Annotated in this window: 52 protein-coding genes (2 of these 52 only partly in view); 32 read left to right on the plus strand and 20 right to left on the minus strand. The window is 68.8% G+C overall.

Features of this window, described 5'->3' with window-relative positions; genetic code table 11:
• The 3 genes in view from murG to murB are tightly spaced (at most 29 nt apart) and all read left to right on the plus strand, a layout consistent with a single transcriptional unit that may run on beyond the window.
• Positions 1-310, plus strand: the end of a protein-coding gene (murG, locus tag AB5S17_RS00275; RefSeq protein ID WP_369234944.1) for an undecaprenyldiphospho-muramoylpentapeptide beta-N-acetylglucosaminyltransferase. It extends 791 nt beyond the left edge of the window; the window shows 310 of its 1101 coding nt (coding positions 792-1101); its start codon lies beyond the left edge, outside the window; it ends in the stop codon at positions 308-310.
• A gap of 29 nt (positions 311-339) precedes the next feature.
• Complete coding sequence (murC, locus tag AB5S17_RS00280; RefSeq protein ID WP_369234946.1) at positions 340-1758, plus strand: UDP-N-acetylmuramate--L-alanine ligase; 1419 nt, start codon at positions 340-342, stop codon at positions 1756-1758.
• Positions 1755-2717: a UDP-N-acetylmuramate dehydrogenase gene (gene murB / locus AB5S17_RS00285; RefSeq protein ID WP_369236088.1), complete on the plus strand. Its 963-nt coding sequence runs from the start codon at positions 1755-1757 to the stop codon at positions 2715-2717. Before murC ends, murB begins: the two co-directional genes overlap by 4 nt.
• 66 nt (positions 2718-2783) lie before the next feature.
• On the opposite strand, the gene AB5S17_RS00290 is transcribed toward murB, so the two are convergent.
• On the minus strand, positions 2784-3392 hold the full coding sequence (locus AB5S17_RS00290; protein WP_369234948.1) for a cation transporter: 609 nt from the start codon (positions 3390-3392) through the stop codon (positions 2784-2786).
• A gap of 76 nt (positions 3393-3468) precedes the next feature.
• Here AB5S17_RS00290 and AB5S17_RS00295 point away from each other — a divergent pair, with 76 nt between their 5' ends.
• The 11 genes from AB5S17_RS00295 (at position 3469) to AB5S17_RS00345 (ending at position 15631) form a co-directional block, all read left to right on the plus strand.
• Positions 3469-3741, plus strand: a complete 273-nt coding sequence (locus AB5S17_RS00295) for a metal/formaldehyde-sensitive transcriptional repressor (RefSeq protein ID WP_369234950.1) — start codon at positions 3469-3471, stop codon at positions 3739-3741.
• 11 nt (positions 3742-3752) lie between these two features.
• A complete protein-coding gene (locus AB5S17_RS00300; RefSeq protein WP_369234952.1) occupies positions 3753-4835 on the plus strand; it encodes a nickel/cobalt efflux transporter in 1083 nt (360 codons plus the stop codon).
• Between the two features lie 12 nt (positions 4836-4847).
• Positions 4848-5171 carry a YnfA family protein gene (locus tag AB5S17_RS00305; protein ID WP_369234954.1) on the plus strand — a complete coding sequence of 108 codons (324 nt, stop codon included), beginning with the start codon at positions 4848-4850 and terminating at the stop codon, positions 5169-5171.
• A gap of 231 nt (positions 5172-5402) precedes the next feature.
• Positions 5403-6326, plus strand: a complete 924-nt coding sequence (locus AB5S17_RS00310) for a D-alanine--D-alanine ligase (protein WP_369234956.1) — start codon at positions 5403-5405, stop codon at positions 6324-6326.
• The gene (locus AB5S17_RS00315) at positions 6314-7276 is read left to right on the plus strand and encodes a cell division protein FtsQ/DivIB (protein WP_369234958.1); all 963 of its coding nucleotides are present in this window, start codon (positions 6314-6316) and stop codon (positions 7274-7276) included. The genes AB5S17_RS00310 and AB5S17_RS00315 overlap by 13 nt, the downstream gene beginning before the upstream one ends.
• Entirely contained in the window at positions 7273-8595 is a 1323-nt protein-coding gene (ftsA, locus tag AB5S17_RS00320) for a cell division protein FtsA (protein WP_369234960.1), read from the plus strand. The genes AB5S17_RS00315 and ftsA overlap by 4 nt, the downstream gene beginning before the upstream one ends.
• 126 nt (positions 8596-8721) lie before the next feature.
• Entirely contained in the window at positions 8722-10299 is a 1578-nt protein-coding gene (gene ftsZ / locus AB5S17_RS00325) for a cell division protein FtsZ (RefSeq protein WP_369234962.1), read from the plus strand.
• A gap of 318 nt (positions 10300-10617) precedes the next feature.
• Positions 10618-11556, plus strand: a complete 939-nt coding sequence (gene lpxC, locus AB5S17_RS00330) for a UDP-3-O-acyl-N-acetylglucosamine deacetylase (RefSeq protein WP_369234964.1) — start codon at positions 10618-10620, stop codon at positions 11554-11556.
• Between the two features lie 122 nt (positions 11557-11678).
• Positions 11679-12569: an outer membrane protein assembly factor BamD gene (locus tag AB5S17_RS00335; protein WP_369234966.1), complete on the plus strand. Its 891-nt coding sequence runs from the start codon at positions 11679-11681 to the stop codon at positions 12567-12569.
• A gap of 167 nt (positions 12570-12736) precedes the next feature.
• Positions 12737-14416, plus strand: coding sequence for a DNA repair protein RecN (gene recN, locus AB5S17_RS00340; protein ID WP_369234968.1), 1680 nt, complete (start codon positions 12737-12739; stop codon positions 14414-14416).
• Between the two features lie 114 nt (positions 14417-14530).
• On the plus strand, positions 14531-15631 hold the full coding sequence (locus AB5S17_RS00345) for an FAD-dependent oxidoreductase (RefSeq protein ID WP_369234970.1): 1101 nt from the start codon (positions 14531-14533) through the stop codon (positions 15629-15631).
• Here AB5S17_RS00345 and AB5S17_RS00350 read toward each other — a convergent pair whose 3' ends face one another.
• Both AB5S17_RS00350 and AB5S17_RS00355 read right to left on the minus strand, forming a co-directional pair.
• Positions 15632-15949 carry a type II toxin-antitoxin system RelE/ParE family toxin gene (locus AB5S17_RS00350; protein ID WP_369234972.1) on the minus strand — a complete coding sequence of 106 codons (318 nt, stop codon included), beginning with the start codon at positions 15947-15949 and terminating at the stop codon, positions 15632-15634. It lies immediately after the preceding gene.
• Complete coding sequence (locus AB5S17_RS00355; protein ID WP_369234974.1) at positions 15946-16209, minus strand: type II toxin-antitoxin system ParD family antitoxin; 264 nt, start codon at positions 16207-16209, stop codon at positions 15946-15948. The genes AB5S17_RS00350 and AB5S17_RS00355 overlap by 4 nt, the downstream gene beginning before the upstream one ends.
• A gap of 142 nt (positions 16210-16351) precedes the next feature.
• On the opposite strand from AB5S17_RS00355, the gene ligA reads away from it, so the two are divergent.
• The 4 genes from ligA to AB5S17_RS00375 all read left to right on the plus strand — a co-directional run bounded on the left by ligA (position 16352) and on the right by AB5S17_RS00375 (position 20326).
• Positions 16352-18484, plus strand: coding sequence for an NAD-dependent DNA ligase LigA (gene ligA, locus AB5S17_RS00360; RefSeq protein ID WP_369234976.1), 2133 nt, complete (start codon positions 16352-16354; stop codon positions 18482-18484).
• A gap of 153 nt (positions 18485-18637) precedes the next feature.
• Complete coding sequence (locus AB5S17_RS00365; protein ID WP_369234978.1) at positions 18638-19231, plus strand: YbjN domain-containing protein; 594 nt, start codon at positions 18638-18640, stop codon at positions 19229-19231.
• Between the two features lie 143 nt (positions 19232-19374).
• Entirely contained in the window at positions 19375-20037 is a 663-nt protein-coding gene (locus AB5S17_RS00370) for an AzlC family ABC transporter permease (RefSeq protein WP_369234980.1), read from the plus strand.
• Positions 20030-20326, plus strand: coding sequence for an AzlD family protein (locus tag AB5S17_RS00375; RefSeq protein ID WP_369234982.1), 297 nt, complete (start codon positions 20030-20032; stop codon positions 20324-20326). The genes AB5S17_RS00370 and AB5S17_RS00375 overlap by 8 nt, the downstream gene beginning before the upstream one ends.
• Before the next feature lie 31 nt (positions 20327-20357).
• Here AB5S17_RS00375 and AB5S17_RS00380 read toward each other — a convergent pair whose 3' ends face one another.
• Both AB5S17_RS00380 and AB5S17_RS00385 read right to left on the minus strand, forming a co-directional pair.
• Positions 20358-20864, minus strand: a complete 507-nt coding sequence (locus tag AB5S17_RS00380) for a cytochrome b (protein WP_369234984.1) — start codon at positions 20862-20864, stop codon at positions 20358-20360.
• A gap of 267 nt (positions 20865-21131) precedes the next feature.
• Complete coding sequence (locus tag AB5S17_RS00385; RefSeq protein ID WP_369236090.1) at positions 21132-22316, minus strand: VWA domain-containing protein; 1185 nt, start codon at positions 22314-22316, stop codon at positions 21132-21134.
• A 153-nt stretch (positions 22317-22469) separates the two neighbouring features.
• Here AB5S17_RS00385 and AB5S17_RS00390 point away from each other — a divergent pair, with 153 nt between their 5' ends.
• From AB5S17_RS00390 to AB5S17_RS00405, 4 genes are all read left to right on the plus strand, one after another.
• The gene (locus AB5S17_RS00390; RefSeq protein WP_369234986.1) at positions 22470-22796 is read left to right on the plus strand and encodes a hypothetical protein; all 327 of its coding nucleotides are present in this window, start codon (positions 22470-22472) and stop codon (positions 22794-22796) included.
• Between the two features lie 16 nt (positions 22797-22812).
• Complete coding sequence (locus AB5S17_RS00395; protein WP_369234988.1) at positions 22813-23145, plus strand: helix-turn-helix domain-containing protein; 333 nt, start codon at positions 22813-22815, stop codon at positions 23143-23145.
• A gap of 152 nt (positions 23146-23297) precedes the next feature.
• Positions 23298-24065, plus strand: coding sequence for an SDR family oxidoreductase (locus AB5S17_RS00400; RefSeq protein WP_369234990.1), 768 nt, complete (start codon positions 23298-23300; stop codon positions 24063-24065).
• Between the two features lie 76 nt (positions 24066-24141).
• Positions 24142-24636: an HNH endonuclease gene (locus AB5S17_RS00405; RefSeq protein ID WP_369234992.1), complete on the plus strand. Its 495-nt coding sequence runs from the start codon at positions 24142-24144 to the stop codon at positions 24634-24636.
• Between the two features lie 130 nt (positions 24637-24766).
• On the opposite strand, the gene AB5S17_RS00410 is transcribed toward AB5S17_RS00405, so the two are convergent.
• The gene (locus AB5S17_RS00410) at positions 24767-25573 is read right to left on the minus strand and encodes a PhzF family phenazine biosynthesis protein (protein ID WP_369234994.1); all 807 of its coding nucleotides are present in this window, start codon (positions 25571-25573) and stop codon (positions 24767-24769) included.
• A 190-nt stretch (positions 25574-25763) separates the two neighbouring features.
• Complete coding sequence (locus AB5S17_RS00415; protein ID WP_369234996.1) at positions 25764-26105, minus strand: HdeA/HdeB family chaperone; 342 nt, start codon at positions 26103-26105, stop codon at positions 25764-25766.
• Positions 26106-26477: 372 nt separating this feature from the next.
• On the opposite strand from AB5S17_RS00415, the gene AB5S17_RS00420 reads away from it, so the two are divergent.
• The 5 genes from AB5S17_RS00420 (at position 26478) to AB5S17_RS00440 (ending at position 33701) form a co-directional block, all read left to right on the plus strand.
• On the plus strand, positions 26478-28052 hold the full coding sequence (locus AB5S17_RS00420) for a BCCT family transporter (RefSeq protein ID WP_369234998.1): 1575 nt from the start codon (positions 26478-26480) through the stop codon (positions 28050-28052).
• Positions 28053-28262: 210 nt separating this feature from the next.
• Positions 28263-30134 (plus strand): ABC transporter ATP-binding protein, encoded by a 1872-nt coding sequence (locus AB5S17_RS00425; RefSeq protein ID WP_369235000.1) that lies wholly within the window; start codon positions 28263-28265, stop codon positions 30132-30134.
• Positions 30135-31125: 991 nt separating this feature from the next.
• Complete coding sequence (locus tag AB5S17_RS00430) at positions 31126-33036, plus strand: ABC transporter ATP-binding protein (protein ID WP_369235002.1); 1911 nt, start codon at positions 31126-31128, stop codon at positions 33034-33036.
• Between the two features lie 94 nt (positions 33037-33130).
• On the plus strand, positions 33131-33376 hold the full coding sequence (locus AB5S17_RS00435; RefSeq protein WP_369235005.1) for a type II toxin-antitoxin system ParD family antitoxin: 246 nt from the start codon (positions 33131-33133) through the stop codon (positions 33374-33376).
• A 1-nt stretch (position 33377) separates the two neighbouring features.
• On the plus strand, positions 33378-33701 hold the full coding sequence (locus AB5S17_RS00440; RefSeq protein WP_369235007.1) for a type II toxin-antitoxin system RelE/ParE family toxin: 324 nt from the start codon (positions 33378-33380) through the stop codon (positions 33699-33701).
• Positions 33702-33749: 48 nt separating this feature from the next.
• Here the strand turns inward: AB5S17_RS00440 and pseB are convergent, their stop codons facing one another.
• The 8 genes from pseB to pseC all read right to left on the minus strand — a co-directional run bounded on the left by pseB (position 33750) and on the right by pseC (position 42140).
• A complete protein-coding gene (gene pseB / locus AB5S17_RS00445; RefSeq protein WP_369235009.1) occupies positions 33750-34739 on the minus strand; it encodes a UDP-N-acetylglucosamine 4,6-dehydratase (inverting) in 990 nt (329 codons plus the stop codon).
• Between the two features lie 150 nt (positions 34740-34889).
• Positions 34890-35588 carry an HAD family hydrolase gene (locus AB5S17_RS00450; protein ID WP_369235011.1) on the minus strand — a complete coding sequence of 233 codons (699 nt, stop codon included), beginning with the start codon at positions 35586-35588 and terminating at the stop codon, positions 34890-34892.
• Positions 35572-37491 (minus strand): NAD-dependent epimerase/dehydratase family protein, encoded by a 1920-nt coding sequence (locus tag AB5S17_RS00455; protein WP_369235013.1) that lies wholly within the window; start codon positions 37489-37491, stop codon positions 35572-35574. The genes AB5S17_RS00450 and AB5S17_RS00455 overlap by 17 nt, the downstream gene beginning before the upstream one ends.
• Complete coding sequence (locus tag AB5S17_RS00460; RefSeq protein WP_369235015.1) at positions 37488-38102, minus strand: GNAT family N-acetyltransferase; 615 nt, start codon at positions 38100-38102, stop codon at positions 37488-37490. Before AB5S17_RS00460 ends, AB5S17_RS00455 begins: the two co-directional genes overlap by 4 nt.
• Positions 38099-38998, minus strand: coding sequence for a class I SAM-dependent methyltransferase (locus AB5S17_RS00465; RefSeq protein ID WP_369235017.1), 900 nt, complete (start codon positions 38996-38998; stop codon positions 38099-38101). Before AB5S17_RS00465 ends, AB5S17_RS00460 begins: the two co-directional genes overlap by 4 nt.
• Positions 38995-39696, minus strand: coding sequence for a pseudaminic acid cytidylyltransferase (gene pseF, locus AB5S17_RS00470; protein ID WP_369235019.1), 702 nt, complete (start codon positions 39694-39696; stop codon positions 38995-38997). The genes AB5S17_RS00465 and pseF overlap by 4 nt, the downstream gene beginning before the upstream one ends.
• Positions 39693-40763, minus strand: a complete 1071-nt coding sequence (gene pseI / locus AB5S17_RS00475) for a pseudaminic acid synthase (protein WP_369235021.1) — start codon at positions 40761-40763, stop codon at positions 39693-39695. The genes pseF and pseI overlap by 4 nt, the downstream gene beginning before the upstream one ends.
• A gap of 168 nt (positions 40764-40931) precedes the next feature.
• Positions 40932-42140 (minus strand): UDP-4-amino-4,6-dideoxy-N-acetyl-beta-L-altrosamine transaminase, encoded by a 1209-nt coding sequence (gene pseC / locus AB5S17_RS00480; protein WP_369235023.1) that lies wholly within the window; start codon positions 42138-42140, stop codon positions 40932-40934.
• A gap of 286 nt (positions 42141-42426) precedes the next feature.
• On the opposite strand from pseC, the gene AB5S17_RS00485 reads away from it, so the two are divergent.
• Positions 42427-44427 (plus strand): tetratricopeptide repeat protein, encoded by a 2001-nt coding sequence (locus tag AB5S17_RS00485; protein ID WP_369235025.1) that lies wholly within the window; start codon positions 42427-42429, stop codon positions 44425-44427.
• 93 nt (positions 44428-44520) lie between these two features.
• Here the strand turns inward: AB5S17_RS00485 and AB5S17_RS00490 are convergent, their stop codons facing one another.
• The 5 genes from AB5S17_RS00490 to AB5S17_RS00510 form a co-directional block, all read right to left on the minus strand.
• Positions 44521-45738 (minus strand): geranylgeranyl diphosphate reductase, encoded by a 1218-nt coding sequence (locus tag AB5S17_RS00490; protein ID WP_369235027.1) that lies wholly within the window; start codon positions 45736-45738, stop codon positions 44521-44523.
• Complete coding sequence (locus tag AB5S17_RS00495; RefSeq protein WP_369235029.1) at positions 45735-47111, minus strand: BCD family MFS transporter; 1377 nt, start codon at positions 47109-47111, stop codon at positions 45735-45737. Before AB5S17_RS00495 ends, AB5S17_RS00490 begins: the two co-directional genes overlap by 4 nt.
• A gap of 1 nt (position 47112) precedes the next feature.
• Entirely contained in the window at positions 47113-48021 is a 909-nt protein-coding gene (gene chlG, locus AB5S17_RS00500) for a chlorophyll synthase ChlG (RefSeq protein ID WP_369235031.1), read from the minus strand.
• Positions 48022-48194: 173 nt separating this feature from the next.
• Complete coding sequence (ppsR, locus tag AB5S17_RS00505; protein ID WP_369235033.1) at positions 48195-49622, minus strand: transcriptional regulator PpsR; 1428 nt, start codon at positions 49620-49622, stop codon at positions 48195-48197.
• A 41-nt stretch (positions 49623-49663) separates the two neighbouring features.
• A complete protein-coding gene (locus tag AB5S17_RS00510; protein WP_369235035.1) occupies positions 49664-50491 on the minus strand; it encodes a B12-binding domain-containing protein in 828 nt (275 codons plus the stop codon).
• 316 nt (positions 50492-50807) lie between these two features.
• Here AB5S17_RS00510 and bchF point away from each other — a divergent pair, with 316 nt between their 5' ends.
• The 4 genes in view from bchF to AB5S17_RS00530 are tightly spaced (at most 14 nt apart) and all read left to right on the plus strand, a layout consistent with a single transcriptional unit that may run on beyond the window.
• On the plus strand, positions 50808-51332 hold the full coding sequence (gene bchF / locus AB5S17_RS00515) for a 2-vinyl bacteriochlorophyllide hydratase (protein WP_369235037.1): 525 nt from the start codon (positions 50808-50810) through the stop codon (positions 51330-51332).
• Positions 51329-52621, plus strand: coding sequence for a ferredoxin:protochlorophyllide reductase (ATP-dependent) subunit N (locus AB5S17_RS00520; protein WP_369235039.1), 1293 nt, complete (start codon positions 51329-51331; stop codon positions 52619-52621). Before bchF ends, AB5S17_RS00520 begins: the two co-directional genes overlap by 4 nt.
• Positions 52622-52635: 14 nt before the next feature.
• Positions 52636-54252, plus strand: a complete 1617-nt coding sequence (gene bchB, locus AB5S17_RS00525; protein ID WP_369235041.1) for a ferredoxin:protochlorophyllide reductase (ATP-dependent) subunit B — start codon at positions 52636-52638, stop codon at positions 54250-54252.
• Positions 54227-57023: the 5' portion of a magnesium chelatase subunit H gene (locus AB5S17_RS00530; RefSeq protein WP_369235043.1), read on the plus strand. It continues 956 nt past the right edge of the window; the window shows 2797 of its 3753 coding nt (coding positions 1-2797); its start codon is at positions 54227-54229; its stop codon lies off the right edge, out of view. The genes bchB and AB5S17_RS00530 overlap by 26 nt, the downstream gene beginning before the upstream one ends.

The following is a 57023-nucleotide window of genomic DNA, read 5'->3' on the forward strand; positions in this document are numbered from 1 at the left end:
CTCCGGCGCCTCGACGGTCTCCGAGATCGCGGTGATCGGGCGCCCGGCGATCCTGGTGCCTTACCCCTACGCCCTCGACCACGACCAGGCGGCGAACGCGGCGCGGCTGGAGGCGGCCGGCGGCTGCGTCGTCGCACGGCAGTCGGACCTCTCGCCCGAGCGGCTGGCGGGGCTGATCGCCGACATCGCCGCCGATCCCGCGAAGGCCGAGGCGATGGCCACCGCCGCGCGCTCGACCGGCATCGCCAATGCCGCCGCCTTGCTTGCCGATCTGGTTGCGTCTATGCCCCGGGCCGACGAAACCGCCTGATTTTGCATGTCTACGAGGAGGGTGCGGCCATGAAGATGCCGCCGAACATCGGACCGGTCCACTTCATCGGGATCGGCGGCATCGGGATGAGCGGCATCGCCGAGGTGCTGGTCAATCTCGGCTACAAGGTGCAGGGGTCCGACCAGTCGGAAAACGCCAACGTCCAGCGGTTGCGCGAGAAGGGCGTCGGCATCTCCATCGGCCATGCGGCGGAAAATCTCGGGTCTGCCGAAGTCGTGGTCGTCTCGACCGCGATCCGGCGTTCCAATCCCGAACTCGTCGCCGCCCGCGAGCGGCTGCTGCCGATCGTGCGCCGGGCCGAGATGCTGGCCGAACTCATGCGCTTCCGCCAGGCGATCGCCGTCGGCGGCACGCATGGCAAGACCACGACGACGTCCATGGTCGCGTCACTGCTCGACGCCGGCGGCTTCGACCCGACCGTCGTCAACGGCGGCATCATCAACGCTTACGGAACCAACGCCCGTATGGGCAAGGGCGACTGGATGGTGGTCGAGGCCGACGAGAGCGACGGCACCTTCCTGAAGCTGCCCGCCGACGTCGCGATCGTCACCAACATCGATCCCGAGCACCTCGACCATTACGGCACCTTCGAAAAGGTCCAGGACGCCTTCCTGACCTTCGTCGAGAACGTTCCCTTCTACGGCTTCGCCGTGATGTGCCTCGACCATCCCGTGGTCCAGACGGTGGTCTCGAAGATCGAGGACCGCCGGGTGATCACCTATGGCGAGACGATCCAGGCGGACGCCCGCTTCACCGACGTCACCTTCGAGCCCGGCAAGTCGCGCTTCAACGTCACCATCCGCGACCGCGTCTCCGGTGCGACCGAGACGATCGACGGTCTCGAACTGCCGATGCCGGGGCGCCACAACGTCTCCAACGCCACCGCCGCAATCGCCGTCGCCCATCGCCTCGGCATCTCGGCCGACGACATCCGCAAGGGGCTCGCCGGCTTCGGCGGCGTCAAGCGGCGCTTCACCCTGACCGGGGTCGCCGACGGCGTCGCGGTCTATGACGACTACGGCCACCACCCGGTCGAGATCCGCGCCGTGCTCTCCGCGGCGCGCTCCTCGGCGACGGGCCGTGTCGTCGCCGTCGTCCAGCCGCATCGCTACACGCGCCTCCAGGCGCTGTTCCCGGACTTCGCCGCCTGCTTCAACGACGCCGACACGGTCATCGTCGCGCCGGTCTATGCGGCGGGCGAAGACCCGATCGAGTTCGTGAACTCCGAGATGCTGGTCGAGCGGCTGAAGCTCGGCGGCCATCGCGACGCAAGGCTGATCGACGGGCCGGAGGAACTGGCGCCGCTGATCCGGCGCATCGCCGAGCCGGGCGACATGGTCGTCTGCCTCGGCGCCGGCTCGATCACGCAATGGGCCTATGCCCTGCCGAAGCAGCTGAAAGCGCTCGCCGCCGAGAGCGGATCCTGATGGTTGACGGCGCGGCGCTGCTGAAGCGGCTGGGCGACCGGCTGGCCGGTATCCGGGGCCGGCTGACGCCGGACGCCGGCATGGACAAGATCACCTGGTTCCGCGTCGGCGGCCCGGCCGAACTCCTGTTCCAGCCGGCCGACGAGGAAGACCTTTCGGCATTCCTGCGGGCTCTTCCCGAGGAAATTCCGGTCCTGCCGGTCGGCATCGGCTCCAACCTCCTGGTGCGCGACGGCGGCATCGAAGGCGTCGTGATCCGCCTGTCGGCCAGGGGCTTCGGCTTCGTCGAACAGGTTGGGGACATGGCCTTGCGGGCGGGCGCCGCGATCCCCGACAAGCGCCTTGCGGCGGCGGCGCTGGAGGCCGGCATCGGCGGCTTCCATTTCTACCACGGCATCCCGGGCGGGCTCGGCGGGGCGCTGCGGATGAATGCCGGCGCCAACGGCGTCGAGACGCGCGAGCGCGTCGTCGAGGTGCGGGCGCTGGACCGCCGCGGCGAGCTGCACGTCCTCACCAATGCCGACATGGGCTACAGCTACCGCCATTCCTCGGCGCCGGACGGCCTGATCTTCACCTCCGCCGTCTTCGACGGCGTGCGTGCCGAGCGCGCCGACATCCAGGCGGCGATGGATGCCGTCCAGCATCACCGCGAGACCGTCCAGCCGGTGCGCGAGAAGACCGGCGGCTCGACCTTCAAGAACCCCGAGGGTAGCTCGGCCTGGAAGGAAATCGACAAGGCCGGCTGCCGCGGCTTCAGGATCGGCGGCGCCGAGATGTCGACGATGCACTGCAACTTCATGATCAATACGGGCGATGCCACCGGCTTCGACCTCGAGAGCCTCGGCGAGACCGTGCGGGCCCGCGTCTTCGAGACGTCGGGCATCCTCCTCGACTGGGAGATCAAGCGGCTCGGCCAGTTCGCCGAGGGACGCGCCGTGGAGCCCTTCGCGCCGCACTGAGCCGTGCCGGGCAGGGCGCGGCGGACGCCGTCTCGCCTGCCGCCGGCGCGTTCGGGCCGCCGGGGATCACGGATGGGCCGCCGCATGCTCTTCGCGCGCCGCCGTCCACACCTCGCGTGCGGCATCCGCGTTCAGGGCGGCGATGGCGAGGCCGACGATCAGGTCCGGCCATGCCGACCGCCAGAGGAACGCCGTGACGAGCCCCGCCGCGATGATGGCGATGTTCGCCAGCACGTCGTTTCGCGCCGAGAGAAAGGCCGCACGCGTCAGGCTGCCGCCGTGGGTCCGGTAGCGTGCCAGCATGTAGGCGCAGGCGAAATTGACGATGCCGGCCCCGGCGCCGGTCAGGATCAGCAGGCCCGGATCGGGCGCCACCGGCACGTTGAACTTTTCCCAGGCCGTCCAGAGCGTGGCCGCGGCCGGGAAGAGAAGGATGGCCGCCAGCGCCATGCCGACCCGCGCCCGGTGCTTGAGGCTCCAGCCGAGCGCGGCGAAGATCAAGAGGTTGACCGAGGCGTCTTCGAGGAAGTCGACGCTGTCGGCGAAGAGCGACACCGACCCGATCGCCAGGGCGACGGCGAATTCCACACCGAAATAGCCGAGGTTCAGGAGTGCGACGAGACGCACGATGCGGCGCAGAGCTGCGTCGGTCGTTGGGATTGGATCTGATGACATCTCTTTCCGTACCACATTCGGATTATCGCGTAGCCTAACATAACCCCCCACCCTATAATGGTGGGAAGGAGACGCCATGCATACCATCAAGGAGAAGGCCCGGCTCATCGCCCGCGTGCGCCGCATCAAGGGGCAGGCGGAGGCCTTGGAACGCGCTCTGGAGGCGGAGATCGGCTGTGGCGACGTGCTGATGCTCGTGGCCTCGATGCGCGGCGCGGTGAATGGGCTGACCGCCGAGGTCATGGAAGATCATATCCGTCACCACATCGTCGATCCCGACAAGGAAGATTCGCCGCAGGCGACGGGTGCGGCGGAACTGATCGACGTTCTGCGAACCTACATCAAGTAGAAAGACCAGCCTTGGCTTCCATCACCGATATGCTGCAGCAGGGTTCCACGAATCTCTGGCTGTTCGTGCCGAGCGCCATCGTTCTCGGCGCGTTGCACGGCATGGAGCCCGGACATTCCAAGACGATGATGGCGGCCTTCATCATCGCGGTGCGCGGAACGGTGACGCAGGCGGTGCTCCTCGGCCTGTCGGCGACGCTGTCGCATACGGCCGTCGTCTGGCTGGTCGCGCTCGGGGGCCAGTATCTCGGCCGCAACTGGGGCGGTGAAACCACCGAGCCCTATTTCCAGCTGGCGTCCGCCGTGCTGATCGTCGGCATCGCGGCCTGGATGCTCTCGCGGACGTGGCGCGAGCAGCACGAGGAGCACGACCACCACCACGGGGACGAGGTGCACCACGTCGCGACCGGCCACGGCACGGTCGCCCTCGAGATCTTCGAGGACGGCGTGCCGCCGCGCTTCCGCATCCGCTTCGAGACCGGCCGTGCTCATGCCGCTCGCGACGTGACGATCGAGACGGTGAGACCGGACGGGGCATGCCGGGTCTTTGCGATGCAGGACCATGGCGACTTCCTGGAAAGCGTCGACGAGATCCCCGAACCGCACGCCTTCACCGCCCGGCTGCGCTTTGCCGGGAGCGGCGACGATCAGGTCTTCTCCCTGGAATTCGCCGAGCACGACCACAGCCACATGAACCTCGGCGACGAGGACGACGCCCATGCGCGCGCGCATGCCGCCGACATCCGGCGCCGGTTCGCCGGACGATCCGTGACCACGGCGCAGATCGTCCTGTTCGGCCTCACCGGCGGCCTCATCCCCTGTCCGGCCGCGATCACCGTCCTCCTGCTGTGCATCCAGCTGAAGCAGTTGTCGCTCGGCTTCCTGCTGGTGTTGTGCTTCAGCATCGGCCTCGCCATCACCATGGTGTCGGCCGGGGTGCTGGCCGCGCTCAGCATCCGCCACGTCGAAAAGCGCTGGTCGGGCTTTTCGGAATTCGCCCGGCGGGCACCCTATGTCTCCGCCGTGCTGATCTTCTGCGTCGGTCTCTACATGGCGGGAACCGCCGTCCAGGCACTGCCGCCCGGCGCGTTGTAGGGGCAGGAGACGATGCTGACCGTCCTGGCCTATGCCGGCGCGGCCATCGCCGAGATCGCCGGATGCTTTTCGTTCTTCGCCTGGCTGCGCCTCGGCAGGTCGGCGCTCTGGCTCGCGCCGGGCATGGTCTCTCTGGCGCTCTTCGCCTGGCTGCTGACGCTGGTGGACAGCGACGCGGCCGGACGGACCTATGCGGCCTACGGCGGCATCTACATCACCGCGTCCATCCTCTGGCTCTGGCTGGTCGAAGAGCAGCGACCCGACCGATGGGACATCGCAGGCGCGATCCTCTGCATCGCCGGAGCGGCCGTCGTTCTGGTCGGCCACCGCTCCTGACGCCGATGGGAGGCGAGGAGCGCCGAGCCCTTTCATAGAGGAACGCGGTGCCGCGCTCCTCCGGACCGGAGTGGCAGAAGCGCCACGGCGGTTCGGCTTTTGCCCGCCCGTTCATCTTCCTGCCGGCACCCTTTCGAATTTCTTGCTTTGGCCACAGTCGGTTAACCTCTGTTTAACCATCGGCCTGCGATGAATGACGAAACCCTCTCTTGCGGACGGGAACGGGCAGAGATGGCCAAGCATGTAGCGGTACTGATGGGCGGATTTTCCTCGGAGCGGCCGGTGAGCCTGGCTTCGGGCAACGCCTGCGCCGACGCTCTGGAGGCGGCCGGCTACCGGGTGACGCGGATGGACGTGGCGCGCGACATCGCCTCGGTCCTGAAGGATCTGGCGCCGGACGTCGCGTTCAACGCCCTGCACGGGCCCTATGGCGAGGACGGCACGATCCAGGGCGTCCTCGAATATCTGCAGATTCCCTACACCCATTCCGGCGTGCTCGCCTCGGCGCTGGCCATGGACAAGGAACGCGCCAAGATCGTCGCCAAGGCAGCCGGCATCGCCGTCGCCGAGGCGAAGGTGATGCACCGGCTGGACGCGGCCGTCGCCCATGTCATGCCGCCCCCATACGTCGTGAAGCCGGTGCGCGAGGGCTCGTCCTTCGGCGTCCTGATCGTGCGCGAGGACCAGTCGAAGCCGCCGCAGCAGCTCTACAGCGCCGACTGGCCCTATGGCGACATCGTCATGGTCGAGCGCTTCGTGGCCGGCCGCGAGCTGACCTGCGCGGTGATGGGCGATGTCGCGCTGGAGGTCTGCGAGATCATTCCGGAGGGACATTCCTTCTACGACTACGACTCGAAATACGCCCCCGGCGGTTCGCGGCACGTCGTTCCGGCCGGCATCCCGAAGCAGGTCTCGCGCCGCATTCAGGAATGGTCGCTCGCCGCGCACAAGGCGGTCGGCTGCCGCGGCGTGTCGCGCTCCGACTTTCGCTATGACGACCGTTTCGGCGAGGGCGGCGAGCTGATCTGGCTGGAGATCAACACCCAGCCCGGCATGACGCCGACCTCGCTCGTCCCCGACATCGCGGCGCAGGCCGGCCACTCCTTCCCCGAACTCTTGACCTGGATGGTGGAGGACGCGTCATGCAGCCGCTAATGCGCACCGCCTCGATGGCCGGTCCGAGCTACGCCATGCGCGCCGCGCCTTCCACGCCGCGGGGTCCGGCGGCGCCGGCGCCGACGCCGGGCCCGCTGGTGCTCGGCACGCTGCGGCTGTGGCGGCGCCTGTCGACCGGCGTCTCCTATGTCGCGGACCTGCCGCTGCCGCGCTTCGGCACGCTGGCGGCGATCGTCATCGGATCCGCGGTCGTCTTCGGCATCGCCCGCGGCAACCACACCGACGCGGTGCTGGACGCCATCGGCGCGCCGCTCGGCTTCTCGATCGATAACATCGATGTCGAGGGCAACAGCGAGACCTCGGAGATCGACGTTCTCCAGGCGCTCTGGGCGACCGGCGCGCACACGCTCCTGTCGCTGGACGCCTCGCAGGCGCGCCAGGCGATCGAGGCGATGCCCTGGGTCGATCGCGCCTCGGTCGCGAAGATCCTGCCCGACCGGGTGAAGATCACCCTGTCCGAGCACCACCCCTACGCGATCTGGCAGAACGGCGACGACTTCACCGTCGTCAACCGCGAAGGCAAGACGATCGTACCCTATACGCCCGGCCGTTTCGGCAATCTGCCGGTGGTCGTCGGCGTCGGCGCGGCGGACCACGCCGCCGAACTGATCGACGACATGGAAGCGGTCCCCGAGCTTCGCGCAAGGGTCAAGGCTTACATCAGGGTGGGTAACCGTCGCTGGGACCTGCAGCTGGAAAACGGCGTGATGATCCGGCTGCCCGAGGACAAACCGATAGAGGCGTTGGCAGAGGTCGATCGGATGGATCGGGAGAACGGATTGCTCTCGCGCGAAATCGTCGCCGTCGACATGCGGATCCAGGACCGGATGGTCATCAAGCTGACCCCGGACGCCCTGCAGCGCCGCAACGCTCGCCTCAAGGAGCGCGAGAAGCTTTTGAAGCGTGACCGGAAGGACAACCCGGTATGAGTCTGTTTTTCCGCGACAAGTCCGAACTGCCCCGCATGCGGGCGCTGCCGCGGCGCCGCTCCCGCGTCATCTCGGTCCTCGATGTCGGCTCGGAGAAGATCTCCTGCCTGATCGCGCGCCTGCGGCCGCGCCTGTCGAGCGAGATGCTGCCCGACCGCACCCATACGATCGAGGTGGTCGGCGTCGGCCATCACCGCTCGCGCGGCATCAAGTCGGGCGTCGTCGTCGATCTGGAGGCCGCCGAACAGGCGATCCGCCACTGCGTCGACGCGGCCGAGCGCATGGCCGGGCTCAGCGTCGAGTCGCTGATCGTGTCGGTCACCGCCGGGCGGCTGAAGAGCGTGCGCGGCTCCGCCGAGATCGAGGTGAACGGCGAGGTGTCGGCCTCCGACGTCTCGCGCGTCAACGCCGATGCGGCGCGGCTGTCGCTCGACGAGGGCCGGATCGCCCTCCACTCGATCGACTGCGACCTGGCGCTCGACGGCGAGGCCGGCCTGGAAAACGTCGTCGGCATGACCGGCGAGCGGCTGCGGGCCGACATGCACGTCCTGTCCGCGGAACAGACGCCGCTGCGCAATCTCGAGGCTGCGATCAACCGCGCCCATCTCGTCGTCGAGGCCTTCGTCGCGACGCCCTATGCCAGCGCGCTCTCGACCATGGTCGAGGACGAGGCGCAGATGGGCTCCGCCTGCATCGACATGGGCTCCGGCTCGACGACGATCGCGATCTTCCAGAACGGCCGCTTCGTCTATGCCGACTCGGTCGCCATGGGCGGCAGCCACATCACCATGGACCTGGCTCGCGGCCTGTCCATCCGGCCGGCCGACGCCGAGCGCCTCAAGGTCATGCACGGCTGCACGCTGAACGAGCTGATGGACGACGGTGAGCCGTTGCAGGTGACGCCGCTCGGCGACGACACCGGCGACCAGCCGATCATCGTCGCCCGCTCGCTGGTCGCCAAGATCATCCGGCCGCGGGTCGAGGAGACGCTGGAACTGGTCCGCGACCGGCTGGTGGCTTCCGGGCTCGGCCCGGTCATCGGCAAGCGCGTAGTCCTCACCGGCGGCGCCAGCCAGCTCGCCGGCCTGCCGGATACCGCTCGCGCCATCCTGCAGCGCAACGTCCGCCTGGGGCGGCCGCTGGGCGTGGCCGGGCTGAACCCGTCCAACAAGGGACCGGGCTTCGCGACCTCCGTCGGGCTGCTGATCTACCCGCAGGTCGCGCACCGCGAATACGTGGCCGACCGGTCGTTCGCGGCGCTGGCGATGACCGGCACGATGGGAGGCCGGTTCGGATCCTGGCTCCGCACGAGCCTTTGACGAGATGTGCGGCCAGTTCGACGGCCGGCCGCAGAACGAGAACGGTGCGCGCCGCGCGCCTAGGACAAGACCAATCGGCCGCGCGGCGAGACGGCCCGATCAGAAATTCGGAAGAGGAATGAAGGCATGAGCATCACTCTCAAGAAGCCGGACATCACCGAGCTGAAGCCCCGCATCACCGTCTTCGGTGTCGGCGGCGGTGGCTGCAACGCGGTCAACAACATGATCAATGCCGGGCTCGAGGGGGTCGAGTTCGTGATCGCCAACACGGACGCGCAGGCGCTTCGTTCCTCGCGCGCCGAGCGCATCATCCAGATGGGCGTGGCGGTGACCGAGGGCCTCGGCGCCGGCTCGCAGCCGGAAGTCGGCCGCGCCGCGGCGGAAGAGTCGATCGACGAGATCTGCGATCACCTGCTCGGCTCGCACATGTGCTTCGTCACTGCCGGCATGGGCGGCGGCACCGGCACCGGCGCGGCACCGGTCGTCGCCCGCGCGGCCCGGGAAAAGGGCATCCTGACGGTCGGCGTCGTCACCAAGCCGTTCCACTTCGAAGGCCAGCGGCGGATGCGCATTGCCGACCAGGGCATCGAGGCGCTGCAGAAGAACGTCGACACGCTGATCGTCATTCCGAACCAGAACCTCTTCCGCATCGCCAACGACAAGACCACCTTCGCCGACGCCTTCGGCATGGCCGACCAGGTGCTCTATTCCGGCGTCGCCTGCATCACCGACCTGATGGTCAAGGAAGGCCTGATCAACCTCGACTTCGCCGACGTCCGCTCGGTGATGCGCGAGATGGGCAAGGCGATGATGGGCACCGGCGAGGCTTCGGGCGAGGGCCGCGCGATGGCCGCGGCGGAGGCGGCGATCGCCAACCCGCTGCTCGACGAGACCTCGATGAAGGGCGCCCGCGGCCTGCTGATCTCGATCACCGGCGGCCGTGACCTCACCCTGTTCGAAGTCGACGAGGCGGCGACACGCATCCGCGAGGAGGTCGACCACGACGCCAACATCATCCTCGGCGCGACCTTCGACGAGAACCTGGAAGGCGTGATCCGCGTGTCGGTCGTCGCCACCGGCATCGACAAGGTCGAGCAGGAGATGGCGGCCCCGACGCGCCAGACGATGGCCGCGCCGGCTCCCACGCCGCGTCAGATGCCCGCCATGGCGGCTGCCCCGCAGGCCATGCCGCAGCCGGCGCCGGCCCCGCAGCCGGCCCCGACCTTCGCCGAGGTCGAGGACGACGTCGCCGCCGAGATCGAGGACGACTTCAGCGCCGCGCTGGAAGCCGAGATCTCGCAGGTCGGTGCCGCTCCGGCGCAGGCCCGTCGCCCGGCCGCTTCGGCCCAGCCGGCTGCTGCGGCTGCCACGCCGCGCATGCCGCGGGTCGAGGACTTCCCGCCGATGGTGCGCGCCGAGATCGAGACCCGCGCCGCTTCGCTGGAGCAGCAGGGCGACGAGCGGGGCCCGATGGGGCTGCTGCGGCGGCTGACCACCGGTCTGTCGCGCCGCGAGGAGGAGGAGCACCAGGCCGCCGCCGAGGCGCGTCCGGCCGGCGAGGCGCGCCGCCCCGCAGAGGCCAGCCCCTATGCCCCGCGCCGCGTCTCGGCGGAATCGGCAGCCCGTCCGGTCTCGCAGGTGCGCCCGGCCGGCGAGGACGATCAGCTGGAGATTCCGGCCTTCCTCCGCCGCCAAGCCAACTGACATCACAACTGTTGCGGTTGTACAACGCGGCCCGGCAAGCGATTGCCGGGCCGCTCTCGTTCCAACTATCTGAAAACATTAACCATTTGGGGTCATAATCGGGCTTCGCTTTAACAACGGGTAACGAAGCGTGATTTGGTCGAGACAGGGTGCCGGTCTACGACGTGACATGAGCAAGCGAGGAGCTTCCGGCGCTGCGGTCTGTGGGGGGTCGCACTGCGAAGGCCGGACGGTTCTTCGGTTTCGAGGGGTTCCATCCGTCGAGCGGACGTCACGCGTCTGGCACCACGCGGCGGGAAAGGTTGTCGATACGTGTTGATGTTCCAGCAGACGATCGGTTCGCGGATCGACTTCGCCGGTGTCGGTGTGCACGGCGGTCTCCCCGTCAAGCTTGCCCTGATCCCGGCGGAGGTCAACACCGGCGTCGTCTTCCATCTGGTCGACAAGCGCGGCATGCTGCACGAGATCAAGGCCGTCTCCGCCAATACGGCGCTGATGGACCTTTCGACTGTCGTCGGCGATCCCCGCGGCGCGCATGTCGCCACGATCGAGCATCTGATGGCCGCCCTCTACGCGATGGGCGTCGACAACGTCGTGGTCCGGATCGATGCGCACGAGACGCCGATCATGGACGGCTGCGCGGAAACCTACATCAAGGCGATCGAGGCGGCGGGCATTGTCAGCCAGCCGGCCAAGCGGCGCTATCTGCGCGTCCTGAAGCCGGTCTCGGTAGAGATGAACGGCATGCGCGCCGAGTATCGCCCGCACAACGGAACGCGCTTCGAGATCGAGATCGACTTCGCCAATCCGGCGATCGGTCGGCAGGTCTACGAGGCCGACCTCACCGCGGAGCGCTTCGCCCGCGATCTCTCCCGCGCCCGCACCTTCGGCTTCATGGCCGATGTCGAGCGGCTGTGGGCGGCTGGCTATGCCCTCGGCTCGTCGCTGGAGAATTCGGTGGTGCTCGCCGAGGACGGCCGCGTGATCAATCCGGACGGGCTGCGCTATGCCGACGAGTTCGTCCGCCACAAGACGCTGGACGCGGTCGGCGACCAGGCGCTCGCCGGTGTCCGGGTGCTCGGCTGCTACCGCTCCTATCGCGGCGGCCACAAGCTCAACGCGCTGGCGCTGCAGGCGCTCCTGGCCGATCGGCGGGCCTATGAGATCGTCGAGATGCCGTCGCGCCGGGTCGACCCGGTCCGGCATGCGCCGCTGGTCGCGGTCGCCGCGCCGGCCTATGGCCCGCAGGTGCTCTGAGCGCCGGCTGGGCCGCTGCGTCACAAAAAAGACGGCTTGATCCGGCTTCAGCGTTGTTCGCGCGAGAGCGTCGGCGTAAGAAGCCGGGCTCGGGGGAACGGCGCGAGGGGATGCAGACTCATATGAGCATCACGAAACAGAACGAAGCCGTCGGGCGCCGCGGACTGGCGCGCCTTGCTGTGGGCGTAGGCCTGGTGCTGGCCGGCGCCGGGCTGGCCGGCTGCCAGTCGAGCAAGTCCGACGTCGACGTCCTGGCGCTCGCCGCGCAGACCGATCCGCCGGACGTGCTCTACAATCAGGGCCTGGCCAACCTCGAGGGCGGCCGCCTCAGCGAGGCGGCGAAGAAGTTCGAGGCGATCGATCGCGAGCATCCCTATTCGGAATGGGCGCGCAAGGCGCTGGTGATGAACGCCTTCACCAGCTATCGCAGCGGCGACTACGATGGCGCGATCAACGCCGCCAAGCGCTATCTCAGCCTCTATCCCGGCACGTCGGAGGCGGCCTATGCGCAGTACATCATCGGCCTTTCCTATTATCGGCAGATTCCCGACATCACGCGCGACCAGACCAATGCGGCGCTGACCGCGGCGGCGATGCGCGAGGTGATCGACCGCTATCCGAATTCGGACTATGTCGAGGATGCCAAGACCAAGCTGCGGATCGCCCGCGACCAGCTCTCCGGCAAGGAGCTGCAGGTCGGCCGGTATTATCTGGAGCAGCGCGACTACATCGCCGCGATCAACCGCTTCAAGAACGTTGTCGACGTCTATCCGGAGACGCGCGAGGTCGAGGAGGCGCTGGCGCGCCTGACGGAGGCCTATTACGCGATGGGCCTGACGAACGAGGCGGAAGCCTCCGCTTCCGTGCTCGGGCAGAACTTCCCTGGCTCGCAGTGGTACAAGGATTCCTACGCGCTGCTGCAGTCGAAGGGCCTCCACCCGCAGGCCGGCGCGTCGTCGTCCTGGTTCGGCGCGGCCGGCCGGAAGATCGCGAGCGCCATTACCGGCGCCTGAGGCCGGGCGCAAGGGGCGCGGCATGAGAGGGATCCGGCGCGCCTGACGCCGGTCTCTCCCGGGCAGGACGCAAATTCCTCGCGGCGCCGGTGCAGGACCGGCGTCGAGCGCCTATTTCGTGTGCGCTGTTGCCATTCCGGCGGAGCCTCGTTACCGACGATCCGGCCATGCTGGTCCATCTTTCGATCCGCGACATCGTGCTCATCGAACGCCTCGACCTCGCTCTGGGGGAGGGGCTTTCCGTGCTGACCGGCGAGACCGGCGCCGGCAAGTCGATCCTGCTCGACGCCCTGTCCCTCGCGCTCGGCGGGCGTGGCGACGGCGGCCTGGTGCGCCACGGCGCCCGGCAGGGCGAGATCAGCGCCGTCTTTGACCTCGCGAGCGACCACAAGGTCCGCCGGATCCTCTCGGAGAACGGCTTCGACGACGACGGCGACGTCGTCCTGCGGCGCATCCAGAGCGCCGACGGGCGCACCCGCGTCTTCATCAACGACCGACCCTCCAGCGTCGCACTGATGCGACAGGTCGGGCTGGAACTGGTCGAGATCCACGGCCAGCACGACGACCGCGCGCTGGTCGACCCGGCGGCGCATCGCGAACTGCTCGACCAGTACGGCGCCCTGCAGCCCGAGACGGCGGCCGTCGCGGCCGCCTTCGCCGCCTGGCGCGGCGCAAGGGACGCGCTCGCCAAGCACCGCGCCAAGGTCGAGGCCGCGGCGCGGGAGGCGGATTTCCTGAGGAGCGCCGTCGAGGAACTCTCCGACCTTGCGCCGGTCGCCGGCGAGGAGGAGGAGCTCGCCGAGCGGCGCCAGGTGATGATGCGCTCGGAAAAGATCGCCACCGACGTCAACGACGCGCATGAGGAACTGTCCGGCACCGCCTCGCCGATCCCGCCGCTCGCGGGGCTTCTGAAGCGCCTCGACCGCAAGCGCGACGAGCTGCCCGGCCTGCTCGACGAGGCGATCGAGCGGCTCGACACGGCGCTCGATGCGCTGTCCGACGCGCAGATGAGCCTGTCGAACGCGCTGCGCTCGCTGGAATTCGATCCGCGTGCGCTGGAGGAGACCGAGGAGCGGCTGTTCGCGCTGCGCGCCGCCGGCCGCAAGTTCAACGTCGCGGTCGACGACCTGCCGGAGCTGGCGGCGAAGATGATCGGCGACCTCGCCGAACTCGACGCCGGCGAGGAACGGCTCGGCCAGCTGGAGCGCGAGGTCGCGGAAAAGCGCGGGCAGTTCGACCGGCTGGCGGCCGACCTGTCTCAGAAGCGGCAGACGACGGCCCGGCTGCTGGAGGCGGCGGTGATGGCGGAGCTGCCGGACCTGAAGCTCGAGCGCGCCGCCTTCATCGTCGAGATGGCGAGCGATCCGGCCGCGGCCTCGGCCGCCGGCATCGACGAGGTCGAGTTCCATGTGCGCACCAATCCCGGCACCCGCGCCGGTCCGATGATGAAGGTCGCCTCGGGCGGCGAGCTGTCGCGCTTTCTGCTGGCGCTGAAGGTGGCGCTGGCGGACCGCGGCTCGGCGCCGACGCTGGTCTTCGACGAGATCGACACCGGCGTCGGCGGGGCGGTGGCGGACGCGATCGGCCGGCGCCTGGCGCGGCTCGCCGGCACCGTGCAGGTGCTGGCGGTCACCCACGCGCCGCAGGTCGCCGCGCGGGCGGCGAGCCATCTCCTGATTTCCAAGGCGAGCACCGGCGGCGCCGAGGAGGAGCGGGTCGCGACGCGGGTGGCCCTGATCGGCGACGACGGACGGCGCGAGGAGATCGCCCGCATGCTGGCCGGCGAGAGCGTCACCGACGAGGCGCGGGCCGCGGCGGCCCGGCTGATCGGCGCGGACGGGCGTTAGGCCTGCTTCGCCGGATCCGCGCTTGCCGGACGCGTTGCCGCGACCAGATCGCCGAGTGACAGCCTGGCGGCGCGATCGGGGCCGCGGCTGCTTCGATGGGGGGAGGGGACGGGCATGCCGAGCGACAAGACGATCCTGATTGCCGGCGCCGGCCCCGTCGGCCTTGCCGCCGCCGTGGAACTCGCCCGGCGCGGCATACGTGTCCGCATCGTCGACGCCGAGGCCGGGCCGACGCCGGACAACCAGTCGCGCGCGCTCGCCGTGCTGCCGACGACGCTGGCGATCCTGGAGGCGTCCGGTGTCGCGGAGCGGCTGATGGCGGAGGGGGGCCGGATCCTCGGCGCCGAGTTCTGGCGCGACGGCCGCAAGCTCTTCGCCGTGTCCCTCGAAAGCGCCCGCACGCCGACGCCCTTCATCCTGTCGCTGCCGCAGGCGCGCACCGAGCGCATCCTGATCGACTGGCTCGGCGAGCATGGCGTCGCGGTGGAATGGAACGTCTCCGTCACCGATATCGGCGAGACGCACCGGCCGACGGCCACGCTGTCGACCGGCGAGACCGTGTCGGCGGACGCGATCCTCGGCTGCGACGGCGTGCACTCGCGCGTGCGCGAGGCGATCGGCATCCCCTGGAAGGGCGAGGGCTATCCCGGCGACTTCTCGCTCGCCGACGTCAAGTTCTCGACCCCGATCGATCCCCATCATGCGCAGATCACCATGAAGGCCGCCGGCGGCGGCGCGGCGCTCCTGCCCTTCGGCGAGCACGAGGCGCGGCTGATCGGCACAACCGCGACGCCCGCGACCCTGCTGGAAGGGCTGGCCGGAATTTCCGAAGTGGTCTGGACCTCGCGCTTCCACGTCGCGTTCCGCCGCGCCGAGCGCATGGCGAAGGGCCGGGTGTTCCTGGCGGGCGACGCGGCGCATGTCCACTCGCCGGTCGGCGGCCGCGGCATGAACCTCGGCATCTGGGACGCGGCGACCTTCGCCTTCCTCTACGCGCAGGGCCGCGAGACGGAATACGAGACCAAGCGCCTGCCGGTAGTCGACGCCGTCCTGAAGGCGACGCGGGAGATGACCGACCTCGTCAGCCATCCGCCGGCGCTGGCGAAGATGCTGCTGCCGCTCGGCATGCCGCTTGCCGGCCGGCTGCCCTTCCTGCGCCGGCCCCTCGCCGAGCGCGTCCTCGCCCTTGACCTGCCGCAGCCGGAATGGCTGTGATCACCGCGGCTTGCGCCCCATCAGAGCATGATAGTCGCGGCCGCCATAGACGACGTCGATGATTTCGACATGATCGTCCGCCAGGCGATAGAGAATCGCTGCGGATCGTTCGAACGCTATCAGCCGGATGCCCTCGCCGAGCTCGGGCCGCAATACACCGCCCTGCGGCGCGTCGCCGATCTTCCGGCAGCGACGTTCGATGCGGTCGATGAAGCCGAGCGCAATCTCGGCGGAGCCGGAGGCCTCGGCGACATAGCGCGCGACTTCGGTCAGTGATGCGATGGCCGACTCCGTCAGCCGGACCGGACGTCTTCTCAAGTTTCGCCGCTGCGGCTGACGAGATCGCGGCGAATTCGCGCGAAGGCCTCGTCGGACGGCACAGACGGTCGTGGGTCGTCGAGGGCGCGGCGCACTCTCGCCCTGATGCCTTCGAGGCGCCGCTCCCGATCCTGTTCGAAATATGCGGTAAGGGCCTGTTCGACCAACTCGTCCGCCGTGGCGACGTTGCCGGATTCGACCGCGACGGCGATTTCCCGCATCAGGTCGTCGGGGAGGGTGACGTGGAGAAGATCGGCCATATCGGACTGCAATCCCTGCGGACGTTGTCCTTGAAAATGCGGTAGATGCGGCTCTAGAGCAAGCTTGCGGCGAACCGCCCGAAAGGGCGTGGCACGGCCGCGCCCTCAGGATGACGGGAGGGCGAGGAAGGCGGGGGTTCCGATGGCGCAGAAACCGGTCGAAGATCTGACGGAGAACGAGGCGGCGGAGGAGCTGGCGCGCCTGGCGGCCGAGATCGCCGGACACGACCGGCGCTACTTCCAGGAGGATGCGCCCACCGTCTCGGACGCCGAATACGACGCGCTGCGCCGGCGCAATGCCGCGATCGAGGCGCGTTTCCCGGAACTCATCCGCGAGGACTCGCCCTCGGCGCGCGTCGGATCGGAGGTTTCGGAGAAGTTCGGCAAGATCCGCCATGCGCTGCCGATGCTCTCGCTGGACAATGCCTTTTCCGACGAGGACGTGCGCGATTTCGCCAGGCGCGTCCGGCGCTTCCTGAAGCTTGCGGAGGATGCGCCGCTGGCGATCACGGCGGAGCCGAAGATCGACGGCCTGTCGCTCTCCCTGCGCTACGAAGGCGGCGCGCTGGTCTCTGCCGCGACGCGCGGCGACGGCACCACGGGCGAGGACGTCACCCGCAATGCCCGGACGGTCACGGACATCCCGAACCGGTTGAAGGGCGAGGCGCCGGACGTCTTCGAGGTGCGCGGCGAGGTGTATATGAGCCATGCGGGCTTTGCGGCGCTGAACGAGCACCAGGCGGAGACCGGCGGGCCGGTCTACGCCAACCCGCGAAACGCCGCGGCCGGGTCGCTGCGCCAGCTCGACGCGGGCATCACGCGGCAGCGCGGGCTGAAATTCTTCGCCTATGCCTGGGGCGAGGCGAGCGCGGTGCCGGGCGAGACGCAGACCGAGGTCGTCGCGGCGCTCGGGCGAATGGGCTTTCCCGTCAATCCGCTGATGGCCCGCTTCGATACGATCGAGGGGCTGATCGCGCATTACCACGCGATCGAGGAGAAGCGCTCCAGCCTCGGCTATGACATCGACGGCGTGGTCTACAAGGTCGACGACCTCGCGCTCCAGCGCCGCCTCGGCTTCGTCTCGCGCTCGCCGCGCTGGGCGATCGCGCACAAGTTCCCGGCCGAGCAGGCGACGACCGTGCTGCATGCCATCGAGATCCAGGTCGGGCGCACCGGCGCGCTGACGCCGGTCGCCAAGCTCGACCCTGTGACCGTGGGCGGCGTGGTCGTGCAGAACGCCACGCTGCACAATGCCGAGGAGATCGAGCGGCTGGACGTGCGGGTCGGCGACACGGTCAAGATCCAGCGGGCCGGCGACGTCATCCCGCAGGTGCTCGGCATCGTGCCGGAGAAACGGCCGGCGGGTGCGGAGCCGTTCTCGTTCCCGTCCGTCTGCCCCTGCGAGCTGAAGACCGAAGTGGTGCGCGAGGAGACCGCGTCCGGCGCGCAGAGCGTCGTCCGGCGTTGCACCGGCGAGTTCGCCTGTCCGTTCCAGCGGCGCGAGCATCTGAAGCTCTTCGTCTCGCGCAAGGCCTTCGACATCGAGGGGCTGGGCGACAAGCAGATCGATCTCTTCTACGACGACCCCGACTTCCGGGTCCGCACGCCCGCCGACATCTTCAAGATGCGCGGGCGGAACGAGGCGGGGCTGAAGAAGCTGAAGGACAAGGAGGGGTTCGGGGAGGTCTCGGCCCGGAACCTCTTCGACGCGATCGAGGCGCGCCGGACGATCGCGCTCGACCGGCTGATCTTCTCCCTCGGCATCCGCCACGTCGGCGAGGCGACGGCGAAGACGCTCGCACGGGCCTACGGAACCTTCGACGCCTTCCACGCGGCGGCCATGAAGGTCGCCGAAGGGGACGCGGAAGCGGCCGCCGAGATGGACGCGCTGGAGGATATCGGCGAGGCGGTGATCACGGCCGTGTCGCGCTTCTTCTCTGAAGAGCACAACCGCAAGCTCGTTGAGGAACTCGTCGCCGAGCTCGACGTCCAGGAGGCGGAGAAGCCGGCGGCGACGTCGCCGGTCTCCGGCCAGACGATCGTCTTCACCGGCTCGCTGGAGAAGATGACGCGGGACGAGGCGAAGGCGATGGCCGAGGCGCTGGGCGCCAAGGTCGCCGGCTCGGTGTCGAGGAAGACCGACCTCGTCGTCGCCGGGCCGGGCGCCGGATCGAAGCTCGCCAAGGCCTCCGAACTCGGCATCGAGGTGATCGACGAGGACGCCTGGTTCGCGCGGATCGGCCGAAAGGTGCCGGAAGCGGATCCGGCCGCATGAGGCTCGGCGGCGAGCCGGCCCCCTCGAAGCCGATGCCGCGGTGCGATGCAGGCCTGCCACGCGCCGGCATAATCGCTTCCCCAGGCTGACGAACGGGTTGTCCCGCGCCCTTCGGCGGGCGACACTGCGGCTCTATCCAATTGGGAAATCACGATGCCCTTTCGCCTGCCGCGCCCTTCGCGTTCCGGCCTCGCCCTCCTGTTTCTGGCCGGTATCGCCGCTCCCGGAGCAGCTTTCGCCAAGCCGGCGGCCGAGCCCCACCACGCGGTCACACAGTCGTCGCACGCCGCCAAGCCGGCTCCGGAATCTGCCGCGCCCGATGCTGCCGAGCCGGAGGGTGCGCCGACGATCATCGGGCCGAACGACCGCGACGCGATCCTGAAGATGGCGAAGGGCTACGGCGATGCGGAGCTGACCAAGGTCGAGAGCGGCGATCCGGTGATCATCGGCTCGATCAACGGCACCGACTACCAGCTGTTCTTCCTCGGCTGCACCAAGCACGCCGACTGCAAGATCCTCGACTTCTACGCGATCTGGAACCAGCGCGACGTCGCCCTCGACACGATCAACGACTGGAACGCCTCGCAGCCGTTCAACAAGGCCTATCTGTCGGACGACGGCCTGCCGGTGGTCGAACTCGATCTCTCGACCGTCGGCCTGACGTCGGCGGCGCTCGCCGACACCTTCGACCGCTGGACGATCGCGCTGGCGCAGTTCCCGCGCGCGGTCCTCGACGCCGGGCAGTAGCCGAACGGCGCGTCTTCGCGAACCCGCCTCGACGGCGGCGGCCGGCGGCGTTACATGCCGGCCCTTCGCCAACGGCTCCGAGCGCTGTCTTGCCTGATTCCCGCCGATCCGAACGCGCCGCCGCACTGCGCGCGGTAGCCCCCGTGCTCCTCGCCATCATGCCCTTCGGCATCGTCTATGGCGCGATCGCGGTCGGCTCCGGCCTGACCATCCTGCAGGCGATGGGCTTTTCCGTCTCGGTCTTCGCCGGCGCCTCGCAGCTCGCAGCGATCCAGATCCTCGGCGCCGGCGGGCCGGTCTGGTCGGCGCTTCTCACCATCGTGGCGCTGAACTTTCGCCACGTGCTCTATTCCGCCTCGATGGGGCGGCATCTCGGCCGCTTCTCGGCGGTGGAGAAGGCGGCGGCGTTCTATGTGCTGGTCGACCCGGTGTTCGGCGCGGCGGAGGTGCGGGCGAGCGAGCGGCCGCTGACGAAATCGTTCTATTTCACCTATGGCGCGATCATCTACACCGGCTGGCAGATCGCCTCGCTGATCGGCGCCGTCTTCGGGTCGCTGATCGAAGACCCCAAGGCCTTCGGCCTCGACTTCGTGCTGCCGGTCTATTTCCTGGCGCTGGTCATGACCTTCCGCAAGCGCGGCCAGTTCTACCCCGTGGCACTGACGAGCCTCCTCGTCTCGATGCTGGTCTATCTGACCCTCGGGCCGCCCTGGCATGTCAGCATCGGCGGTCTGGCCGGCATCGCGGTGGGGGCGATGGTGGGCGGATCCGGCGAGGCGGCGGAGGAGACGACCGGCCATGCATGACATCTGGCTGGTGATAGCCCTCGGCGGCGTCCTGACCTATCTCACGCGGGTCGGCGGCCACCTGATCGTCGCCCGCATCGGCCAGATTCCGCCGCGCGCCGCCGCCGCGCTCGACGCGGTTCCGGCGGCGGTGCTGACGGCGATCGTCGGGCCGGTGCTCGTCTCCGGCGACTGGCCCGAGCGCATCGCGATCCTCGCCTGCCTCTTCCTGTCCTTGCGGCTGCCGCTGATCGTCACGGTGGTGATCGGTACGGCGGGCGTGGCGTTCGCCCGTGCCGCCGGGTTCTGATTTCCCGGCGCGGCACGGGCTGGACGGCGGCTCAGGCCGGCCGGACGATCCGCTTCAACACGTCGGTCTTGAAGTAGAACTGCTGGACCAGCGCCCCGATGATGTGCACGCCCACCAGAATGAGCAGCGGGGTCCAGAAGAAGGTGTGGATCTCGCCGATCTCGCGGCTGCCCGAGAACCAGGCGATCAACCCGGCGATCGGCATGACGATCAGGATCGCATAGATCAGGAAGTGGGTGACCTTGGCGAGCCACAGCGCCCAGTTCGGCTCTTCGCCCGGATGCTCCGGGCGGCCGCGGGCGTAGCGGTCCCACAGGCGCACGAGGGCGGCGACCAGCACCAGCGTCCCGAAGACGATATGGACCCAGGCGAGGGTGACGGCGGAGGAGTCGACCGGCGTGCCGCGGTGCATCGCGCGCCAGACATGGGTCATCCAGTCGCTGTCGATGTACTGGATGATGATGAACAGGACGATGAGCCAGTGCATCGTGATGTTGAGGGCGGTCCAGCCTTCTCTGCGGGGGGCGGAAAGCGACATGCGGCATCCTTTCGGGTCGTTGCCCATGGCCGGCGGCCGCTCCTTTCGGGAACGGCCGCGGTCTGGCAGAAGCGAGAGCAGTCCGCCGAGCGAAGCGGCGGAACCGGAACAGGGTCGCGGCCAAAGATCATTCCGCAATGCGGCAGATCAAGTTTAGAACCGTTACACATTGCTGCGATCTGTAGGAGCGACAGCTTCCCGACAGGTCGCGCGGCCCGGCTGCGCCACCCTGCCGCAGGGCCCGGCGCGTCCGGGAGGCTCGCGAGGTCAGCGGGCGAGGGTGCGGGTCGCCGCGTCGATCCCGGCGAGCGTCAGCGGGAACATGCGCCCGCCGATCGCCTCCCGGACCATGTCGGTGGACTGGGCATATGCCCACTGGCGCTCGGGCAGCGGATTGAGCCAGACCGTCCGCGGCCACTGCCGCACGAAGCGCTCGAGCCAGACGGCACCCGGCTCGGCGTTCCAGTGCTCGACCGAGCCGCCCGGCATCATGATCTCATAGGGGCTCATCGCCGCATCGCCGACGAACACCGCCTTGTAGTCCGGCCCGTAGGTGTGGAGCACGTCCATCGTCGGGATCGTTTCCTGGTGGCGGCGGCGATTGTCCTTCCACAGCCGCTCATAGGGGCAGTTGTGGAAGTAGAAGAAGTCGAGGTGCCTGAACTCCGACCGCGCGGCGGAGAACAGTTCCTCGACCTCGCGGACATGGTCGTCCATCGAGCCGCCGACATCGAGGAAGAGCAGGACCTTCACCGCGTTGCGCCGCTCCGGCCGTGTCTTCACGTCGAGATAGCCGTGCTCGGCGGTCGAGCGGATCGTGCCGGGAAGATCGAACTCGTCCTGCGCGCCCTCGCGCACCCAGCGCCGCAACCGCTTCAGCGCAACGCGGATGTTGCGGGTGCCGAGCGCCACCTCGTCGTCGAAGTCGCGGAATTCGCGCCGGTCCCAGACCTTGACGGCGCGGCGATGCCGGCTCTCCGCCTGGCCGATCCGCACCCCTTCCGGATTGTAGCCATAGGCGCCGAAGGGCGAGGTGCCGCCGGTGCCGATCCACTTAGAGCCGCCCTGGTGCCGGCCCTTCTGCTCGGCGAGGCGCTCTTTCAGCGTCTCCATCAGCTTGTCGAAGCCGCCGAGGCTCTCGACCAGCGCCTTCTCTTCCGCGGTGAGGTGCTGCTCGACGAGCTTGCGCAGCCATTCCTCCGGCAGGTCGCGGGCGTCGAGCCCGCCTTCGCCGGACACCGCCGCGACACCCCTGAAGACGTCCGCGAACACCCGGTCGAAGCGGTCGACGAAGCGCTCGTCCTTCACCAGCGTCGTCCGCGCGAGATAGTAGAAGCCTTCGACGTCGTAGGTGACGAGGTCGGCCCGCATAGCGCCCAGCAGGGCCAGATGCTCATGCAGCGTGACCGGGACGCCGGCCTCGCGGAGCTTGAGGAAGAAGGTCAGGAACATCGGCGAAGGGTAGGACATCCGGCCGCGCAAGTCAGCTTTCCCGGCGCTCGTCGAGAGGATGGTATTGCGGTTGCAGTTCCTCGTGGCAATACGCATGCTGTTACGACGAATTGCGTGCACTGCGCCATTGGCGTATAGGAGAGGGAGCCGAGCGTGCCGCGGAGGCTGGACGTCGAGATCGCCGAGACACGACGGTTTCAGCTCGACTGTGCGCTGTACGGGCTCTCGGAGGCTGCCAAGCTCAGGGCGCTCGTCCAGATGGAAAGCGATCCGGCGATCGGACGATCTCGCGCGGACAAGCCATCGCTGTGGGAGTGGGAATTAGGCGAGTTCAGTATCACCTACGCCCTTGCCGGCGAGATGAACAAGATCGTGCTGCTGGAACTGCGTCCGCGCGTCGAAAAGCCGACGCAGTTGCTGAAGCGCACGTGGGAGGCGATCGACCGGATCAACGCGCTGAAGCGCCTGTTCGGATTATGATGGACGAGCTGCGATGATGAGCAAAAAGACCGCCGAACAGGCCTCGGCCGATCTGGCCGAATCTCTCGAGCAGGCGCTGAAGTGGTTCCAGGGCGACGCGTCCGAGGTCAAGGTCCACCGCTTCACCGTCGAAGTCCCGGACATCCTGGAACTGCGGCGCAGGCTGGACCTGACGCAGGAAGCGCTGGCGGCCAAGATCGGCGTCCCCGTCGGTACGCTGCGCAACTGGGAGCAGGGGCGGCGCTATCCCACCGGCCCGGCGCGGGTCCTGCTCAACGTCCTCTCCCGCGAGCCGGAGACCGTGATGGCGGCCATCGCCGCGTCCGAGACGGTCGAGGCGGCGGAGTAGCGGCGGCGACCGGCTGTCGCGGCCGGTCCGACATCTCGCGCCGGCAGCTGCGCAGCTTCGCGCCCGTCACGAATTCATCGCTGCCCATGGTCCCGCCGCCGCGAGAGGAAGCGGCCATCGGCTGACGCAGACAATCTTCGGGAGGACATCCAATGACGCTCCAGCTCTTCGATCTGACCGGCCGTACGGCGCTGGTCACCGGCTCCAGCCAGGGCATCGGCTATGCCCTCGCCGAAGGTCTCGGCGGCGCCGGCGCGCGGGTTGTGCTGAACGGCCGCGATGCCGGCAAGCTCGCGGCCGCTGCGGGCCGGCTCCGGGAGAAGGGCCTGGACGTCTCGACCTTTGCCTTCGACGTGACCGATGCGGACGCGGTGACGGAGGCCGTCGCCGGGATCGAACAGACGGTCGGGCCGATCGACATCCTCGTCAACAATGCCGGCATCCAGCGCCGCGGGCCGCTCGAGGACTATCCGGTGGAGACGTTCCGCGAGATTCTCAAAGCCAATGTCGAGTCGGTCTTCCTCGTCGGCCAGGCGGTGGCCCGCCACATGATCCCGCGCGGCCGCGGCAAGATCATCAACATCGCCAGCCTGCAGAGCGAGGCGGCGCGCTATTCAATCGCGCCCTATACGGCCACCAAGGGCGCCGTGAAGAACCTCACGCGCGGCATGTGCACCGACTGGGCGCGCCATGGCCTGCAGATCAACGCGATCGGCCCCGGCTATTTCGAGACGCCGCTGAACCAGGCGCTGATCGACGATCCCGTCTTCGACAAATGGCTGAAGACGCGCACGCCCGCCGGGCGCTGGGGCAAGGTCGAGGAACTGCAGGGCGCCGCGATCTTCCTCGCCTCAGCGGCTTCGGACTTCGTCAACGGCCAGATCCTCTATGTCGACGGCGGCGTGCTGGCGACGCTGTAGGAGGCGGCGGAGCGAAAGCTCCACCTCTAATTGCAGTCTCAGTGAATCGTTAAGACGACCTTGCGACGCTGGGGCAATGGACCCGGCGCTGCTCCGCGACCTGCAATCGAAGACTGCCGCGATCGCCGGATCGTGGTGGCGCGACGACCGGCGCAACTGGCGCGCCTATTGCGGCATCCCGATGCGGCGGCGTCGCGGGAAGGGCGGGTCCCAGCCGCCGACCCTCGCCACGCGCGATCACGTGATCCCTAAAGCCCATGACGGCGGCTTGCTGACGATCCCGGCCTGCCGCAGCTGCAACGCGGCCAAGGGCCGGCTGTCTCTGCCGGAGTTTCTCGAAACGGACGCCTTCCGGGCCGTGAGGCGTCACCGCCATCGCCATCAATGGCCGCTGCACGACCTCTGGACCGCAGTCGGCATCGCCGCCTTGCGGAAGGTGAGCGTGCTCGCCGTAGCGGCGAAGTCGGTCGAGACCGCATCCGCGCCTTCGGCGGTCATTGCTCGGGCAGCCGCGTCCGATCCGTCAGCGATGGTCGAAACACCCGGCCGCGGCCTGCCGCGGCGGGTATGATACCAGACGCTGCGCCGGCATCCGGAACGGTGCGGGGAGCGGACGGAAGGCGTCCTGATCTCAGCCGGTCTCGCCCTTCGCTCTGGCTTCCAGGGGCGGACGCCGCGATGTCGGCTGCCTTGCCTCGACCTCAGATGGTGATCTCGCCGGTGAGGTAGAGCACCGCCTGTCCGGACACCACGACCGTCTCGCCGTCGAGCCGGCAGCGAAGGTCGCCGCCGCGCTTCGAGACCTGCCTTGCGGTGAATTCCGTCTTGTCGAGACGCTCCGCCCAGTAGGGGACCAGCGCGCAGTGCGCCGACCCCGTGACCGGGTCCTCGTCGATGCCGGCCTTCGGCGCGAACATGCGCGAGACGAAGTCGACCGCGTCGCCGCGCGCCGTCGCGATGATGTTGCGCGGGGGGAGATCGGCAATCGCGCGGAAATCCGGCTGGAGTTCGCGCACCTCCGCCTCGCTGGCATAGACCGCCAGCCAGGAGACGTCGTCCGGCACGGCGATCTCGACCACGGCGCGGGGCTGCGCGCCGAGCGCGGGAGCGACTTCCTCGGCGGAGACCGAGCCGGTCTGCTCGCGTAGGGGGAATCGCATGTCGAACCAGCCGTCGGCACCGCGCGTGACCGTCAGTTCGCCCGACTGGCGCGTGACGAAGGTGAGCGTCTGCGCCGCTTCGCCGAGGACCTCGACGAGGACGAAGGCGGTGGCGAGCGTCGCGTGGCCGCAGAGCGGCACCTCGACCGTCGGCGTGAACCAGCGGAGCTCGAAGCGCCCCGGGCCGGCCGGCACGAAGAACGCCGTCTCGGAGAGATTGTTCTCGGCCGCGACGGCGAGCAACGTCTCGTCCGGCAGCCAGGCGTCCAAGGGAACGACGGCCGCCGGGTTGCCGGCGAAGCGCCGGGCGGTGAACGCGTCGACCTGATAGAGGGGCAGGGTGGGCATGATGCGGCTCCGGCTCGGATGGCTCTATACGCCCAGGCTTAGAACCGGGCATGGCTGCTGATAAGCCCCCGGCCGAACTTTCCGCCCCGGGTTCGGCGAAGGCGAGGCGCGAGCCGCCCCGCAGGCGCAGGTTCCCCGAAGACGGGCGAGGCAGGCGAACCGTCCCGCCGCCCCGCCGCGGCGATCCCGATCAGTCGCTCATCGAGCTCATGGCGTCCTCGACGGTCGCGTCGGGATTGTCCTTGCAGTAGCTGGCGATCTGGTTGCCCATATTGGTCATGCCGTCGCTGGTGACGTCTTCCGTGGAATCGGCCCCCGCCGAGGCGGTGCCGTCGGTCTGCGCTCCGGAGGACGCGTCCGCCGCGGCCGCCATCTTGGTGATCGCCTTCATCCGGGCGTTGGCGCTCATCTTCGCATACTGCTTGCAGGTCATGGTGCCGTCGCCGCCGGACGACGGGGCGGACTGGGCGAGGGCGCCGGAGGTCACGGATGTCGTCATCGCGAAGGCCAGGAGGACGGGAAGCTTCTTCATCGCAAGATTCCTTGGATTGTGCCGCGACAGGCGGCGTTTTGGCGGAATGTAGGGCGACGGCCGGCGGAAGCGCTGGCCGTCAGAGAAGAAGAGACCTCGCCCGCGACCTGAAACCTTCGCTGGCTGAGGGTCGGCCGCTCGCCACGCGGGAGTGCCGCCAGCCCGTGCCGCGAGAGGCGATGGCGGCCCGGCGTCGATCCCGCGAAAAACTGTTGGCCGGGAAAAGATCCCGCTCCAGTTAGATGAGGAGACAGGTCACAGGCCCTTCTCCGGAAGATCCCATGGTCGGGCCGGAGCAACCATGGAAAGGTTCCCCGTTTGTCGGAAGTCCGGATCAGCCGCCTCGGCCCATTTCCTCATGTGAGCGTCCCGGTGTTCGCGTCATCGGCCGCGCTGATACTCGGCTTCATCCTCTTCGGCGTCATCGCGCCGGACGTCGCGAACACGGTGTTCCAGGGCGCGCAGAAGTGGATCGCCTACGACTTCGGCTGGTTTCTCGTGCTGGTGACGAATGCGGCGCTGGTGCTGACCGTCTACATCGCCTTCAGCCGCTTCGGCGACATCCGCCTGGGGCACCAGACCGAGACGCCGGAATACAGCCTGTTCTCCTGGGTTGCGATGCTGTTCTCGGCCGGCATCGGCATCGGCCTTCTCTACTGGGCCGTGGCCGAGCCGCTCTACCACTTCTTCGCGCCGCCGGTCGGCGAACCGCAGTCTGTCGAGGCCGCCAAGCAGGCGATGGTGCTCGCCTTCTTCGACTGGGGACTGCACGGCTGGGCGATCTACTGCATCGTCGCGCTGTCGCTCGCCTATTTCCACTATCGCCACGGCCTGCCGCTCTCGATCCGCTCGGCGCTCTATCCACTGATCGGCGAGCGCATCTACGGACCGATCGGCCACGCGGTCGACACGCTCGCCGTGTTCGGGACGATGTTCGGCGTTGTCACCTCGCTCGGCCTCGGCGTCATGCAGATCGATTCCGGGCTGCAGACGATCTTCGGCCTGCCGGATTCGATCTATGTCCAACTCGTGCTGATCGCGATCATCACCGGCTTCGCGACAATCTCGGTGATGGCCGGCCTCGACGGCGGCATCAAGCGCATCTCCAACCTCAACATCTATATCAGCTTCCTGCTGCTCGGCTTCGTCGTCATCGTCGGTCCGACGCTCTTCATCTTCGACAGCTTCATCGAGAATGTCGGCAACTATATCGGCGGCCTCGTCCACTGGAGCTTCTGGCTGGAATCCTATTCGGGCACGGACTGGCAGGTCGACTGGACGCTGTTCTACTGGGCCTGGTGGATCTCCTGGTCGCCCTTCGTCGGCATCTTCATCGCGCGCATCTCGCGCGGGCGCACGATCCGCGAGTTCCTGCTCGGCGTGCTCCTGATCCCGACGACCATCCTGTTCTTCTGGTTCACCGCCTTCGGGGGCACCGCGATCAAGATGGAGCTCGAGGGCAATCCCGGGCTGATCGAGGCCACCAAGGAGAGCTACGGCAGCGCGATCTTCAAGCTGATCGAGTTCCTTCCCGGGACCTCGGTCATCGGCGTGGTGATCGTCGTGATGATCGTCATCTGGTTCGTGACGTCCTCCGACAGCGCCAGCTTCGTCATCGACATGCTGACCGCCGGCGGCCACGCCAACCCGCCGAAGATCCAGCGCCTGTTCTGGGCGATCAGCGAGGGCGTGGTCGCGGCGATCCTTCTCGTCGCGGGCGGGCTGAAGGCGCTGCAGGCGGCGGCCGTCGTCGCCGGCTTCCCCTTCGCCTTCGTGCTGTTGACCATGATGTACTCGCTGCTGCGCGGCCTCGGGCGCGACCGGCTGGTGCTCTACCGCTACGAACAGTGGTACCGCACCGAACAGGAGGCGGAGGTGAACGCGCCGGACGCCTACAAGGACGAGCACGCCCTGACGGGGCCGCCGGCGCTCGCCAGGGAGGCCTGAGGCGGGCCTTCCGGCAGCAGCTAGGCGCTTCCCGCGCGGACGACCGCGGACCGGCGCCGGCGCAGAAAGGCGGCGGCGGCCGCTCCCCTGTGCAATCCCGCTCCGGCTGCCTATATCGGTCTCGCCCCGCGCCCGCGGCGCACGCCTTCGTGCGCCCATCGCCGCCGTCTTCGGGCGTCGTGGGATTGGCCCAAGCAGGAAAGTCCGCGGATGTTCTCGTTCTTCGAGAGGATGGTCGATGCGTTCCCCGAGCGCGAGCTGACGAAGCCGCCTTCGGGCGGCCTCTTCTCGTTCATCTGGTTCTTCGCGCGGCCGGTCTGGACGCTGCTCCTCGCCCTTTCGCTCTGCACCGCGGCGATCTCGGTGATCGAAGTCTCGCTGTTCTCCTTCCTCGGTCACATCGTCGACTGGTTCGACGGTGCGACGCCTCAGACCTTCCTCGCCGAGCGCGGCTGGGAACTCGCCGCGATGGGCGCGGTGGTCCTGGTGCTGCTGCCGGGCATCCAGCTGATCGACGGGCTGGTGAACTTCCAGGCGATCTTCGGGAACTTCCCGATGCGCTTCCGCTACCTGATGCACCGCTGGCTGCTCGGGCACTCGCTCGGCTTCTTCCAGGACGAGTTCGCGGGCCGCGTCTCGCAGAAGCTGATGCAGACGGCGCTCGCGGTGCGCGAGACGGTGGTCAAGTCGATCGACGTCTTCCTCTATGTCGCCGTCTATTTCACCGGCGTGCTCGTCCTCGTCGCGGCGGCGGACTGGAAGCTGGCACTGCCCTTCGTCGGCTGGCTGGCGCTCTATGCGGTGATGCTGCGGTTCTTCATCCCGCGCCTCGACCGGGTCTCCGAGAAACAGGCGGATGCGCGCGCCGAGATGACCGGCCGCGTCGTCGACGCCTATGCCAACGTCCAGACGGTGAAGCTCTTCGCCCATACGCGGCGCGAGGCCGAATACGGGCGCGCCTCGATGCGCGGCTTCCTGCACACCGTCTACGGCCAGGGGCGCCTGGTGACGATGTTCGTCGTCTCGCTGCAGACGCTGAACTCGGCTCTGCTGTTCGCCGTCGGCGCGACCGGCATCGGGCTGTGGACGCACGGCCTCGTCAGCGTCGGCGCCATCGCCGCCTCGGTCGGCCTCGTCCTGAGGATCCACGGCATGTCGCAGTGGATCATGTGGGAGGTCTCGGGCCTGTTCGAGAACATCGGCACGATCCGCGACGGCATGGCGACGATGCAGATCCCGCATGCGGTGGTCGACCGGCCGAAAGCTACCCCGCTCGCCGTGCCGAAGGGCGAGATCGCCTTCGAGAACGTCACCTTCCACTATGGCAAGGGCGGCGGCGTGCTGCAGGACTTTGGCCTGACGATCCGGCCGGGCGAGAAGGTCGGCCTCGTCGGGCGCTCGGGCGCCGGCAAGTCCACCATCCTCAACCTTCTCCTGCGCTTCCATGACGTCGAGGGCGGCCGCATCCTGATCGACGGCCAGGACATCACGTCGGTGCCGCAGGAGTCGCTGCGCGAGAAGATCGGCATGGTGACGCAGGACACCTCGCTGCTGCACCGCTCGATCCGCGACAACGTCCTCTACGGCCGCCCGGACGCGTCCGAGGACGACCTCCTGCGCGCGGTCGAGCGCGCGGAAGCCGCGGAGTTCGTGGCGGAGTTGCGGGACCGCGACGGGCGCTCCGGGCTCGACGCCGAGGTCGGCGAGCGCGGGGTCAAGCTCTCCGGCGGCCAGCGCCAGAGGATCGCGATCGCCCGCGTCATGCTGAAGGATGCGCCGATCCTGCTGCTCGACGAGGCGACCTCGGCGCTGGACTCCGAGGTCGAGGCGGCGATCGCGGAGAACCTCTACCGGCTGATGGAGGGCAAGACGGTGATCGCCGTCGCGCATCGGCTGTCGACCATCGCCGCGCTCGACCGCCTCGTCGTCCTCGACAAGGGTCGGATCGTCGAGGAGGGCACCCATGCCGAACTCGTCGCCGCCGGCGGCCTCTACGCCCAGCTCTGGTCGCGCCAGGCGGGCGGCTTCCTGCTGTCGGACGAGGATGAGGATCGGGCGGACTCGCTGAGGGCGGCGGAATGATGGCTCTGAACGACGCCGACGCTCCGGCGGCTCAGGCACGGGCGCCTTCCTCTCCCCCGTGGGGAGAGGGCAGGGTGAGGGGGATGAACGCGGCTTCGGGGAGCGATCGCCGGTGGCGCAGCAGATCGTGTCTGCGCCTCCCGCACCTTGGCTCCAATATCCTGCCCGCCCCCTCATCGCCTGCCGGCACTTCTCCCCCCGGGGGAGAAGAAGGCGGTGTCGACGCCGCCGGACACTTGACGCGTGCGGCTTGGCCAAGCTCGGCCACGCCTCATGCACGGGCGCCGTCCTCTCCCCCATGGGGAGAGGGCAGGGTGAGGGGGATGAACGCGGCTTCGGCGAGCGATCGCCGGTGGCGCAGCAGATCGTGTCTGCGCCTCCCGCACCTTGGCTCCAATATCCTGCCCGCCCCCTCATCGCCTGCCGGCACTTCTCCCCCCGGGGGAGAAGAAGGCGGTGTCGACGCCGCCGGACACTTGACGCGTGCGGCTTGGCCAAGCTCGGCCACGCCTCATGCACGGGCGCCGTCCTCTCCCCCATGGGGAGAGGGCAGGGTGAGGGGGATGAACGCCGCTTCGGCGAGCGATCGAAGGTGGCGCAGCGGATCGTGTCTGCGCCTCCCGCACCTCGGCTCCAACGTCCTGACCACCCCCTCATCGCCTGCCGGCACTTCTCCCCCTGGGGGAGAAGAAGGCGGTGTCGACGCCGCCGGACACTTGACGCGTGCGGCTTGGCCAAGCTCGGCCACGCCTCATGCACGGGCGCCTTCCTCTCCCCCGTGGGGAGAGGGCAGGGTGAGGGGGATGAACGCGGCTTCGACGAGCGATCGCCGGTGGCGCAGCAGATCGTGTCTGAGCCTCCCGCACCTCGGCTCCAATGTCCTGCCCGCCCCCTCATCGCCTGCCGGCACTTCTCCCCGCGGGGGAGAAGAAGGCTGCCCTAATGTCGCGGTTCTTCTCGCCGACATCGGGACGGCGCGTGGGGATTCCCGATGCTGATGGACCGCCTGCTCCAGCGCTTCGAGACCGTGCTCGATCCGTTCGAGGACGAGGGCGAGGACAGCGAGGACGCCCGGCTCCACCGCACCGGCCATCTGGAGCCGCTGCCCGACGAGACCAACCGCTTCATCTGGCACTTCGCCAGGCAGGCGAAGTGGCCGCTGCTGGCGCTGCTCGTCCTCGGCGGCCTGACCGGCGGGGTCGAGGCGGCGATGTATACCGGCGTCGGCTGGCTGATCGACGCGCTCGGCAGGTCGACGCCCGAAACGCTTCTCGCCGACCATTTCTGGCTGATCGCGGGCCTCGCCTTCCTGACGCTGATCGGCCGGGCGCTGGTCCTCTTCGTCTCCTCGGTGATCGAGGAACAGGTGATCAGCCCCAGCTTCTACAACCGCATCCGCTGGCAGAGCTATCGCCGGCTGATGGAGCAGGCCTACACCTTCTTCCAGAACGACTTCGCCGGCCGGCTCGCCCAGAAGGTCCAGCAGGTGGGGCAGGCGACCGGCGACTTCGTCACCACGGTGCTCCAGACCTTCTGGTCCTTCGTCACCTTCATCCTCCTGACCGTGTCGATCCTCGGGGCGATCGACTGGCGCATGTCGGTGGTGCTGGCGATCTGGACGCTCGGCTATGTCTGGATCGTGCGCAACCTCCTGCCGAAGATCCGCGAGAACGGCCGGGCGACGGCCGAGGCGCGCTCGATCGTCTCCGGCCGGGTCGTCGACAGCTTCACCAACATCCTGTCGGTCAAGCTGTTCGACGCGACCCGGCGCGAGGATTCCTTCGTCAAGGACGGCTTCCAGTACCTCGTCGACGCCGTCCGCCGGATGACCCGGGCGCTGACCGAGGTGCGCACGGCCGTGGCTCTCCTCAACGGCTTCATGATGACCGGCGTCGGCGCCGTGGCGATCCTCGGCTGGCAGGCCGGCTCGGTCACCACCGGCGGCGTCGCCACCGCGCTCGGCCTCGTCCTCAGGCTGAACCAGATGTCCGGCTGGATGATGTTCAACATCAACGGCCTGGTGCGCAACTACGGCACCATTCAGGACGCCGTCGCGACGGTGACGCGCCTGCCGACGCTGGTCGACCGGCCGGACGCCCAGCCGCTCGCGGCGGACAAGGGCGAGATCCGCTACGAGGGCATCACCTTCCACTACGGCAAGGGCAGCGGCGTCATCGAGGACCTGTCGCTGGTGATCCGGCCGGGCGAGAAGGTCGGCCTCGTCGGCCGCTCCGGCGCCGGCAAGACGACGCTCGTCAACCTGCTCCTGCGCCTCTACGACCTCGAGGGCGGGCGCATCCTGATCGACGGGCAGGATATCTCCGGCGTGACGCAGGCCTCGCTGCGCGCCGCGATCGGCGTCGTCACGCAGGACACCTCGCTGCTGCATCGCTCGATCCGCGAGAACATCGCCTATGGGCGCCCCGGCGCGGACGAGGGCGACATCCTGATGGCGGCGGAGCGGGCGAACGCGGAAGACTTCATCCCGACGCTGCGCGATCCGAAGGGGCGAACGGGCTACGACGCCCATGTCGGCGAGCGCGGCATCAAGCTTTCCGGCGGCCAGCGCCAGCGCATCGCGATCGCCCGCGTGCTGCTCAAGGACGCGCCGATCCTGGTGCTCGACGAGGCGACCTCGGCGCTGGATTCCGAGGTGGAGGCGGCGATCCAGGAGAACCTCACGGCGATGATGGCGGACAAGACGGTGATCGCCATCGCCCACCGCCTCTCGACCATCGCGGCGATGGACCGGCTGGTCGTGCTCGACAAGGGTCGGATCGTGGAGGAGGGGACGCATGACGAGCTGATCCGCCGCGGCGGGCTCTATGCCAGCCTCTGGGCGCGCCAGAGCGGCGGCTTCCTGCTGGACACGGCGGCAGGAGAGGACGTGGCGGCGGAGTAGGGCGGCGTTCAGAGGATCTTCTGTCGCCGGACGATGACGGCTATTCTGCGGAACCTGTCGTCATCTCACGAGATACCCTGTTCAGGAGGACGCCATGAACGTCTCGATTGAAAACCGCTGGGAAGATTTCGTCGAAGAGGCGGTGAAGACGGGCCGCTATGCGTCCGCCAGCGAGGTCGTGCGCGAAGGCCTGCGCCTCCTCGAGGAACGGGAGGCAAAGCTCGCAGCCATCCGCCACACCCTGGACGCCTCTATCGCGGCCGGCGGTGAGGCGAGCGAGGACGCCATCGACGCGGCGCTGGAGGCGCGCGCGGCGGAACTGGTCGGCCAAGGCTATTGAGGTGCCGCGTCTTCGGTACCTGCCATCGGCTCAGGCCGATCTCGTCGGTATCCTGACGCACATCACGCGGGAGAGCGGCAGCGTCTCAACGGGCAGGCGCTTCGTTGCGCGCCTGCGGGCGAAATGTGGAAGCCTGGCGGAGCTTCCGGGGCTTCTCGGTACTCCCAGGCCGGAACTGCGCCACGACATCCGGAGCTTCGCGTTTCGTGGCTATGTGATCTTCTTCCGCTACCGGGATGAGCGAGCGATCTTCGAGGTCGTGAACATCCTGGAAGGGCATCTCGACATAGAGACGCGTTTCCGAAGCGGTTCGGATGGCCGGTGAGGGCCGAGCGCCGGCGGCGCGCCCGGATCCCCGCTCTCCTGCTCCCCCTCAGACGTCCATCCGTCGGATCTCCTCGACCGTCAGGAAATCCGGATTGCTGCCGGATTCGTAGGAGAATCCCGCCGCCACCGTCTGTCCCGTCTCGCCGATCCCGTTCACCGTGTAGTCCTGGTCCTTGTGGTGGAAGCGGATCGACGGGCGCAGGACGAAGTGGTCGTCGAATTCCAGCGTCAGGTGGCTGTCGTCGGACGGGCACATGATCTCGTGCAGCTTCTCGCCAGGCCGGATGCCGATGACCTTCGCCTCGCGCGTGCCGCTATAGGCCTCGACGAGGTCGAGGATCCGCACCGACGGGATCTTCGGCACGAAGATCTCGCCGCCATGCATGCGCTCGAAGTTCTTCAGGACGAAGTCGACGCCGCCCTGCAGCGTGATCCAGAAGCGGGTCATGCCCTCGTGCGTCACCGGCAGCGGCGTCTTGCCCTCCGCGACCAGCTTCTTGAACAGCGGCACGACCGAGCCGCGCGAGCCGACGACGTTGCCGTAGCGCACCACCGAAAAGATCGGGCCGCGGCCGCCGGTGACGTTGTTCGCCGCGACGAACAGCTTGTCGGAGGCGAGCTTGGTGGCGCCGTAGAGGTTGATCGGGTTCGCCGCCTTGTCGGTGGACAGGGCGATCACCTTCTTCACGTCCGTCGCGATCGCTGCCTCGATGACGTTCTGGGCGCCGTTGATATTCGTCTTGATGCACTCGTTCGGATTGTATTCCGCGACCGGAACGTGCTTCAGCGCTGCGGCATGGATCACATAGTCGACCCCGAGCATTGCGCGCTTCAGCCGCTCGCCGTCGCGCACGTCGCCGATGAAGTAGCGCATGACGGGATCGTCGAAGCGCTGGCCCATCTCGTACTGCTTCAGCTCGTCACGCGAGTAGATCACGAGCCGTCGCGGCTTGTAGCGCGAGAGGATCGTCTCGGTGTACTTCTTGCCGAAGGAACCCGTTCCTCCCGTGATCAAAATAGACTTGCCGTCAAACAAGGACTGCTCCGATGAATTTTCTGCGCAAGAGGCGGTGTGCCGGCCGCAGCTGCGCCTGGATTTCGCAGCAGCGTTCGATGGGAGCGATCTTGCACGCGGCCATTGCCCGTGCCTTGCCTGCCCGCGAATGCCCGATACCGCGCAGCGACGTCAGGCGAGAGCGCCGGCACGCCCAGCCAGTGCGAATCGGGAAGTCAGCGCATCCGGCAGCGCGCGCAAATCGTCGATGGTGACGGCCGCCTCGTAGCCGGGCTTGGCAACGGCTCCGGCATGGGCGCCTGTCAGCACGCGGATCGTCAGCACGCCGAGGGGGGTCAGCCCGACGAAATCCTTGGCCGGATTGTCCCCGACATAGACCATGTCCGTCCAGTCGCAGCCTTCCGCCTCACGGATGCGTTCGAAACAGAGCGTGGCAGGCTTGGCGGCGGCGACGCCGAAGCGGTGGGTGATGAACACGCGCCGGAAGCGCGGCCAGAGCGCCAGGGCGTCGACCTTGTTGCGCTGGACGATCTTGTGTCCGTCGGTGACGAGGTAGAGCGGCGCGACCCGCCCGTAGCGGTCGAGCACGTCCCGCGCGGCGGGAAACAGCGACAGCGAGGGACGGTGATGGCGGTAGACGCGGACGCATTCGGCGACACGCCCACGTGACCAGCGGCCATGCGCCTCAAGCCAACGGTCGAACACCTTGCCGCGGCCCTCCCGGGAAAGAACCGTCCTGAGAAAGGCCAGCGAGGCGGCCGCGTCCCAGCCCCATTCCGCCTCGCCATGGCGCGCAAGCGCGGCGAGCCCTCCGTCGACGAAGCTTGCCTCGTCGTAGAGGGTGTCGTCGAGATCAAAGATCAGGATCATGAAGGACGATGTCCTGGGGTACGCGGATCTGCCGGATCTCGCCCGGGACCCGGGCGAAGGGTGGCAGCTTCCGGTCGGGCTCCACCGCTTGCAGAAGCGACCAGAGGAGGCTGTCCAGCCCGGCGGAGAGCGAAGCCGTCGATGCTCCGCCGAAGCGGGCGTTGACTTCGATGACCGCAAGGCCGGTCCCGGTGACCATGGCCTGCATGACCACCGGGCCGAAGAGCCCGAGGGCGCCGAGGATCTCGGCCGCCTGCGCTTCAAGTCGGTCGTCCCGGAAGGTGGTCGTGATCTGGCTTTCGCCCGCAACGACGCGGTCGCGCCGACGCAGGACCAGCCCGTGTACCGCACCGGATGTCGTCAGGAAGGCGTCGATGCTGATCTCCCGGCCTTCCACGAAGGGCTGGAAGATCGGCTCGGACAAGCCGGCGGCATGAGCGCGAGCAGCCTGCGGCGAAAGGTCGAGGCCGAGCCCGCGCGAGCCGGCGCCGAAGCGTTCCTTGACCACCAGGCGTTCTGCCCCGAGGCCGTCGGGATCGCTCGCGGCAGGAATGACGGGAAGACCTTTCGCGGCGCCCCATTCGGCAAAGGCGAGCTTGTCGAGACAGCGTGCGACCGCCGCCGGCTCGGAGACCAGAACCGCGATCCCGGCTTTGGCGAGTTCGGCCTTGGCCTGCGCCCAGAACGCAAGTTCGCCGTCGCGGGTCGGCAGGATCGCGCGGATGCCCCGGGCGGCGCATTCGCCGCGCAGCGCCTCGGCGGTGGTCTCTTCGAGGCGCTGCATCTGCCAGAACGCGTCCGCGACATGGCGGCTCGGCGCATGGGGGTCGACATCCCCGGCGATGACGCGGGCGCCGGGATCGACCCGCCGGGCGGCCGCCTGCATGGCGCGAACCAGCGGAACCTTGCGGGCCGCCGAGCTCACGAGGACGACGAGCGGCGGCCGAGCGGCCACGGCGGCCGGAATTGCGGACCGCTGCCGTTCAAAGTTCACGATCTCTGCGATCGCGCGTTCGAGGTCATAGGCCGGCACCCAGTCAACGAGCTCTCGAAGCTTCGTCGTATCGGCCTCGGACGCCTCGAAAGGGATGTCGGCCGTCTCGGTCCTGATGGCGGCATCGGGGAAATGGGATCTGAGAATCTCGACGACATCGCCCACTCGGCGCGACCGTCCCGTCCCGAGATTGACGATACCGGTCGCACCCGTCGCGACGGCGAGCCGCATCAGGCCTTCGGCGCTGTCGGCAGCATATACGTAGTCGAACAGCCCCTCCGGCCGGTAGACGGTGATCGCCTCACCCTTCAACAGCGCCCGCACCCAGCGGGAGATGACATCACGCGAATTGCGCCCGTAGCCGCGGAAAATCCGTACGCAGAGCGTGGAGAACCGGCACGACTGGAGGCCCGCTAGGAAGGCGAGCTCGATCTCGTGCGACAGCTTGGCCGAACCGACGAGGTTGCGCGGCTGAATCGGCGCTCCCTCCTTCAACCTGACGGCCACCTCGCGCGGAGCGTCAAACTGGTAAAGCGCCTGATCGTAGATCAGGTAGGACGACGCGAAGACGACGCGCTCAAGAACGGGGCAGTCCTGTGCCAGCGTCATGAGATGGTGGCTGAGCTGGACGTTGTGACGGAAGTTCTCGTGCCAGAAGCCGGGCGTCTCGACAGAGCGCTCGAAGGTCGCGGCCAGATGGATGATGATGTGCGGGCCGAAATCGTTAAGTTCCGTAAGCGAGAGATCATTGAGATCACCCTCGCGATACCGGATCCCGTCCGGGAATTCCGTGGGACACGATTTCAGGTCGCCCGCCCATACGTCGGCACCGGCCGCCGCGAGCCGCGGGACCAGTTCTCGGCCGATGACGCCGGCGGCGCCCGTCACAAATACCCGCTTGCCCTTCACCTGCTTCCTTCCTTCCTGACGTGTGAACGCACCAGGCCGTGAACGAGAGAATCCGTCGGCCGTCCGTCGACGACGACATGCTCGATCATTCGGCCTTCAAAGATCATGCCGGACGATTCCAGCGTGACGATGTGCGCTTTGCGCGTCGCATAGGTCTCCGTGAAGATCCTATTCAGGCTCAGATCGTCGAAGGCGAGCCCTCGAATCAACCGCAGAAACGTCGAGAAAGCCTCGGCCCTGGACCCGGGATCCGCTTCGATTTGCGGATCGAGCAGGAACGATATCTCGGCCCGCCGGTCGGGCCAGGAGACATGGACCAGCCCTCCATAGCCGATCAGTACGCCGTCCCGCTCGATCGCGAGGAGAATCGTCGACGGCGTCAGGCTCGGCTTTTGCGGCCAGATCTGCGCGGCAAAGTAGGCGCGCTGCCCGTCCGGCGGGATCGGCGCGTCCTGCCGCAGCACATCCATCTGGGCGTTGCGCCAGAGCCGGATCGGCTCGATGTCGGGCGGATCGACGGCACGAAGCACGAGCGGGCCGTCGCACAGGACCGGGCGCGGCATGATGCGGTACGGCCCGAACCCCGCCGCGGCTTCGCTCGGCGGGCTCATGGGGCGGAATCCTTCGGCTTCGGTCGGAGGAATGCGATGAGATTGCGCCCGAGCCCGACGTCTGCCAGCGCAGCGTAGAAGCGATTGGCTCGCTCCGGCCCCGCCGCGCCGATCAGTCGCTCCAGCCTGAGGCGCGCCTGGTGCGCGGCGGGACCCCGGCTCCGGTCGGCGACGTAATTCGACCCGGGATGCGCCAGGAAAAGATCCACCGGAAAGTCTGCAAGGAGAGCGAGCGTCTCCCACCCCGTCGCCTCCGCCGTGGATCGCAGGCTCTCCCCCGAAAAGTATGACAGGTGATCGGGAATCGCGATCCAGAACCGGTGGTCGATGTCGCCGGCTTCCAGAAGCGCTTCCTGATACCCCGAGCCGTCGTTCGGCACGGTCGCCACCAGGATCCCGTCCGGCCGCACCAGACGATGGAGCGCCTGCAGAAGCCCGACCGGATCGAGGACGTGTTCGAGCACGTTTCCGAGCCAGACCAGATCGAAGCTCTCGTCGGCCGCGATGCGCGTTTCCAATAGGGCGAAGATATCGCCCTGCTCGACATGCGACGTCATGTCGGGATTCATGGTCTCGACACCCGTTCGACTGAAGTCGATGCCGGTCACCTCCCAGCCGCGCTCGGCAAAGGCCTTCAAGACGAAGCCTTCGCCGCAACCGACGTCGAGGAGGCGACCTGGCCGGTCACGGCCGAGCAGGGCTATCGCCTGTTCGCTCCGTTGTTCGATCCGCAGTCGGATCGCGTCGCGTTCGAGCGGCGAGTACTCGCGCCGGTAATTGCCGCGCTCGGTCTGGTAGTAGACGTCGCTGTAATAGGCCGCGAGCCCTTCCGGCGTCGGACGATCCGCGGCCTCCAGGAAGCCGAGCGGATGTCGGCGGAGCCGTGGATCGTTCACCCGAAAATCCTTTCGTGCTTCAGTTCCGCCATCGCCCAGTCCTCCTCGGTGTCGATGTCCTGAACCTTCGCCGCCGGCAGCACCACCGAGCCGGTGTTGTCGCCCATCAGCACGCGGTCGCTTAGGAAGGCCCGCGTACGGAACCAGTACCACTGGCCAGCGTCATGATAGGCGGGCGGAAGATCCTGGCTGCGCACGTTCAGGTTTTCCGGGAAGTTCAGGCGGATGCGTCCTTCGCCATCGCGGGCGAGGGAGCGCCAGATCGGATAGGAGAAGGCGGCGACCGGCATCAGGACGTCATAGCGGCTGTCCGTCAGGCTGACGCGGCCGTCCGCGAGGTCGTGGGCTTCGACGAACGGCGCCGTCGGATAGAGGCAGCAGGCGAGATCGAAGGTTTCGCCCCTGTCGGCATAGCGCGCAAGGACCTCGACCAGCACGTCGGACGTCGTCGCATGGTCGGTCGACGCCTCTTGCGAGCGCAGGAACGGCACGTCGGCTCCGGCGGCGCGCGCGACCTCGGCGATCTCCGCATCGTCGGTCGAGACCATGACGGCGTCGAAGGCGCCGGAGGCGAGCGCCGCCCGGCACGACCATGCCAGCATCGGCCGGCCGCGGAACGGGCGGATGTTCTTGCGCGGAATGCGTTTGGAACCGCCTCGGGCGGGGATGATGCAGAGGGCGCGCGAAGTTTCGCTCAAGCGTCGATCCCGCCTTCGATCATGGAAGCGTCCAGAGGCTCGCCGAAGGCGAGGTCGCGGGTCGCCGGACGGCCGAGCACGCGGTCGAAATACCGGGGCTTCAGGCCGTTGCCGGGACGGATCGAGCGGATATTCGCCTCGCTCAGAGGCTCGCCCCGCGCGACGGGCGCCACCACGTAAAGGGAGCGGCGGTTCTTGAGGACGCTCGCCTCCGACGCCGTCGGTTCGAAGGCGGGCGCGCCGATCGCGGCGCGGGCGATGCGGGCGGTGCGCACGAGTTCGGCCAGTTCCGCCGGCTCCAGCGAGAAGGCGCTGTCGACACCGCCCTCGGCGCGGTCGAGGGTGAAATGCTTCTCGATGAAATCTGCACCCAGAGCGACCGCAATGGCGGCGACGACGGTCCCGAGCGTGTGGTCCGAAAGGCCCGCCACGACATCGAAGCGGCGGGCGATCTCGGCGATCGTTGCGAGATTGGCTTCCTCCGGCGGTGCCGGATAGGCGGCGGTGCAATGAAGCACCACCAGGTCTTCCGCCCCGGCGCCGCGTGCGGCCTCGACCGCCTCGGCGATCTCCCCGAGCGTTGCCATGCCCGTCGACATGACGATCGGCTTGCCGGTTCGCGCCACGCGGCGGATCAGCGGCAGGTCGATCAGCTCGGGCGACGCGATCTTGTAGGCCGGGGCACCCAGCTCTTCGAGGAGTTCCACCGCCGTCGGATCGAAGGGCGAGGAGAAGACCGTGATCCCGATCTTGCGCGCATGCTCGAAGATCGGCCCGTGCCAGTCCCAGGGCGTGTGGGCTTCTTCGTAGAGCTCGTAGAGACGGCGCCCGTCCCACAGCCCGCCCTTGACCATGAATTCCGGCCCGTGATGGTCGATGGTGATCGTGTCGGCGCGATAGGTCTGGATCTTCACCGCGTCCGCGCCGGCCTCCTTGGCTGCATCGAGGATCCGCAGGGCACGGGCGAGTTCGCCGTTATGGTTGCCCGACATCTCCGCAACGATGTACGGCGGCTCGTCGGGGCCGATCCTGCGGCCGGCAATGGCGATCGTTCTTGCGGCGTGCATCTGGCGTGTCTCGCTCGTTCTGTCTCTTCTAGGCAAGGTCGCGACCGTGTGGCGCGGGATTGCCGGCTATCGTCTCGCCGCGGCCGATCTTCGGCTCGTCCGCCAAAGTCCGAACACATCCTCCGGCGGCAGTCACGGATTCGGGCGCGGCCGCGAGCGGCAACGGCTTCACGACAGCACCTCGCGAAGTGCAGCGACGACCCGGTCCTGCTGCGCCTCGGTCATCCCGTGATAGAGCGGGATCGAGATCGCGCGGTCGTAGTAGCGCTCGGCCTGCGGGCAGTGGCCGGCGCGGAAGCCGAGACGGCGATAGTAGGGCTGCCGGTAGATCGGGATGTAGTGGACGTTGACGCCGATGCCGCGCCGGCGCAGCGCATCGAAGACGGCCCTGCGGCCGCCGCCGGTTTCCGCCTCCCTGAGCCGCACGATGTAGAGATGGAAGCTGGAGCGGGTCTCGGCCTGCCTCGCCGGCAGGTCGAGCGGCAGGTCCGACAGCAGACGGTCGTAGCGGTCGGCCAGCGCGTTGCGGCGGTCGACGAATTGGCCGAGCCGCCGCATCTGGGACAGGCCGAGCGCGGCCTGCAACTCGGTCATGCGGTAGTTCCAGCCGAGGTCCACCTGCTCGTAGGCCCAGACGCCGTCGGGTTCACCCTCCATGAGCGCCGGATCGCGTGTGATGCCGTGCGAGCGCAAAAGCGCGAGCTTTGCGGCGAGCGCCGGGTCCGCGGTCGTCGCGGCGCCGCCTTCGGCGGTGGTCACGATCTTGACCGGGTGGAAGGAGAACACCGTGATGTCGGAATGTGCGCCGGCGCCGACGGGCCGGTTGGCGTACGAGCCGCCGAGCGCGTGGCTCGCGTCCTCGACGACGTGGAAGCCATAGCGCTTGGCCAGAGCCCCGATCGCGTCCATCCGGCAGGACTGTCCGCCCATGTGCACGGGGATCACCAGCTTCGGCAGCCGGCCGATCCTGGCCGCCGCTTCGAGCTTTTCGGCCAGCGCCTCCGGCGCCATGTTGAAGGTGTCAGGCTCGATGTCGACGAAATCGACGTCGGCGCCGCAATAACGCGCGCAGTTGGCCGAAGCGACGAAGGAGACCGGCGAGGTCCAGACGAGATCGCCCGGCCCAGTGCCGAGCGCGAGGCAGGCGAGATGGAGCGCCGAGGTGGCGGAATTCGCCGCCACCGCGAACGGCGCGGTCGTGGCCGCCGAGAGCGCCTCCTCGAATTGCGGCACTCGCGGCCCCTGCGTCAGGTAGTCCGAGGTGAGGGCGTCGACGACAGCGGCGATATCGTCCGGCCCGATCGCCTGCCGACCATACGGGATGGTCTCGGACGGAGCCGCAGGAAGCTCGTCGCGCCGGCCGGTTGGTTGCTGCACGGTCCGCATCTCCCGGGAAAAATCGCCGCTAGGCAAAGCATGCGGGGCTTGTGCCGCGCTGGACCGGCATTGCGGTCACCACGCGTCCGCCTTTGGCAGCCTCCGCGCCCGACTTTCCCGGCCAGGCGAGTCACCTCGGTCTCCTTCGCGAAAGCCGGTCAGGCTGAGACAACCTTGCTGCCCTTAAGTCGGCATGTGCCGCAGTCTCCGCCGCGCGAAACTCGCCTGCGCCGGAGCGTCTGCCCTTGCGTGCCAGCGCCTTTTGATTCTCCTGTTCGGGATGCCGATGACTTCCAGACTCGCCTTCCAGCCGCAGCCGCAGCCGAGAGATCGGCAGATCCAGGAAATGCTGCGGCAGATCCACGGCTTGCAGAAGCGCGGCAAGTTCCGCGAGAGCCGGCCGCTTTGCGAAAAGCTCGCGAGCATGGGCGTCCATACAGCCGATTCCCTGCATTTCCATGGCCTTGCCCTGCGCGCCGGCGGCGATCTCATGGGCGCGCTGGTCAGGATCAACGCGGCGGTCGAGATGCGCCCGAAGGACGCCCGCCTGCTGAACTCCCTCGGCGTGATCCTGCTGGAGCTGAAGGAGCACGAGGCGGCGATCGCGATCTTCAAGCGCGCCACCGAGGCGGACGGCAAACTGTACGATGCCTGGGGCAATCTCGGCGTCGCCCTGAAGCGGGTGGAACGCTACGAGGCGGCGGAACTCGCCTTGCGCTGCGCCTTCGAGATCGACCGGACCCGCGTCGAGCCGCTGATCGAGATGGTCGGCCTGATGATGGACCAGCGCCTTTACGAGAAGGCGGCAGAAGCACTCGACTACATCATGGCCGAATGCGGCGACCGCTTCCCGAACCTGCGGCTGAAGCGTCTCCAGATCGCGGTCTGGCTAGAGGACTTCGACTATATCGGCACGCACTACGAGAGCATCGATCGCAGCGGCCTCAGCGTGGACGATCAGGCGCATTTCGCCAATATCTGGGCGAAATACCTGGAAATCGAGGGACGTGACGAGGAGGGAATCGCCCTGCTCGAGAAGTGGGCGCGCGTGAAGTCGAAGCATCAGAGCCAGATCCAGTCCTATCTCGGCGTGCGATACGCCGAGACAGGCCGGCTCGACGAGGGCATCGCCTGGCACAAGCGCGCTCTCAAACGCGATCCCGAGCACGTCGCCGCCCGGTATAATCTCGCCTTTCTGCAGTTTCAGAAGGGCGCGGATCTCCCGGCAGCCTTTGCCAATTACGAGTGGCGCTGGCAGTCGCGCTCCTTTCCCTCGCAGCGCCGCGTCTTCGATGCGCCCCGCTGGCGGGGAGAGCCGCTGGAGGGAAAGAAGCTGCTCGTCTGGCGCGAACAGGGTATCGGCGACGAGGTGCGCTTCGCCTCGCTCCTGCCGGAGCTCGAGAACGCCGGCGCCGAGGTCACGTTCGAAGCCGCGCCCAAGCTGAGGCCGCTCTGGGAACGCTCTTTCCCCTGGGCGACGATCCGCAACGAGGGGCCGGCCGACTGCCGTGGCGAGGCGGCTTACGGCGACTACGACTACCAGATCCCCGTCGGCTCGCTCGGCGCCATCCTCCGGCCCAGCGTCGATGCTTTCGAGGCGCGGCAGGCCCCCTGGATCCGCCGCGACTTCACCGCCGAACAGGCGGTCCGTGACAACCTCGGTCTGAAGAAGTCGGATATCCTGATCGGCCTGTGCTGGCGCTCGTCCAACCAGGCCACCTCCCGCAACCGGTACTTCCTGCGCATCGAGGACCTGGTGCCGCTGAAGGCGCTCGACGGCTGCACGTTCCTCAACGTCCAGTACGACAGCGCGCCCGAAGAGCTCACGGCGATCCGCGGCCTCGGGCTGCCATTGCATCATTGCGCCAACCTTGATCAGAAGAACGACCTGATCGGTGCCTCGGCGCTGATCGGCGCCTGCGATCTGGTGATCTCGGTGGGCGTGGCGGTCGCCGACCTGGCGGCCGGCCTCGGTCGGCCGCTGATCCAGATCGCCAAGGAGACGTCGGAGATCTACCTCGGCACCGATCACGTGCCGTGGTTCCCGACCTGCATGTCGGTGCGCATGCCGCCGGACAGCGGCGCCGGCGCCATCGCCGACATCATCGCGCGCTGGCCGTCGATCCGGGAGTGGATGGCATCGATCCCGACGGGCGATCGCGAGAGCGCCGTCGCCGCCGGAGACGATGCGGCATCGACCCCGGCCCCGGAAACGTCGCTCGACCACGACTATGGCGCGCTGGGCGCATGGTCCCGGCCGGACGTGCGCAAGGAAGCGGCGGCCTGAGCCGGGGCCGCCGCGACCGACGCGCCTCCTGCATGAGGACTGGTTCGGGCTCGGCTCCGCCAGGCGCCGGGCGGCCCGGCCGACCGTATTGATCTACGGCGAGACCAGCCGGAAGAGGTGGGCGAGGTCCTTGAAGAAGATCCTGAGATGCGCCGCGGGATCGCGGCGCGTCAGTTTCTTGTTCATGTAGGACTCCCAGGTCAGCCGCTGGACGTCCCGGTCGCGGCAGATCGAGACGAAGCGCTCGCGCTGCTTGTCGGAGCGGTACCAGAAGCGCTGCATGATCCCGAGGATCCAGAACACCCTGCCATGCTCGCGCATGAACGCCTTGCGGGCGGCGGACAGGGCGCGCGCGTCGCCGCTCCCAAGGAAACGCTCGGCCGCCGCCGCGACCATCTCGGCGGAGACCATGGCGTAGTAGATGCCCTCGCCGGAGGCGGGCGCGACGACGCCGGCGGCATCGCCTGCGAGGATGACGTCGCGGCCGTTGTCCCAGCGCTTCAGCGGCTTCATCGGGATCGGTGCGCCTTCGCGGCGGATCGTCTCGGCCTCTGCAAGCCCCGAGGCCTCCCGCAGCCTCGCGACGGCCAAGCGCAGACCATAGCCCTTCTGCGCGCTGCCCGTGCCGATCGAGGCGGTCTCCCCGTGGGGGAAGATCCAGCCGTAGAAGTCCGGCGAGATCGTGCCCTGATAGTAGACGTCGCAGCGCGTCGGATCGTAGTCGGCGGTCCCGCCGGCGGCCGGTGACCGGACGATCTCGTGATAGGCGAAGACGCACGCGACCTTGTCGGCACCCGGCACCGCCTGCCGCCCGACCGCCGAGCGTGCGCCGTCGGCGCCGACGACGAGGCGGGCGTTCACGCGGTGGATCGGGCCGGCCGCGCCGCCGCTGCGATAGACGACGGCGGGAGCGCCTGCGGCATCGCGCTCGATGCGCAGGAAGGTGCCGCTGCGCCGCCTCGCGCCGGACCGGGCTGCGCGCCGGCGCAGCCATTCGTCGAAGTCCTTGCGGTCCACCATGCCGACATAGCCGTTGCCGTCGATCGGCATCGACACGCGTTTGTCGGAGGGCGCCACCATCTGCGCGGCGCCGATCCGGGCGACGAGGAGCTCGGGCGCGATCTGGAAGTCGCGCACCAGCCGCGGCGGGATCGCGCCGCCGCAGGGCTTGATCCGCCCCTCGCGGTCGAGGAGCACCACCGAATGGCCGGCGCGGGCGAGGATTTCCGCCGCCGTCGCCCCGGCCGGGCCGCCACCGACCACGACCACGTCGGCCGTCTCGATCTCGTTCGTCGCTGTCGTGTCGCTCATGCCGGCACCGCCATTTCCGAAGGTCCATCACCCGCCTCGTCCGCCCTCGGCCACCCGGCCGTCGTCTTGGCCGACCGGCCGGCGGGGATGGCCCTCAGCGCCAGCCAGCCGGAGAGGAGGAAGAGCAGGGCTTCCGCGCCGAAGACGGCGGCATAGGCGTCGGCCTGCGAGGCGAGAACGCGGCCGGCCGCATCGACGGCGACGGTTCCGAGGAAGCCGCCGAGGCCGAAGGCGATCGCCTGGGCGGCCCCGAAGACACCCATGCGGACGCCCTCGCGGGCCTTGGCCCCTTCGCCGGCGAGCGCCATCATCGCGCCGATCGCCGTCACGGCGAAGACGCCGTTGCCGAGGCCGAGCGCGAAGACCACCGGGCTCAGCGGGAAGCGCGCGACGAGGCGCGGCGAGAACGCGAGACCGGCGAGCGCCGCCGCGGCGGCAAGGCAGCCGAGGATGCAGAGCGCCCGGATGAGGCCGGGCAACCGCTTCGACAGGAGCCCGCCGGCGATCGCGACGAGGATCATGCCGACGAGCACGCCGCCGTGCTGGGAACTCGACAAGAGCGTCGTCTCGCCGGGCGTCATGTGGAAGACGAGGCCGGCAAAGGGTTCGAGCACCAGGTCCTGGGCGCTGTAGGCGAGCATGGAGACGAAGACGAAGACGGTGAACCGCCGCGTCGCCGGCTCGCGCCAGACCTCGGCAAGCGCGGCGCGGAAGCTTACCTTCGCCGCCGGTGCGGCGGCGTCTGGGGCATTGGCGCGCACCGGGTGCTGCGGCTCCACGCCGGCTACGGCGACGAGACTGACGAGGAAGGCGGCGGCGCAGACGACCGCCGTCACGACGATCAGGCGCTGCGGCGAGTAGGGATCGAGGAAGTGGCCGGCCAGCGCGGTGGTAATCGCGAAGCCGGCGATCATCATGACCCAGATCAGCGTCGCCGCCGGCGCGCGGCGGGCGGGCGAGACGCTGGTGGCGACGAGGGTCAGGAGATGCGTCCCCGCCGCGCCGACCCCGGCGCCGATCATCAGGAAGGCGAGTGCGGCCGCCGCGATGCCGAGCATCGGCGAAAAGCCCATCAGGGCCGTCGCCCCGGCGGCTCCTGTCGCGCCGAGCGCCAGCACCGCCATGCCGGCCAGGATGAAGGGCGTGCGCCGCCGGCCGCCGTCGCCGTCGTGGCCGAAGCGGGGCCGGAGCATCTGCATGGCGTAGTGCAGGCCGACGAGGGCGCCCGGCAGCATCGCGGGCAGCGACAGCTCGACCACCATGATCCGGTTCATCGTCGAGGTGGTGAGCACCACCATCGCACCCAGCGCCGTCTGGACGAGGGCGAGGCGGACGATCGACAGCCAGCCGAGACCTTCGCCGCGCGCCGCCACCTCAGCCTCCGAGGACGGCGCTCAGCGCGAAGGCCGAGACCATCATGCCGGCGACGTAGAGGCTCGTGCCGGTCGCGTTGTACCAGGGCGCGAGGCCGCGCGGATCGGCGAAGAAGCGCCGCATCAGGACGCTCTGCGCGGCGAGCAGGACGACCACGACGCCGGCATAGATCGGCTCGCCCCAGGCGGCGAGCAGGCCGCCGACGATCGCCTGGGGAAGCGCCATGACGAGGCACGCGATCAGCGCCGCGGCGGAGACGCCGTACTGCACCGGCAGCGTGCGCACGCCGAGGGCGGTGTCGCCCTCGATCGACTTGAAGTCGTTCAGCGTCATGATGCCGTGCGCGCCGACGCTGTAGAGATAGGCGAGGAGGACGATCCGCATGTCCGGCAGACCGCCGGCGACGACCGCTGCGCCGGTGAACCAGGCGAGGCCCTCGTAGGAAATGGCGACCGCGGCATTGCCCCACCAGCCGTTGCGCTTCAGCCGGAGGGGCGGGGCGCTGTAGGCCCAGGCGAAGACGCAGCCGAGGAGCGAGGCGGCGCCGACCACCGGCCCGAGCAGCCAGGCCACGAGAAGCGACAGCGCCGTCCAGCCGATCGCCATGTAGAGGCCGGAGCGGCCGGGCATGCGGCCGGAGGGGATCGGCCGCTGCGGCTCGTTGATCGCGTCGACATGCCGGTCGAACCAGTCGTTCACCGCCTGGCTCGCGCCGCAGAGGAGCGGACCGGCAAGGACGATGCCGGCGATCACGGTCGTGACGGTGCCAGGGTCCACCGTCGCCGAGGAGCGGGCGGAGATCGCACCGCAGGCGAAGGCCCACATCGGCGCGAACCAGGTGATCGGCTTGAGAAGTTCGAGCGCCGCCGAGGCGGACGGGCGCGCGGAGGCCGGGGCGTCGAGTGTCAAGCGGCTCATACAAGGAGGCTAGGCTGTACGGGTGGAAGTGTCAATCGCGATTGACACTTCGGGCGCTCGTTCCCTGCTGCCGGCGCCCGCGCCGTGGCGCACGCTTTCGCGCTCAGCCAGCCCACCGTGTCGCGATGCGCCGCTCCAGCGACGCCCGAAACCGCCGGCCTGTCCTAGGAGGCGTCGTCGTCGCCCTGGCCAAACTCGCCGATGCCGTAGCGCCGGAGCTTGGAATAGAGGCTCTGGCGGGACAGGCCGAGCATCTCCGCCGCGGAGGCGCGGTTGTTGCGCGTCAGGTCCAGCGCTGCCTCGATGCACAGCTGTTCGATGATGTCGGCGGTCTCCCGGACGATCTCGCGCAGCGGTACGCGGCCGACGAGGCCGGTCATGTCGTTGGCCGAGCGGAACGGCTCGGACGGTGCCGGCGTGGTGGGCAGGCGCGAGGAGCGGCGGATCGAAAAGCCGTAGAACCGCTTGTCGTTCTGGTCGATGGCGGAGCCGCTGACGTCGACCTCGGTCGTGCCGCCATACTGGGTGTAGAGCACCGTCGAGAAGGAGCGCACGAAGCCGTCCGAATCGATCGCGGTCTTCAGGACGGAGAGCTCGACACCGCGTCGGCCGATCATCTCGGCGAGCGAGCGACCGATGGCCTGGTTGCGGGTGGCGATCTCGGAGAGGTCGAGAAAGCTCTCGTTGACCGCGGTGATCGCGAAGTCCGGATCGACGACGACGATCGCGTCCGGCGATTCCTGTCCCACCAGCCCGAGCAGATCGAATCCGTCCACGTCCCTGGCCGGGGCCGCGCCGATGAGGAAGCGGATCGACAGGCGGCCGGCGCCATGCTGGCGATAGAAGCGGACGGCCACCCCGGTCGGGCCGTCGCTGCCGGCGAGGGTGAGCTCGCCGCTTTCCGCTTCGCCCGACTTGCGGGCGGCGGCGAACAGGCCGTCGAGATCGCGGAGATCACCCACGGCGACGAGGACGCCGGCACTCTGGCCGATCAGCCGTCGGCCCTCCGTCTCGAACAGCGTCCGGGCGGCCGTGTTCGCCTCGACGATCTTGCGCGTCCCGGCATCGACGATCACGATCGGCTCGGACGCGGTGTCGAAGAGGACGCGGTACTGCGCCTCGGCGTTGCGCAGCCGGGCATAGTCGGTCTCGAGGGCCAGCTGCGTCTCGACCAGCTTCTGCTGCAGGACGGCCATGGTGCGCAGGTCGCGCCCGAGCGCGAGGCGGGCGCCGTCCTTCGACAGCGGCAGCAAGGAATAGCTGATCGGCAGATCCGGGCCGTCCGGCATCGAATGGTTGATCTCGCGGCGGGCCGGCGCGTCTTCGTTGGAGCGTTCGGCGAGCAGCCGCTCCACCTTTTGGCGGCTCTCGGCGGTGACCACGTCGACGAATTTCTTCCCGATCCAGCTCTTCTCGACTTCGCCGAAAAGATCCGTCTCGCGGATCGCCACGTCGACAATCGTCCCCGACCGGTCCAACAGCAACGCCACGTCCGTCGCGGCGGTGACCATGGTGGAGACCAGCGCCGCCTCGAGATTTGCGAAGGAACGGACCGGATCAGAGAACGGCCGGCCGCCGCTGGGATGATTCATTCCTCTAACACCCGCCTGTTGGGGCCTTGCTCCCTTCAGCCTCACCGATCCGGATGCGGCAGCCTCCCCCCGAGCGGGCACAGGAGACTGGCACGTGCAACGGCCGCACGAGCATTCGTCTCGATCAGATCTACTCCATAGGCATCTAAAGAAGTATCGCCCTGTGTGAAAGCCCACCCGCCGAGAAAGATGCGCGTATTCGCCGCAGCCGACGCGGATCTAAGGGCCGCGACCTGCCCGGCAAGCGGCGGCAGGAAGCGTTCGCTGCCGACGCTGAGACCAACAGCGTCGAACGGCCGGCGGGAGACTGCGGCGCGAAGATCGTCGAGCGAGGCGGCGATCTCGACGGCGACGCTCCAGCCGGCCTTGAGGAAGAGTTCGGCGAGGACGAACAGGCCGAAGGTGTGCTGTTCCCCGGGCACGCCCGCCAGCAGCAGGCTGCGCTCGCCGCCCTCCCGGCTGGCCTCGGAATCGCGCAGCGTGCCGAGCGCGCGCAGCATCTGCTGCAGTCGTGCCGACTTCGCCGTCACCTCGACGAAGCTCATCCGGTCGTCCGCCCACATCTCGCCGATGTGGCGGATCGCCGGCGCCATGATGTCGAGCAGGATCGTTTCGAGATTCATGCCGCTGTCGCGCAACTGCAGGAGGTGCTCCCACTGCGAATCGCGGCTGTCGGAAAGGACGAGGCCGAGGAATCGGTCCGCTTCGCTGTCTCTGCCGAAGTCCGGCAGACGCCTGGCCGCGCCGGCGCCCTGTTCGCCGTCGCCGCAATGGGCGGCGTAGAGGCGCGGGATCACCTGCGCGACGATCGTTTCGGACAGGCAACGCTCCCACCGGGACGGGGGCGGGTTGTCAATCCGGGTGGACACGTCCACGCTGACCCTGGATGAAGTTCGCGGACGCCGCGTCTGTCTGTCTGCCTGCAAAGTCCCTGCCATCGGTAAGGTCCTCCGGCCCCTCGGCGAGCGCATAGTGACCTGCATCTCCGGAAAACCGGGAGGCTAAGGCGGCGAGCCGATCCCAACGGCCCGACTCTCTCCCAAACGCGCCGCGATTGCAATCCGCGAATACCATGAGCCTGTAAATCTTAATGGACGTCAATTTAACTTGACACTTTGCCGGTCTCGGTTGCACTCTCCGCTCATGGCACCGAGCGATCCGCGACATTCCGAAAGCGCCAGAACCGTGGAGCATCGGCCCCCGAAAGCGGCCGCCGGCCTGTACACGGACCTGGAACGCCGCCGCCGCGACGCCTCGCCCTGGACGCTGGTGCAGGGCATTCTGGCGCCGCTGCAATTCCTGATATTCCTGGTCAGTCTCGGCCTCGTCTGCCGCTATCTTGCAACCGGGGCGGGCTACGAAGCGGCAGCCGTCTCCGTCGTCGCCAAGACCGTCGCGCTCTACGCCATCATGGTCACTGGCTCGATCTGGGAAAAGGCGGTCTTCGGCCGCTGGCTGTTCGCGCCCGCCTTCTTCTTTGAGGACGTCGTGTCGATGGGGGTGATAGCCCTCCATACCGCGTATCTCGTGATGCTCTTTGCCGATCTCGGCTCGCCGGGTGTGCGCTTCGCCGTCGCCCTGGCCGGCTATGCCGCCTATGTCGTCAATGCCGGGCAGTTCGTCCTGAAGCTGCGGGCGGCGCGGCTTCAGGGCGCGGCGGCGGCAGTGCAGCCGATCGGCGGCGCCGCGTCCGCACGGGTGCCGGCATGAGCGCCGCCTCCACCAGCCGCGATCGCGCCCGGCCGACGGCCGGCTGCTCCAAGTCGCCGGTCCTGCGCGAGCGCGGGCAGCGCGAGGTGTTCTGCGGTCTGACCGGCATCGTCTGGCTGCATCGCAAGATCCAGGACGCCTTCTTCCTCGTCGTCGGCTCGCGGACCTGCGCGCATCTGATGCAGTCTGCGGCGGGCGTGATGATCTTCGCCGAGCCGCGCTTTGCGACCGCCGTGATGGAGGAGCGGGATCTCGCCGGCCTCGCCGACGCCAACGAGGAACTCGACACGGCGGTGTCGCGGCTCCTGGAGCGCCGGCCGGACATCAAGATGCTGTTCCTCGTCGGCTCCTGCCCGTCCGAGGTGATCAAGCTCGACCTGTCGCGCGCCGCCGCGCGGCTGTCGTCCCGCTATGCCCCTGATGTCAGGATCCTCAGCTATTCCGGATCCGGCATCGAGACGACCTTCACGCAAGGCGAGGATCGCTGTCTCGCCGCGCTGGTGCCGGAACTGCCGCAGGCCGAGACGGAGACGCCGCAGCTCCTCGTCGTCGGCGCGCTGGCCGACGTGGTGGAGGACCAGTTCGCGCGACTGTTCGCCGCGATGGGGATCGAGAATGTCGGCTTCCTTCCGCCGCGCAGGGCGCGCGATCTCCCGGCGGTCGGGCCGTCAACCCGCTATCTCCTGGCGCAGCCCTTCCTCGCCGAGACCGCGCGCATGCTCGAAGAGCGCGGCGCGAGCCGGATCGCGGCGCCGTTCCCCTTGGGCGCCGAAGGCACGACCCTCTGGCTGAAGGCTGCGGCCGAGGCGTTCGGCGTCGACGCGATGGCCTTCCGGGCGGCGACGGCGGCCGCCGAGGCGCGCGCCCGCCGGGCGCTCGAGCCGCATCGCGCCGCGCTTTCCGGCAAGACGCTGTTCTTCTTCCCGGATTCGCAGCTGGAAATCCCGCTGGCGCGGATGCTCGCGCGGGAGCTGGACATGGCGCTGACCGAGGTCGGCACCCCTTATCTCCACCGCCAGCATCTCGCCGAGGAGCTGGACCTCCTGCCCGAGCAGACCTCGCTCTCGGAAGGCCAGGATGTCGACCGGCAGCTGGATCGCGCCCGCGCGATCCGCCCCGACATCTCGGTCTGCGGGCTCGGCCTCGCCAATCCGCTGGAGGCCGAGGGGCTGACGACCAAGTGGTCGATCGAGCTGCTGTTCACGCCGATCCAGGGCTACGAACAGGCCGGCGATCTCGCCGCCCTGTTCGCCCGCCCGCTCGACCGCCAGACGCGGCTCAAGGTCTAGGGGAGGGCGGGACCATGAAGCTCACCGTCTGGACCTATGAAGGACCGCCGCATGTGGGCGCGATGCGCGTCGCGACCGCGATGGAGGGCGTGCACTACGTCCTGCATGCGCCGCAGGGCGACACCTATGCGGACCTTCTCTTCACCATGATCGAGCGGCGGGACAGGCGCCCGCCGGTGACCTACACGACCTTCGAAGCGCGCGACCTCGGTTCGGACACAGCCGCGCTGTTCCAGGAGACGCTCGCCGCCGCCTACGATCGCTTCCGGCCGCAGGCGATGCTGGTTGGCGCTTCCTGCACCGCCGAGCTGATCCAGGACGACCCGGGCGGCCTCGCCAAGGCCGCGAACCTGCCGGTGCCGGTGATCCCGCTGGAGCTGCCATCCTACCAGCGCAAGGAGAACTGGGGCGCGGCGGAGACCTTCTACCAGATCGTGCGCACCCTGGCGGGACCGGCCGCGCCGGAGGCGGGGGCGGAGCCTTCCGCGCGCGGTCCAGGCTACCGCCCGCGGTGCAACATCCTCGGGCCGACGGCGCTCGGCTTTCGCCATCGCGACGATGTCGCGGAGATCCGCAAGCTGCTCAGCGAACTCGGCATCGACGTTTCCGTCGTCGCGCCGCTCGGCGCTGCGCCGCAGGACATCGCCCGGCTCGGCGAGGCCGACTTCAACGTCGTCCTCTATCCCGAGATCGCCGGGGTAGCGGCGAAATGGCTGAAGCGGACCTTCGGCCAGGACTTCACCACCATCGTCCCGATCGGCCACGGCGCGACGCGCGACTTCGTCGCCGAGGTGCGGCGCCTTGCGGGGCTGCCCGATGGGGCTGCCGACGGGTGCGGGAACGAGCCGAAGTCGCGGCTGCCCTGGTACTCGCGCTCGGTCGATTCGACCTATCTCACCGGCAAGCGTGTCTTCGTCTTCGGCGACGCCACCCATGCCGTCGCCGCCGCCCGCGTCGCGACGCAAGAGTTCGGCTTCACGCTCTGCGGCCTCGGCACCTACTCGCGCGAATTCGCCCGCGACGTCCGCGCCGCCGCCGCGGAGTACGGCGTCGAGCCGCTGATCACCGACGATTATCTGGACGTCGAAGCGGCGATCCAGGCGGCGCAGCCGGAACTCGTCCTCGGCACGCAGATGGAACGCCACATCGCCAAGCGCCTCGGCATCGGCTGCGCGGTGATCTCGGCGCCGGTCCACGTCCAGGACCATCCGGCCCGCTACTCGCCGCAGATGGGCTTCGAGGGCGCCAACGTCCTCTGGGACAGCTGGGTGCATCCGCTGGTCATGGGCCTCGAGGAACACCTTCTCGGCATGTTCCGCGACGACTTCGAGTTCCATGACGGGGCGATGCCTTCGCATCTCGGCCCCGGCGCGCGGGTCGCGTCCGATCCCGCCTCGGCCGCTCCCGATCCGGTCGCCGAGATCGCCGCCGGCGCTCCGGCCGTCGATCCGCAAGGCGCCACCCTCGTCACGATCGGCTGGGGCTCCGACGCCGAGGCGGAGCTGCGGAAAATTCCCTTCTTCGTGCGCGGCAAGGCGCGCCGCAACACCGAGGCATTCGCTGCCGAACGGGGTCTGTCCGAGATCACCGTGGAGACGCTCTATGATGCAAAAGCCCATTACGGCCGGTGACCCCGCCGGATCGGGCGCGTCGGGCGCCGTTCCGGTCCGCGTCGTCCTGATCAGCCTCGACGGCCACATGGCCGGCGCCGTCGCCGCGGCGCGGCAGCGGCTGTCGCGCGAGATCCCGGGCCTCGCCGTTTCCCTGCATGCCGCGACCGACTGGGAGCGCGAGCCGGCCTCGCTCGCCGCCTGCCTTGCCGACATCGCCGCGGCCGACATCGTCTTCGCCAACATGCTGTTCATGGAGAACCACATCCAGCCGGTGCTGGCGGCGCTCCAGGCGCGGCGCGACCATTGCGACGCCATGGTCGGCGCGATGTCGGCAGGCGAGGTGATCAAGCTGACCCGGCTCGGCCGCTTCGAGATGAACCGCGAGGCGAAGGGGGCGCTGGGTCTCCTCAAGCGCCTGCGCGGCGGCTCGAAGGACGGCAAGCCGGCATCGGGGTCCGGCGCGCGGCAGATGGCGATGCTGCGGCGCCTGCCGAAGATCCTGCGCTTCATCCCGGGCACCGCGCAGGACGTGCGGGCCTATTTCCTGACGCTGCAGTACTGGCTGGCGGGCTCGGACGAAAACGTCGCCAACATGATCCGCTTCCTGGTCGAGCGCTATGCCGCCGGCCCCCGCGCCGAAGCCGCGGCGCGGCTGATGAAGACGCAGGAGCCGGTCGTCTATCCCGATGTCGGCCTCTACCACCCGCGGCTGCCGGACCGGATCGCGACGCGGCTGGAGAGCCTGCCGAACCGGTCGGGCGGCGCGATCGGGACGGTCGGCCTCCTGGTCATGCGCTCCTACGTTCTGTCCGGCGACACCGGCCACTATGACGGCGTGATTGCGGCGATGGAGGCGCGCGGGCTGAAGGTCGTGCCGGCGTTTGCCAGCGGCCTCGATTCCCGGCCCGCCATCGACGCCTTCTTCAAGCGGGACGGCCGGCCCGCGATCGACGCGCTGGTCTCGCTGACCGGCTTCTCGCTGGTCGGCGGCCCCGCCTACAACGACGCGCGCGCCGCCGCCGACACCCTGGCGGCGCTCGACGTGCCCTTCCTCTCCGCCCATGCGGTGGAATTCCAGTCGCTCGGCGAATGGCGCGCCTCGTCGGCCGGCCTGACGCCGGTCGAGGCGACGATGATGGTGGCGATCCCGGAGATCGACGGCGCCACGGGCCCGACGCTGTTCGGCGGCCGAACGGCGCTGCCGCGCGGCGACGGCCACCGCGAGATGACCGCCGATCCGGATCGCGCCGGGATGCTGGCGCGCCGGGTGGAGAAGCTGATCGCGCTCCGCCGCAAGGCGAAGGCCGAGCGCAAGATCGCCGTCACCATCTTCAACTTCCCGCCGAACGCCGGGGCGGTCGGCACCGCGGCACATCTGTCCGTCTTCGCCTCGCTCTACAACACGCTGGCCGCGCTGAAGGCGGAGGGCTACGCCGTCGACCTGCCGGCCAGCGTCGACGCCCTGCGCGAGGCGATCCTTCAGGGCAATGCCGCCCGCTGCGGCACGCAGGCGAACGTCCATGCGCGGATCGCCGCCGACGACCATGTCCGCCGCGAGCCGCATCTGTCGGAGATCGAGGCGCAATGGGGCCCAGCGCCGGGCCGGCAGCAGTCCGACGGCTCGTCGATCTTCGTTCTGGGGGCGAGGTTCGGCAACGTCTTCGTCGGCGTGCAGCCGGCCTTCGGCTACGAGGGCGACCCGATGCGGCTGCTCTTCGAGAAGGGCTTCGCGCCGACGCACGCCTTCTCGGCCTATTACCGCTGGCTGCGCGAGGATTTTGCCGCCGACGCCGTCCTGCATTTCGGCACGCATGGCGCGCTGGAATTCATGCCGGGCAAGCAGGTCGGCCTCTCCGGCGCGTGCTGGCCGGACCGGCTGATCCAGGATCTGCCGAACGTCTACCTCTACGCCGCGAATAACCCGTCCGAGGGCACGATCGCCAAGCGCCGCGCGGCGGCGACGCTCGTCTCCTACCTGACGCCGCCGGTCGCCCATGCCGGGCTCTATCGCGGCCTCGCGGACCTCAAGGCGACCATCGAGCGCTGGCGCATGACGGCTCCGGAAGCCGCCGGCGAACGCCGGGAGCTGGAATCGGCGGTCGCCGCGCAGGCCGCCGCGCTCGATCTCTGCGAGGCGCCGGGCGAGGGCGGGCAGACCGCGGTCGATGTTCCGGCGCTGCATCGCGCGGTGCTGGAGGTCGAGACGACGCTGATCCCGCACGGGCTGCATGTCGTCGGCCAGCCGGTGTCGGACGCCGAGCGGCGCGACCTCGTCGCCTGCGCGGCCGAGGTGGCGCTGGGAAGCGTTCCGCCGGAGGGCGCGATCGCGGCGCTGGTGGCCGGTGACGGCGGCGCGGCGCTGACGACGGAGATCGCTGCTGGCGACGATCCGGCCGAAGGCGAGAAGATCGCGGCGCTGGTTCGGCTGGAGCGGGACCTGCGGCAGGACTTCGAACTCCCCGCTTTGATGCGCGCGCTCGACGGGCGCTTCATCCGGCCGGTGCCGGGCGGCGACCTCCTGCGCACGCCGGAGATCGTCCCGACCGGGCGCAACGTCCACGGTTTCGATCCCTTCCGCATCCCGAGCGCCTTCGCGGTCGCCGACGGCAGGCGCCAGGCCGAGCGCATGCTGGCGCGGCATGCGGCGGGCGGCCACTCGCTGCCGGAATCGATCGCGATCGTGCTCTGGGGCACCGACAATCTGAAGAGCGAGGGCGGCCCGCTGGCGCAGGCGCTGGCGCTCCTCGGCGCGGCGCCCCGCTTCGACGGCTTCGGCCGGCTCTGCGGCG

It is taken from the genome of Jiella sp. M17.18 (assembly GCF_041027365.1).
In the GTDB taxonomy this organism is placed as follows: domain Bacteria; phylum Pseudomonadota; class Alphaproteobacteria; order Rhizobiales; family Rhizobiaceae; genus VKMB-3413.

What these genes read in the sequence shown, in the direction of transcription:
- murC (WP_369234946.1), top strand. Translation starts at nt 340, where the DNA reads ATGAAGATGCCGCCGAACATCGGACCGGTCCACTTCATCGGGATCGGC.
- AB5S17_RS00290 (WP_369234948.1), bottom strand. Translation starts at nt 3,392, where the DNA reads ATGTCATCAGATCCAATCCCAACGACCGACGCAGCTCTGCGCCGCATC.
- AB5S17_RS00295 (WP_369234950.1), top strand. Translation starts at nt 3,469, where the DNA reads ATGCATACCATCAAGGAGAAGGCCCGGCTCATCGCCCGCGTGCGCCGC.
- AB5S17_RS00305 (WP_369234954.1), top strand. Translation starts at nt 4,848, where the DNA reads ATGCTGACCGTCCTGGCCTATGCCGGCGCGGCCATCGCCGAGATCGCC.
- AB5S17_RS00310 (WP_369234956.1), top strand. Translation starts at nt 5,403, where the DNA reads ATGGCCAAGCATGTAGCGGTACTGATGGGCGGATTTTCCTCGGAGCGG.
- AB5S17_RS00315 (WP_369234958.1), top strand. Translation starts at nt 6,314, where the DNA reads ATGCAGCCGCTAATGCGCACCGCCTCGATGGCCGGTCCGAGCTACGCC.
- ftsA (WP_369234960.1), top strand. Translation starts at nt 7,273, where the DNA reads ATGAGTCTGTTTTTCCGCGACAAGTCCGAACTGCCCCGCATGCGGGCG.
- ftsZ (WP_369234962.1), top strand. Translation starts at nt 8,722, where the DNA reads ATGAGCATCACTCTCAAGAAGCCGGACATCACCGAGCTGAAGCCCCGC.
- lpxC (WP_369234964.1), top strand. Translation starts at nt 10,618, where the DNA reads ATGTTCCAGCAGACGATCGGTTCGCGGATCGACTTCGCCGGTGTCGGT.
- AB5S17_RS00335 (WP_369234966.1), top strand. Translation starts at nt 11,679, where the DNA reads ATGAGCATCACGAAACAGAACGAAGCCGTCGGGCGCCGCGGACTGGCG.
- recN (WP_369234968.1), top strand. Translation starts at nt 12,737, where the DNA reads ATGCTGGTCCATCTTTCGATCCGCGACATCGTGCTCATCGAACGCCTC.
- AB5S17_RS00345 (WP_369234970.1), top strand. Translation starts at nt 14,531, where the DNA reads ATGCCGAGCGACAAGACGATCCTGATTGCCGGCGCCGGCCCCGTCGGC.
- AB5S17_RS00355 (WP_369234974.1), bottom strand. Translation starts at nt 16,209, where the DNA reads ATGGCCGATCTTCTCCACGTCACCCTCCCCGACGACCTGATGCGGGAA.
- ligA (WP_369234976.1), top strand. Translation starts at nt 16,352, where the DNA reads ATGGCGCAGAAACCGGTCGAAGATCTGACGGAGAACGAGGCGGCGGAG.
- AB5S17_RS00365 (WP_369234978.1), top strand. Translation starts at nt 18,638, where the DNA reads ATGCCCTTTCGCCTGCCGCGCCCTTCGCGTTCCGGCCTCGCCCTCCTG.
- AB5S17_RS00375 (WP_369234982.1), top strand. Translation starts at nt 20,030, where the DNA reads ATGCATGACATCTGGCTGGTGATAGCCCTCGGCGGCGTCCTGACCTAT.
- AB5S17_RS00380 (WP_369234984.1), bottom strand. Translation starts at nt 20,864, where the DNA reads ATGTCGCTTTCCGCCCCCCGCAGAGAAGGCTGGACCGCCCTCAACATC.
- AB5S17_RS00385 (WP_369236090.1), bottom strand. Translation starts at nt 22,316, where the DNA reads ATGTTCCTGACCTTCTTCCTCAAGCTCCGCGAGGCCGGCGTCCCGGTC.
- AB5S17_RS00395 (WP_369234988.1), top strand. Translation starts at nt 22,813, where the DNA reads ATGAGCAAAAAGACCGCCGAACAGGCCTCGGCCGATCTGGCCGAATCT.
- AB5S17_RS00400 (WP_369234990.1), top strand. Translation starts at nt 23,298, where the DNA reads ATGACGCTCCAGCTCTTCGATCTGACCGGCCGTACGGCGCTGGTCACC.
- AB5S17_RS00405 (WP_369234992.1), top strand. Translation starts at nt 24,142, where the DNA reads ATGGACCCGGCGCTGCTCCGCGACCTGCAATCGAAGACTGCCGCGATC.
- AB5S17_RS00410 (WP_369234994.1), bottom strand. Translation starts at nt 25,573, where the DNA reads ATGCCCACCCTGCCCCTCTATCAGGTCGACGCGTTCACCGCCCGGCGC.
- AB5S17_RS00415 (WP_369234996.1), bottom strand. Translation starts at nt 26,105, where the DNA reads ATGAAGAAGCTTCCCGTCCTCCTGGCCTTCGCGATGACGACATCCGTG.
- AB5S17_RS00425 (WP_369235000.1), top strand. Translation starts at nt 28,263, where the DNA reads ATGTTCTCGTTCTTCGAGAGGATGGTCGATGCGTTCCCCGAGCGCGAG.
- AB5S17_RS00430 (WP_369235002.1), top strand. Translation starts at nt 31,126, where the DNA reads ATGCTGATGGACCGCCTGCTCCAGCGCTTCGAGACCGTGCTCGATCCG.
- AB5S17_RS00435 (WP_369235005.1), top strand. Translation starts at nt 33,131, where the DNA reads ATGAACGTCTCGATTGAAAACCGCTGGGAAGATTTCGTCGAAGAGGCG.
- AB5S17_RS00450 (WP_369235011.1), bottom strand. Translation starts at nt 35,588, where the DNA reads ATGATCCTGATCTTTGATCTCGACGACACCCTCTACGACGAGGCAAGC.
- AB5S17_RS00460 (WP_369235015.1), bottom strand. Translation starts at nt 38,102, where the DNA reads ATGAGCCCGCCGAGCGAAGCCGCGGCGGGGTTCGGGCCGTACCGCATC.
- pseI (WP_369235021.1), bottom strand. Translation starts at nt 40,763, where the DNA reads ATGCACGCCGCAAGAACGATCGCCATTGCCGGCCGCAGGATCGGCCCC.
- AB5S17_RS00485 (WP_369235025.1), top strand. Translation starts at nt 42,427, where the DNA reads ATGACTTCCAGACTCGCCTTCCAGCCGCAGCCGCAGCCGAGAGATCGG.
- AB5S17_RS00490 (WP_369235027.1), bottom strand. Translation starts at nt 45,738, where the DNA reads ATGAGCGACACGACAGCGACGAACGAGATCGAGACGGCCGACGTGGTC.
- ppsR (WP_369235033.1), bottom strand. Translation starts at nt 49,622, where the DNA reads ATGAATCATCCCAGCGGCGGCCGGCCGTTCTCTGATCCGGTCCGTTCC.
- AB5S17_RS00520 (WP_369235039.1), top strand. Translation starts at nt 51,329, where the DNA reads ATGAGCGCCGCCTCCACCAGCCGCGATCGCGCCCGGCCGACGGCCGGC.
- bchB (WP_369235041.1), top strand. Translation starts at nt 52,636, where the DNA reads ATGAAGCTCACCGTCTGGACCTATGAAGGACCGCCGCATGTGGGCGCG.